Source organism: Micromonospora sp. IBHARD003, from assembly GCF_056106285.1.
Genome location: NZ_JBWBBX010000001.1, coordinates 1,254,986 through 1,312,656 on the forward strand (window position 1 = coordinate 1,254,986; position 57,671 = coordinate 1,312,656).

General features: G+C 69.7%; 43 protein-coding genes, 3 rRNA genes, 1 pseudogene and 1 riboswitch (2 of these 48 running past the window's edge). Of the genes and pseudogenes, 14 read left to right on the top strand and 33 right to left on the bottom strand.

Features of this window, described 5'->3' with window-relative positions:
* Window positions 1-224: the 5' end (the start) of a cysteine hydrolase family protein gene (locus ACTWOL_RS05510; protein ID WP_474294900.1), read on the bottom strand. The gene continues 424 nt to the left of window position 1, outside the view; 224 of the gene's 648 nt are visible here — the first part of the coding sequence; its start codon is at window positions 222-224; its stop codon lies off the left edge, out of view.
* A 134-nt stretch (window positions 225-358) separates the two neighbouring features.
* On the opposite strand from ACTWOL_RS05510, the gene ACTWOL_RS05515 reads away from it, so the two are divergent.
* Entirely contained in the window at window positions 359-826 is a 468-nt protein-coding gene (locus tag ACTWOL_RS05515; protein ID WP_474294902.1) for a pyridoxamine 5'-phosphate oxidase family protein, read from the top strand.
* An 83-nt stretch (window positions 827-909) separates the two neighbouring features.
* On the opposite strand, the gene ACTWOL_RS05520 is transcribed toward ACTWOL_RS05515, so the two are convergent.
* Window positions 910-1,818, bottom strand: coding sequence for a LysR family transcriptional regulator (locus ACTWOL_RS05520; RefSeq protein WP_474294904.1), 909 nt, complete (start codon window positions 1,816-1,818; stop codon window positions 910-912).
* 74 nt (window positions 1,819-1,892) lie between these two features.
* Between ACTWOL_RS05520 and ACTWOL_RS05525 the strand changes: the two genes are divergently transcribed.
* The gene (locus tag ACTWOL_RS05525) at window positions 1,893-2,885 is read left to right on the top strand and encodes a DMT family transporter (protein ID WP_474294906.1); all 993 of its coding nucleotides are present in this window, start codon (window positions 1,893-1,895) and stop codon (window positions 2,883-2,885) included.
* Here ACTWOL_RS05525 and ACTWOL_RS05530 read toward each other — a convergent pair.
* Window positions 2,876-4,207, bottom strand: coding sequence for an aminotransferase class I/II-fold pyridoxal phosphate-dependent enzyme (locus ACTWOL_RS05530; protein ID WP_474294908.1), 1,332 nt, complete (start codon window positions 4,205-4,207; stop codon window positions 2,876-2,878). The genes ACTWOL_RS05525 and ACTWOL_RS05530 overlap by 10 nt on opposite strands.
* A 39-nt stretch (window positions 4,208-4,246) precedes the next feature.
* Here ACTWOL_RS05530 and ACTWOL_RS05535 point away from each other — a divergent pair, with 39 nt between their 5' ends.
* Window positions 4,247-4,936: a pyridoxamine 5'-phosphate oxidase family protein gene (locus tag ACTWOL_RS05535; protein ID WP_474294910.1), complete on the top strand. Its 690-nt coding sequence runs from the start codon at window positions 4,247-4,249 to the stop codon at window positions 4,934-4,936.
* Between the two features lie 115 nt (window positions 4,937-5,051).
* On the opposite strand, the gene ACTWOL_RS05540 is transcribed toward ACTWOL_RS05535, so the two are convergent.
* Both ACTWOL_RS05540 and ACTWOL_RS05545 read right to left on the bottom strand, forming a co-directional pair.
* Window positions 5,052-6,119, bottom strand: coding sequence for an EamA family transporter (locus ACTWOL_RS05540; protein WP_474294912.1), 1,068 nt, complete (start codon window positions 6,117-6,119; stop codon window positions 5,052-5,054).
* A gap of 40 nt (window positions 6,120-6,159) precedes the next feature.
* Window positions 6,160-6,690, bottom strand: coding sequence for a hypothetical protein (locus ACTWOL_RS05545; RefSeq protein WP_474294914.1), 531 nt, complete (start codon window positions 6,688-6,690; stop codon window positions 6,160-6,162).
* 220 nt (window positions 6,691-6,910) lie between these two features.
* Between ACTWOL_RS05545 and ACTWOL_RS05550 the strand changes: the two genes are divergently transcribed.
* Window positions 6,911-7,342 carry a type II toxin-antitoxin system Rv0910 family toxin gene (locus ACTWOL_RS05550; protein WP_474294916.1) on the top strand — a complete coding sequence of 144 codons (432 nt, stop codon included), beginning with the start codon at window positions 6,911-6,913 and terminating at the stop codon, window positions 7,340-7,342.
* A 111-nt stretch (window positions 7,343-7,453) separates the two neighbouring features.
* Here the strand turns inward: ACTWOL_RS05550 and ACTWOL_RS05555 are convergent, their stop codons facing one another.
* Window positions 7,454-8,026 (bottom strand): PadR family transcriptional regulator, encoded by a 573-nt coding sequence (locus ACTWOL_RS05555; RefSeq protein WP_474294918.1) that lies wholly within the window; start codon window positions 8,024-8,026, stop codon window positions 7,454-7,456.
* Between the two features lie 140 nt (window positions 8,027-8,166).
* Here ACTWOL_RS05555 and ACTWOL_RS05560 point away from each other — a divergent pair, with 140 nt between their 5' ends.
* Window positions 8,167-8,988 (top strand): PhzF family phenazine biosynthesis protein, encoded by an 822-nt coding sequence (locus ACTWOL_RS05560; RefSeq protein WP_474294920.1) that lies wholly within the window; start codon window positions 8,167-8,169, stop codon window positions 8,986-8,988.
* Between the two features lie 114 nt (window positions 8,989-9,102).
* Here ACTWOL_RS05560 and ACTWOL_RS05565 read toward each other — a convergent pair whose 3' ends face one another.
* Both ACTWOL_RS05565 and ACTWOL_RS05570 read right to left on the bottom strand, forming a co-directional pair.
* Entirely contained in the window at window positions 9,103-9,831 is a 729-nt protein-coding gene (locus tag ACTWOL_RS05565) for a CPBP family intramembrane glutamic endopeptidase (RefSeq protein WP_474301089.1), read from the bottom strand.
* Between the two features lie 159 nt (window positions 9,832-9,990).
* Entirely contained in the window at window positions 9,991-11,493 is a 1,503-nt protein-coding gene (locus ACTWOL_RS05570; protein ID WP_474294922.1) for a glutamate-cysteine ligase family protein, read from the bottom strand.
* A gap of 600 nt (window positions 11,494-12,093) precedes the next feature.
* Here ACTWOL_RS05570 and ACTWOL_RS05575 point away from each other — a divergent pair.
* A complete protein-coding gene (locus tag ACTWOL_RS05575) occupies window positions 12,094-12,564 on the top strand; it encodes a hypothetical protein (RefSeq protein ID WP_474294924.1) in 471 nt (156 codons plus the stop codon).
* A gap of 411 nt (window positions 12,565-12,975) precedes the next feature.
* A complete protein-coding gene (locus tag ACTWOL_RS05580; RefSeq protein WP_474301090.1) occupies window positions 12,976-13,173 on the top strand; it encodes a DUF5999 family protein in 198 nt (65 codons plus the stop codon).
* A gap of 183 nt (window positions 13,174-13,356) precedes the next feature.
* On the opposite strand, the gene gcvP is transcribed toward ACTWOL_RS05580, so the two are convergent.
* On the bottom strand, window positions 13,357-16,242 hold the full coding sequence (gene gcvP, locus ACTWOL_RS05585; protein WP_474294925.1) for an aminomethyl-transferring glycine dehydrogenase: 2,886 nt from the start codon (window positions 16,240-16,242) through the stop codon (window positions 13,357-13,359).
* Window positions 16,243-16,421: 179 nt separating this feature from the next.
* A riboswitch (glycine riboswitch) is annotated at window positions 16,422-16,518 on the bottom strand.
* 100 nt (window positions 16,519-16,618) lie between these two features.
* Between gcvP and ACTWOL_RS05590 the strand changes: the two are divergent.
* Window positions 16,619-16,819: pseudogene (locus ACTWOL_RS05590) on the top strand (PRC-barrel domain-containing protein); the annotation flags it as partial.
* A gap of 113 nt (window positions 16,820-16,932) precedes the next feature.
* Here the strand turns inward: ACTWOL_RS05590 and ACTWOL_RS05595 are convergent.
* The 13 genes from ACTWOL_RS05595 to ACTWOL_RS05655 form a co-directional block, all read right to left on the bottom strand.
* On the bottom strand, window positions 16,933-18,498 hold the full coding sequence (locus ACTWOL_RS05595) for a DNA polymerase IV (protein ID WP_474294927.1): 1,566 nt from the start codon (window positions 18,496-18,498) through the stop codon (window positions 16,933-16,935).
* Window positions 18,499-18,619: 121 nt separating this feature from the next.
* Window positions 18,620-19,141, bottom strand: coding sequence for a MerR family transcriptional regulator (locus ACTWOL_RS05600; RefSeq protein WP_474294929.1), 522 nt, complete (start codon window positions 19,139-19,141; stop codon window positions 18,620-18,622).
* A 274-nt stretch (window positions 19,142-19,415) separates the two neighbouring features.
* Window positions 19,416-19,889 (bottom strand): bifunctional nuclease family protein, encoded by a 474-nt coding sequence (locus ACTWOL_RS05605; RefSeq protein WP_026281837.1) that lies wholly within the window; start codon window positions 19,887-19,889, stop codon window positions 19,416-19,418.
* Between the two features lie 64 nt (window positions 19,890-19,953).
* A complete protein-coding gene (ftsR, locus tag ACTWOL_RS05610; protein ID WP_474294932.1) occupies window positions 19,954-20,697 on the bottom strand; it encodes a transcriptional regulator FtsR in 744 nt (247 codons plus the stop codon).
* A gap of 17 nt (window positions 20,698-20,714) precedes the next feature.
* On the bottom strand, window positions 20,715-21,245 hold the full coding sequence (locus ACTWOL_RS05615) for an FHA domain-containing protein (protein WP_474294934.1): 531 nt from the start codon (window positions 21,243-21,245) through the stop codon (window positions 20,715-20,717).
* 486 nt (window positions 21,246-21,731) lie between these two features.
* A complete protein-coding gene (locus tag ACTWOL_RS05620) occupies window positions 21,732-22,571 on the bottom strand; it encodes a DUF881 domain-containing protein (protein WP_474294936.1) in 840 nt (279 codons plus the stop codon).
* A gap of 194 nt (window positions 22,572-22,765) precedes the next feature.
* A complete protein-coding gene (locus ACTWOL_RS05625) occupies window positions 22,766-23,098 on the bottom strand; it encodes a small basic family protein (protein ID WP_242332811.1) in 333 nt (110 codons plus the stop codon).
* A complete protein-coding gene (locus tag ACTWOL_RS05630; protein WP_474294939.1) occupies window positions 23,095-24,030 on the bottom strand; it encodes a DUF881 domain-containing protein in 936 nt (311 codons plus the stop codon). Before ACTWOL_RS05630 ends, ACTWOL_RS05625 begins: the two co-directional genes overlap by 4 nt.
* A 98-nt stretch (window positions 24,031-24,128) precedes the next feature.
* On the bottom strand, window positions 24,129-26,624 hold the full coding sequence (locus ACTWOL_RS05635) for a sugar phosphate nucleotidyltransferase (protein ID WP_474294941.1): 2,496 nt from the start codon (window positions 26,622-26,624) through the stop codon (window positions 24,129-24,131).
* Window positions 26,625-26,738: 114 nt separating this feature from the next.
* Window positions 26,739-27,347 carry a cardiolipin synthase ClsA gene (clsA, locus tag ACTWOL_RS05640; protein ID WP_474294943.1) on the bottom strand — a complete coding sequence of 203 codons (609 nt, stop codon included), beginning with the start codon at window positions 27,345-27,347 and terminating at the stop codon, window positions 26,739-26,741.
* 172 nt (window positions 27,348-27,519) lie between these two features.
* A 5S ribosomal RNA gene (gene rrf, locus ACTWOL_RS05645) occupies window positions 27,520-27,636 on the bottom strand.
* 83 nt (window positions 27,637-27,719) lie between these two features.
* Window positions 27,720-30,841: ribosomal RNA gene (locus tag ACTWOL_RS05650) — 23S ribosomal RNA — on the bottom strand.
* 309 nt (window positions 30,842-31,150) lie between these two features.
* Window positions 31,151-32,676: ribosomal RNA gene (locus ACTWOL_RS05655) — 16S ribosomal RNA — on the bottom strand.
* Together the 16S, 23S and 5S rRNA genes form the textbook arrangement of a ribosomal RNA operon.
* A gap of 721 nt (window positions 32,677-33,397) precedes the next feature.
* On the opposite strand from ACTWOL_RS05655, the gene ACTWOL_RS05660 reads away from it, so the two are divergent.
* Both ACTWOL_RS05660 and ptsP read left to right on the top strand, forming a co-directional pair.
* Window positions 33,398-33,847 carry a PTS sugar transporter subunit IIA gene (locus ACTWOL_RS05660; protein ID WP_474294946.1) on the top strand — a complete coding sequence of 150 codons (450 nt, stop codon included), beginning with the start codon at window positions 33,398-33,400 and terminating at the stop codon, window positions 33,845-33,847.
* Window positions 33,848-33,921: 74 nt separating this feature from the next.
* Complete coding sequence (gene ptsP, locus ACTWOL_RS05665) at window positions 33,922-35,592, top strand: phosphoenolpyruvate--protein phosphotransferase (RefSeq protein ID WP_474294948.1); 1,671 nt, start codon at window positions 33,922-33,924, stop codon at window positions 35,590-35,592.
* Window positions 35,593-35,734: 142 nt separating this feature from the next.
* On the opposite strand, the gene ACTWOL_RS05670 is transcribed toward ptsP, so the two are convergent.
* Complete coding sequence (locus tag ACTWOL_RS05670) at window positions 35,735-36,658, bottom strand: hypothetical protein (protein WP_474294949.1); 924 nt, start codon at window positions 36,656-36,658, stop codon at window positions 35,735-35,737.
* A gap of 97 nt (window positions 36,659-36,755) precedes the next feature.
* Window positions 36,756-38,726, bottom strand: coding sequence for an acetoacetate--CoA ligase (locus ACTWOL_RS05675; RefSeq protein ID WP_474294951.1), 1,971 nt, complete (start codon window positions 38,724-38,726; stop codon window positions 36,756-36,758).
* A 199-nt stretch (window positions 38,727-38,925) separates the two neighbouring features.
* Between ACTWOL_RS05675 and ACTWOL_RS05680 the strand changes: the two genes are divergently transcribed.
* Complete coding sequence (locus ACTWOL_RS05680; RefSeq protein ID WP_474294953.1) at window positions 38,926-41,313, top strand: glycoside hydrolase family 31 protein; 2,388 nt, start codon at window positions 38,926-38,928, stop codon at window positions 41,311-41,313.
* Here ACTWOL_RS05680 and ACTWOL_RS05685 read toward each other — a convergent pair.
* Together ACTWOL_RS05685 and ACTWOL_RS05690 are read right to left on the bottom strand one after the other, a co-directional pair.
* Window positions 41,304-41,894, bottom strand: a complete 591-nt coding sequence (locus ACTWOL_RS05685) for an NUDIX domain-containing protein (protein WP_474294955.1) — start codon at window positions 41,892-41,894, stop codon at window positions 41,304-41,306. The genes ACTWOL_RS05680 and ACTWOL_RS05685 overlap by 10 nt on opposite strands.
* A 73-nt stretch (window positions 41,895-41,967) precedes the next feature.
* Window positions 41,968-42,789, bottom strand: a complete 822-nt coding sequence (locus ACTWOL_RS05690; protein WP_474294957.1) for a M15 family metallopeptidase — start codon at window positions 42,787-42,789, stop codon at window positions 41,968-41,970.
* Between the two features lie 192 nt (window positions 42,790-42,981).
* Here ACTWOL_RS05690 and ACTWOL_RS05695 point away from each other — a divergent pair, with 192 nt between their 5' ends.
* Together ACTWOL_RS05695 and ACTWOL_RS05700 are read left to right on the top strand one after the other, a co-directional pair.
* Entirely contained in the window at window positions 42,982-43,449 is a 468-nt protein-coding gene (locus ACTWOL_RS05695; protein WP_474294960.1) for a Zn-ribbon domain-containing OB-fold protein, read from the top strand.
* Window positions 43,449-44,636 (top strand): lipid-transfer protein, encoded by a 1,188-nt coding sequence (locus tag ACTWOL_RS05700; RefSeq protein ID WP_474294962.1) that lies wholly within the window; start codon window positions 43,449-43,451, stop codon window positions 44,634-44,636. The genes ACTWOL_RS05695 and ACTWOL_RS05700 overlap by 1 nt, the downstream gene beginning before the upstream one ends.
* A gap of 102 nt (window positions 44,637-44,738) precedes the next feature.
* Here the strand turns inward: ACTWOL_RS05700 and ACTWOL_RS05705 are convergent, their stop codons facing one another.
* The 4 genes from ACTWOL_RS05705 to ACTWOL_RS05720 are packed head-to-tail and all read right to left on the bottom strand — an operon-like array spanning window position 44,739 to window position 48,943.
* The gene (locus ACTWOL_RS05705; RefSeq protein ID WP_474294963.1) at window positions 44,739-45,350 is read right to left on the bottom strand and encodes a GTP-binding protein; all 612 of its coding nucleotides are present in this window, start codon (window positions 45,348-45,350) and stop codon (window positions 44,739-44,741) included.
* Window positions 45,331-45,762 carry a DUF742 domain-containing protein gene (locus ACTWOL_RS05710; protein ID WP_474294965.1) on the bottom strand — a complete coding sequence of 144 codons (432 nt, stop codon included), beginning with the start codon at window positions 45,760-45,762 and terminating at the stop codon, window positions 45,331-45,333. The genes ACTWOL_RS05705 and ACTWOL_RS05710 overlap by 20 nt, the downstream gene beginning before the upstream one ends.
* Window positions 45,763-45,773: 11 nt before the next feature.
* The gene (locus ACTWOL_RS05715; RefSeq protein ID WP_474294967.1) at window positions 45,774-46,208 is read right to left on the bottom strand and encodes a roadblock/LC7 domain-containing protein; all 435 of its coding nucleotides are present in this window, start codon (window positions 46,206-46,208) and stop codon (window positions 45,774-45,776) included.
* Window positions 46,205-48,943 carry a sensor histidine kinase gene (locus ACTWOL_RS05720; protein WP_474294969.1) on the bottom strand — a complete coding sequence of 913 codons (2,739 nt, stop codon included), beginning with the start codon at window positions 48,941-48,943 and terminating at the stop codon, window positions 46,205-46,207. The genes ACTWOL_RS05715 and ACTWOL_RS05720 overlap by 4 nt, the downstream gene beginning before the upstream one ends.
* Before the next feature lie 649 nt (window positions 48,944-49,592).
* Between ACTWOL_RS05720 and ACTWOL_RS05725 the strand changes: the two genes are divergently transcribed.
* Window positions 49,593-49,955 (top strand): hypothetical protein, encoded by a 363-nt coding sequence (locus ACTWOL_RS05725; protein ID WP_474294970.1) that lies wholly within the window; start codon window positions 49,593-49,595, stop codon window positions 49,953-49,955.
* Between the two features lie 431 nt (window positions 49,956-50,386).
* Here ACTWOL_RS05725 and ACTWOL_RS05730 read toward each other — a convergent pair whose 3' ends face one another.
* The 3 genes from ACTWOL_RS05730 to ACTWOL_RS05740 form a co-directional block, all read right to left on the bottom strand.
* The gene (locus ACTWOL_RS05730) at window positions 50,387-55,432 is read right to left on the bottom strand and encodes a hypothetical protein (protein ID WP_474294972.1); all 5,046 of its coding nucleotides are present in this window, start codon (window positions 55,430-55,432) and stop codon (window positions 50,387-50,389) included.
* A gap of 49 nt (window positions 55,433-55,481) precedes the next feature.
* Entirely contained in the window at window positions 55,482-56,393 is a 912-nt protein-coding gene (locus ACTWOL_RS05735; RefSeq protein WP_474294974.1) for a hypothetical protein, read from the bottom strand.
* Between the two features lie 118 nt (window positions 56,394-56,511).
* Window positions 56,512-57,671 carry the 3' portion of a hypothetical protein gene (locus ACTWOL_RS05740; protein WP_474294976.1) on the bottom strand. It continues 367 nt past the right edge of the window, so the window shows 1,160 of its 1,527 coding nt (coding positions 368-1,527); its start codon lies beyond the right edge, outside the window; the stop codon is at window positions 56,512-56,514.

Below are 57,671 nucleotides of genomic sequence, written 5' to 3' on the forward strand. Positions count from 1 at the left end.
CCGTCGGGCCGCCGTTCGGCCACCGCGTGCACCACCTGCACCCCGGCTTCGTGTGCCGAGGCGACCAGCTGTGCGACGCGCAGGAGCGCGCCCGACGAGCGGGCTTCGGCGGCGAGTTCGGGAAGTGCGCTGTCGTCACCGACGACGCCGTTCTGGCACTCGACCGTGAGCAGCACGGTGCCGTCCGGGTCGAGTTGCCGCGCCAGCCGTTCGCGTAAGGGCATCGCTTCCTCCTCCGCTGAGCCCCCTAAGGGCTGCCGGATCCCGGCGGGCGCGTGAGGTTATCGGGCATTGCGTCGGGAAGGAAGAGCCCTCATCATTTCTGTCACCCCGTCAGCTATCAGGAGGAGCGCAGGGCATGCCCGTCACGCAGCGCCGCGGTCGCCGGATCATGATGACGCAGGCAGAGCTGGACGACTTCCTCGCCGAGCAGCGCACCTGCCGGGTGGCGACGGTGTCGGCGGACGGGCGACCGCACGTCAGCGCCCTCTGGTTCGTCTGGGACGGTACCTCGCTGTGGTTGTACTCGATCGTCCGCAGCCGCCGCTGGGCGGACCTGCGACGCGATCCGCGGATCGCGGTGGTCATCGATACCGGCGAGGAGTACGGCGAGTTGCGCGGTGCCGAGCTGTCCGGCACCGCGGTGTTCGTCGGCGAGTCCCCGAGGACCGGCGATCCGCTGCCGGAGCTCGAGGCCGTCGAGCGGCTCTTCGCGCGGAAGAACTTCGGCCTCGACGCCATGCCGCACGACGGCCGTCACGCCTGGGTGCGGCTCACGCCCGAGTCGGTCGCGTCATGGGACTTCCGCAAAATGGCGACGCCGTGAGAGCGGCGGCCCGGGCGGTCCGGACCGCGCACGGGCACGGACGGGGCTGACGGCCTGCCGCGCCCCGAGGACGGAACCCGGCGTCAGTGGTCGGCCACCCTCCCCGCGGCCTCGGTCAGCGCCTCCACCACCGCACGGATGGACGGGCGGCGGTCCGCGTCGGAGCGCCAGACCGCGTAGATGTGACGGTGCATCTTCTGCCGTACCGGTACGAGGCGTACGCCGTCCGGCACCGGCCCGCGCCCCAGTCGCGGGGTGACACACACCCCGAGACCCGCCGCGATCAGCGCGAGCTGGGTGTGGTGCTCCCCCGCGAAGTGCGCGATCTTCGGTTCGACGCCCTTCGAGCGCAGCGTGAAGACCAGCCACTCGTAGCAGAACTCGCCCTCCGGCCAGGAGACCCACGGGTCCTCCGCGAAGTCCTCGAGGTCCACCTCGGCGCTCGCGGCGAGCGGGTGGTCCGCGGGCATGGCGACGTCCGCCGCATCGTCCAGCAGCTGGGCCCGGGCAAGGCCACCGGGCACGGGCAGCCGCTTGTTGCTCCAGTCGAGCACGACAGCCAGATCGAGGTCGCCCCTGACCACCCGGCGCACGCTCTCTTCGGGCTCCACCTCGGCGGAGCGTACGCGCAGCTCGGGGTGGGCGGCCCGCAAGGCGGTGAGCGCCGCCGGAAGCAGCCCGCGCGCCGCTGTCGGGAAGGCGCCGATGCGCGCCTCGCCGACCACCTGTCCGCGCTGGGCCTCGATGTCGGCCTGGGCGATCTCCACCTGGGACAGGATCCGGGCGGCGTGATCGGCGAGCAGCCGGCCCGCGTCCGTGAGGCGCACACCCCGCCCGTATTTGGCGAGGAGCTGCTGCCCGACCTCCCGTTCCAGCTTCGCCATCTGCTGGGAGACGGCCGATGTCGTGACATGAAGTCCCTCGGCGGCCGCACTCACCGATCCGTGCCGGGCCAGCGCGTCCAGGGTGCGTAGGCGCTCCAGATTCAACATGTAAGCAATGCTAATCCAATCGGTCGAGAGAATCTCGCTTGTTCTAAGTGATTGAACCGGCCACAGTGGACGCCATGAGCGCCGCTACGCCGACCACACCCGACCGCGTCCCCGTGACTTCACTCTCCGCCCCGGCGGATTCCGCGACCGCCGGACAGGACGCCACCCCTGCCCTCGCCCCGGCCCGCCGCCCCGCCGTCGGCTGGCGCGTCAGGTTCGCGGTGCTCGCACTGATCTGGGGCTTCAGCTTTCTTCTGATCAAGGTCGGGACGCAGGCGTACGCGCCGTTCCAGGTCACCTTCGGCCGGCTGCTCTTCGGCACGGCCGTGCTGGCCGTCGCCATGGCGGTGAAGCGGGAGCGGCTGCCGCGCGGGCTGCGCACCTGGACCCATCTTGCGGTCGCGGGCTTCTTCCTCAACGCCCTGCCGTTCTCGCTCTTCGCCTATGCGGAGCTCACGATCCCGTCGACCCTGGCCGGGATCTGCAACGCCACTTCGCCGCTGTGGGGCATGGCGCTCTCACTGGTGGCACTCTCGGAGGACCGGCCGACGCGTCGCCGTGTCGCCGGACTCGGCATCGGGTTCATCGGCGTCCTGACCGTGCTCGGCGCCTGGCAGGGCTTCTCCGGGCTTGACGTGAACGGCACCGCGATGGCCCTGCTCGCCTCGCTGAGCTATCCCGTCGGCTGGATCTACGTCCGCCGTACGCTCGCGGGCTCGTCCCACTCCCATCTCTCGCTGACCGGCGCCCAGCTCCTGCTCGCCACGGCCCAACTGGCCGTGGTGACCCCGTTGTTCACCACCTTGCCGAGCGGCTTCCCGGTGGTTCCCCTGCTCGCCGTGATCACGCTGGGCGCACTGGGGACGGGTTTCGCGATGCTCCTGCAGTACGGCCTGGTCGCCGAGGTCGGGCCGACGACGGCGACGATGGTCACATACTTCATCCCGGTCATCGCCACGGCGGCCGGAGTGCTGCTCCTCGGCGAACACCTGAGCTGGAACACCCCGGTCGGCGCGCTCGTCGTGCTGGCGGGCGCCGCGCTCACCCAGACCAGACGTCAGCCGTAGCTGCGCGGCGCCGCCGGAGCGGTCGCCGACGCCACCGCGTCGGCGAGCGTCCCGATGTCGGCCGGGGTGAGCCCGGACACCGTGAGCCTGATCGCGGGAGGTGCCGACATACGGAAGCGCGCCCCGGGGGCGACCGCCCACCCGGCGTGGAGCATCCGGGCCACGACACCGGTCTCGTCGGCGACGGGCACCCAGACGTTCATCCCGCTGCGCCCGTACGCCTCGACTCCCCGCTCCGCGAGCGCGCCGATCAGCGCATTCCGCCGCTCTGCGTACGCGCGCGCCACCGCCACCGGGTCGACGGCACCCGAGGACCACAGCTCCACCACCGCGCGCTGCATCAGCCGGCTGACCCAGCCGGGCCCCAGCCGCTGGCGTCCCGTCACCCGGTCGATGGTGAGGGGGTCACCGGTCAGGAAGGCGAGCCGCAGGTCCGGCCCGTAGCCCTTGGCCACGGAACGCACGAGCATCCAGCTGTGGGACACCCCGGCAAGCGGGTGGAGCGGCTCGTCGACGATGGCGTAGCCGTGGTCGTCCTCGATGAGCAGGACCTCGGGGTGGGCGGCGAGGATGCCCCGCAGCTCCCGGGCGCGTGACGCGGTGATCACGGCTCCGGTGGGGTTCTGCACACGGCAGGTGACGATCAGCGCCCTGGCTCCCGCGGCCAGCGCACGCTCCAACCCCTCCGGGCGGGGCCCGTGTTCGTCGAGGACGACCGGGACGGGCCGCAGTCCGAGTGCCGGGACGAGATCGAGCACCGCGCCCCAGCCGGGGTCCTCGACGGCGACGGCGTCCCCGGGTCGCAGATGGGCCGCGAGCACACGCTCGACGGCGTCGAGCGAGCCGGAGGTGACGGCGATCGGCCCGTCGGGCACACCGTCGGCGTCCAGACCGGACCGGGCGAGCCGCGCCAGCTCGGGGTCGACGGGCGCGTCGCCGTAGAGCACGGGCCGCTCGTCCTGCGCTCGCGCGGCGGTGGCGAAGGCGTCGTGCAGCGCCGGCAGCAGCGCGGGGTCGGGATTGCCGTTCGCGATCTGGCGGACCCCGGGCGGGGCTTCGACGCCCAGGGAGCCGCGCGCCGTACTGGCCGGTCGCGACCGCACCCGGCTCCCCCTGCGTCCCGCCGTCTCGATCACACCGCGCTCGCGCAGGGTGCGGTAGGCGGCCGCCACCGTGTTCGGGTTGACACCCAGCGAGGTCGCCAACTCCCGCATGGGGGGAAGCAGTTGCCCGGGGGGCAGATCCCCCTGTCCAACACCGCGCTCGATGCTCGCCGCGATCTCCGATGCACGAGACCCAACAATCCGATACTCTCCTAGCACAAACGACAGTTTGTACTAATGCAATGGAGATGTCCAGTCATGACGGCGCTTCTGAACGACTCCGCCCACCCGGCCTATCCGACGACCGAACGCACATACCCGACCCGCGGGCGTGCGCGTGCCTCGTACGACCGTGAGGTGGTGCACGCGATTCTCGACGAGGCGTACGTCTGCCATCTGGGATTCATCCGCGACGGTGCCCCCGTGGTGCTGCCGACGCTGTACGGCCGGATCGGCGAGCGGCTGTACATCCACGGGTCCACGGGCTCCCGGCCCCTGCGGATGGCCGGTCAGGCGGACCCGGGCGACCCGGGTCTGAAGGTCTGTCTGACCGTCACCCATATCGACGGACTGGTCCTGGCCAGGTCCGCGTTCCACCACTCCGTGAACTACCGCTCCGTCATGGTCCACGGCATCGCCCGTCAGGTCGACGACCCGCAGGAGAAGCGCACCGCCCTCGACGCACTCGTCGACCACGCCGTCCACGGTCGCTCCCGCGACTCCCGCCCCGCCAACGACAAGGAACTCGCCGCCACGGCCGTGCTCCGGCTCGACCTGAACGAGGTCTCCGCCAAGGTCCGTACGGGCGGCCCGAACGACGATCCCGAGGACCTGTCGCTGCCCCACTGGACCGGCGTGGTCCCGCTGGCTCCGCGCTACGGCGAGCCGGTCCCCGCCGACGATCTGGACCCCGCCGTCGCACTGCCGGACTATCTCGCGGCGCTGTGACCACCGCCCCGGGGCCGCGCACGGGGGTCGCGGCTCCGGGGCGGTGCAGTTCGTGCGTCCGGCGACCCGTCGGTCAGCCAGAGCGCCCGGGCGGGCTCGGCGGCGTACCGGCTGCTTATGCGGGGGAACGGCCCGTGGACACCCGCGTTCCGCCCGCCCCGTCCTCGGGGCCGATCACGGCGTCCTCGGGGTGTACGACGCCCTCCGGGCGCACGGCGTCCTCCGGGTGTACGGCGTCCTCCGGTCCCGTTCCGCCGGCCACCGGTCCCGACGGGGCCCTCGGTGTCGACGACTGGGCGATGAGCGCACCGACCAGGACCACCGCGCCGCCGATGATCTGAGGCGCCGACAGATGCTCCTCCAGCAGCACCCATGCCAGAACGGTCGCGATGACCGCTTCGAGGCAGGCGACGACACCGGCCACCTGGGGGGACAGCCGGCGTACCGAGACGACTCCGGTGACATACGCGAGGACGGTCGCCACCAGCACGATCCAGCCGATGAGCAGGGCGGCGGGGACGCCGGTGCCCGCCAGGCTCGCCTCACCGGCGAGCACCGGCCAGTTCATGGTCCACGGGCGGGCGACGACGGTGAGGACCAGCGCCCCGACGATCAGCCCGTACGCGATCACGCCGAGCGGAGCCGGGGCGTCGTGGTCGTCGCCACCCTGGCCGGCGAGGACGAAGTAGCCGACCTGGCACCCCGCGGCCCCGATGGCCAGCAGGACGCCGAGCGGATCGAACCCGAGCCCGGACCACACCTCGACGACACACGCGAGGCCGCCGACGGCGAGGACCACGCCGAGTGCCGCGGCGCGGGTGACCGGGCGGCGCTGGACGAACCGGACCCAGCCGAGCACGAGAGCGGGAGCGAGATATTCGATGAGCAGGGCCACGCCCACGGGAATCCTGGAGAGCGCGGCGAAGTAGAAGGCCTGGACACCCGCGACGGCGAGCAGCCCGAAGCCGGCCAGCAGCGCCGGTTTGCGTATCAGCAGGTCGCGATGGCGCCAGGCCAGCGGCAGCATGACCAGCGCGGCACCTGCGACACGCAGCCAGACCACGTGCAGCGGATCGAGTCCCGCCTCGATGAGCGGCTTGGCCGCCACACCCGAACCACCGAATGCGAACGCCGATGCCAGGGCCAGTCCCAGGCCTGCGTTTCTTCCCTCAGACGCGTGCATCGGCACATCATGGCAGGCCGCGTCAGGAGCGTCACGCCCGTTACACCTGTTGAGACAGCTCGTCGATACGCCGGTCCAGCCCGCCCGATTCGACACCCGCGCGCTTCAGGACTTCCACGGCCCTGCAGTCCTTGTCCGAGGCGATCGCGGCCAGCAGATCGAGGCCGGCGGCCCGGGGTTCGCCGCGCCGTGCCGCACGTTCCAGGGCGCCGTCCAGAGCGGCCGAGGCCGAGGGTGACCAGCCGGCGGTCTCGACGCCCCGTACGAGCGGGACCGCTCCGGAGTCCTCGACCGAGCCCTGCCAGCGCAGTCCGTATCCGATGCTGCGCTGGACGAGATAGCCGAGGATCCGGGCGGTCTGCCCGGGGCCCTCGAACGCGGCACACGCCTCGCTGTCCCCTTCCATCAGGGAGTGCAGCAGATGGGCGGTGTCGATCTGGCGGTCGCCGTCCCGCAGTGCACGCCGTCTGGCTCCCGCGACGACCGATGCCAGCTCCGGGGTGAGTCGTGCGTAGGTCGCGGCACGAATGGGGGCGGGCTGCTGCGGGGCGCGTGGGACAGGAAGGTGCACACTCCCACCCCATCAGTCCCTCCGGGGTCCTGACATCGACGCACGGGAGCATCTCGGCATCCCACGGAGGGTGGGCACCGCCGGTCGCACCTCCTCCTTGCGGAGGAGACGGCCCCGGGTCTGACTGTTCATCAGTATTGAATGTTCGAGGCCACGCGGCTACGTTCCGCGACACCGGTACCCGGGAACCGACCGGTACCCGAGACGAAGGGGTGGCCCCATGGCCGAGGTCAGTGCAGAGGCACGCATCGATGCGCCCGCCGGGAAGATCTGGGCCCAGCTGACGGACTTCGCGTCGCACGGCCGCTGGAACGCCACCCACACCAGCTTCCCGCAGGGCGGCCCCGAAACGCTCGAGACGGGTGCGACCTTCGCCGAGAACATGAAGCTCATGGGTTTCCCGGCCGAGGTGATGTGGACCGTCGACGAGCTCGAGCCGGAGCGGGTCCTCGCGATCAGGGGCAAGGGCCCGATGGGGGTCAGCGTGGGCACGCGCTATGCGCTGACCCCTGACGGCGACGACGCCACGACCGTCCGGATCGACGGGGAGTTCACGGGAGCGGCCGTATCCCTGATGGCGGGCAAGCTGAAGGACTCGGCGACGGCGGCCCTCAACGAGTCGCTGCGGAAACTCGGCGCGCTCGTCGTCTGACACGGCCGCACCCATCACCCCCGGGGCGGCGCCACCGCAGGTGCGGCGCACACGACGGAGGGGCCCCGCCCACGGCGGGACCCCTCTCCTGACGGATCGTCCGGCCGCGCGTCAGTGCTCGTCGGCCAGGATCAGATACAGCTTCTTGCGGGCTTCGGTGATGACGGCGATGGCCTTCGTCCGCTGTTCGGGAGTGCCGGTCTTCCAGACCTGACTGAACGCTTCCATGAGTCCGAAGCCGGCCTGACGGATCTCGTTCATGGCATCCCAGTCAATGCCGCGGCCCGCTTCCTCCCAGGGCGCCTCCGGGACCGACTCGGCCTCGGTGCGGCCTGCGTCGGTGAGCGCGAACAGCTTCTTCCCGCCGTCGCTCTCACTCGCGATCAGGCCCTCGTCCTCCAGCATCTGGAGCGTGGGGTAGACCGAACCGGGACTGGGTTTCCACGCCCCGGCACTGCGCTCGCCGATCTCCTGGATCATCTCGTAACCGTGCATCGGCCGGTCCTTCAGCAGCGCCAGGATCGAGGCACGCACATCACCGCGCCGCGCCCTCCCCCGACCGCCGCCACCGCGGCCACGACCACCCCACGGCGGTCCGCCGAACCCCGGCCCGAAGGGACCGAAGGCCGCACGGCGCGCCTCGAAATCACCACGCCCGCAATTCCCCTGTCCGTGTGAACGCATCGTTAACGCTCCCTCCATCGTTGATCTGTCGCGATGGCTCGACGATATATCGGAATACTTCGTTTGACAACACCCGATCGGTCCACGGCCCGCGGATTGGCCTTGGCCTGCGGATTCGGCGGACCTCTACGGTCTCGGGCATGCGGATGCGAATCGTGGATGCCTTCACCGACCGGCCGTTCGCCGGCAACCCGGCAGGGGTGCTCCTGCTCGACGACCCGGACTTCCCCGACGACGCGTGGCTCCTCGACGTGGCGAGGGAGGTCAACCTCTCCGAGACCGCCTTCGCGCACCGGCTCTCCCCCGGCGGTGAGGCCGACTGGGCGCTGCGCTGGTTCACTCCCACGACGGAGGTGGACATGTGCGGTCACGCCACGCTGGCGACGGCCCATGTCCTGCACACCACCGGGGCGGCGACGGGCACCGTGCGCTTCGCGGCGCGCTGCGGGATGCTCACGTCGACGGCCCACGAGGACGGAGCGATCACCCTGGACTTCCCGGTGGCACCGCTCAGCCGCACGGAAGCTCCGTCCGGGGTCGCCGAGGCCCTCGACGCCACGCCGCTCTCGGTCCACGACACGGGTGAACACATCGGCGATCTGCTGGTGGAGCTGGTGGACGAGGCGACCGTGCGGGGTCTGGCACCCGACCTCATCGGGCTGGCCAGGCACTCACGGCGCGGCATCGTCGTCACCGCCCGGGCCGAGGACCCCGGATGCGGTTACGACTTCGTCTCCCGGGGGTTCTTCCCCAACGTCGGCATCGACGAGGACCCGGTCACCGGAAGCGCCCACACGGCGCTCGCGCCGTTCTGGGCGGCCCGGCTCGGCCGCACCGAGCTGACCGGTCTGCAGGCATCGGCCCGCTCCGGAATCGTGCGCACGGCTCTGCGTGGCGACCGCGTCCTGCTCACCGGACATGCGGTGACGGTCATCGACGGGGAGTTGCTGGCCAGGCCGTGACCTTACGGCCGGTGCGCACCCCGGGGCACGCACCGGCCCGGCCGCCGACCGGCGGGGTGACCAGACCTCGGGTGCCTTGTGCGCCTCGGGTGCCTTGGGTGATCACCCGCGCAGTCACGGCGTCGGCAGCCAGCTCACCCTGCCCGCCAGCAGTGCGTAGCCGACGAACGCCACGATGTCGAGCAGTGCGTGCGCGACGACGAGGGGACCCACCCGGCCCCAGCGCCGGTAGAGCAGCACGAAGACGGCACCCATGACCATGTTGCCGACGAATCCGCCGATGCCCTGGTAGAGGTGGTACGAGCCGCGCAGCACGGAACTGGCCACGAGCGCCGCCACGGGCGTCCAGCCCAGCTGCCCCAGCCTGCGCAGCAGATAGCCGACCACGATCACTTCCTCCACCACCGCGTTCTGTACGGCGGAGAGGATCAGGACGGGAAACTTCCACCAGACCCCGGGCAGCGACTCGGGCACCACGGTCAGATTGAACCCGGCGGCTCTGGAGATCAGATAGAAGGCCAGCCCGGCGCTGCCGATCGCCGCCGCCACCAGCGTGCCGCGCCCGAGGTCGGACCAGGGCCGGGTCCGGTCGAAGCCGACGGCCCTGAGCCCGCCCACGCCCTCCCGGAACAGCAGATGGGCCACGAGCGCGACGGGCACGAGGGCGGTGGCGACGCCGAAGAGCTGCCAGGCCAGATCGAGCCACGGCCGGCCCGGGGCGTAGGAGCTGTTGAGCGTGGCGGCCTGGTCCTTCAGCCCGCCGGGCTTCGTCAGCGCACCGACGAAGCTGATCAGCGAGGACAGTGCGCTCGCACCCAGCGACAACGCCAGGACCAGCAGCATCTCGGACCGCAGGGTCCTCGGCGACAAACTCCCTTCCGGGAGCGATCCCGACACCCGTCCCGAGTCCGCCCGCACAGCTGCCTCCCATGACCTCGTCCAGCGGTCACAGCTTGCCCGACGACGGCCGGGCGCACGACGGCAGGGCCTGGCAAGCGGGGATCAGCCTGCCGACCAGGAGGGCCAGGTGTGCACGGGATCGCCCTGGCGCATCAGCTCGGCGTAGCGGCGGGTGACGGCCGCGAGCGCGTCCTCCCGGTCGAGCCCCGCTTCCCTCGCCCGGTGGAAGGCGTCCACCTGCCAGGAGGCGCCGTTCACCTTGCGCCGGCAGCGCCCCTCGATGATCCCGAGATAGAAGTCGCGGTCTGCCGCCTCCACGTTCCACGCCTCGAGCCCTGCCGCCGCGAGCGGCAGCAGTTCGTCCCGTACGAGTTTGACGGCGGGTACGCGCGTCATACCGCCACCGCGGCCCGGCCTGGGCCACAGCAGCTCGGCGTCGATGCCATGGCGGCACGCGGCGTCGAAGTTGTCGGAGGCGACCTCGAAGGGCATCCGGGTCCACACCGGACGGGACTCCTCGGCGAGGGCCCGCACCATGCCGTAGTAGAACGCGGCGTTCGCCACCACATCGCTGACGGTCGGCCCGGCGGGCAGGACCCGGTTCTCGACACGGAGATGCGGTACGCCGTCGGCCAGCCCGTAGACGGGGCGGTTCCAGCGGTAGATCGTGCCGTTGTGCAGGACGAGTTCCTGGAGTCGGGGCACGCCCCCGTCGTCGAGCACCCGCAGCGGATCCTCCTCGTCACAGATCGGCAGCAGCGCCGGGAAGAAGCGGATGTTCTCCTCGAAGAGCTCGTAGGCCGACTCGACCCAGCGTTCGCCGAACCAGGTCCGGGGCCTGACCCCCTGCGCCTGCAGTTCGGGGGGCCGGGTGTCCGTGGCCTGCTGGAACAGCGGAGGACGGGACTCCCGCCAGAGCTCCTTGCCGAAGAGGAACGGGGAGTTGGCGCCGATGGCGATCTGGACGGAGGCGATGGCCTGCGCGGCGTTCCACACCTGGGCGAACCGCGCCGGCGTCACCTGAAGGTGCAACTGCACGGACGTGCACGCGGACTCGGGTGCGATCGACGTCGAGGTGCAGCTCAGGCGCTCGACACCGTCGATGTCGAGGGTGAAGTCCTCACCGCGCGCGGCGACGATCTGGTCGTTCAGCAGGACGTAACGGTCGACGTCCGAGAGGTTCGCGGAGACCAGATCATGACGGTCGATGGTCAGGAGAATTCCGACCATCACAATACCGGCGTCAAGCTCCGCGGCCTTGCGGTGGGCATATCCCAGACTGGTGTGCAGCTCCTCGGCGAGCTGGTCGAGGACGCGCCCCTCGAGCCGGTGCGGAGCTATGTTGACCTCCAGGTTGAACATTCCCAGTTCGGTCTGGAAATCACGGCTGGCTATCCGGTCCAGCACCTCGGCATTCATCATCCGCGGAAGACCGTCGGCTCCGGCGAGATTCAATTCGATCTCCAGGCCCATCAGATTCTTGGGACGATCGAACCTCTTCTCGGCCAGGAGCCTCCCCAGCCCCGCGAGGCACTGCTGGAGCTTCCGCCTGTACCTCTGGCGATCCGACAGGTCAAACGCGCCTGCCACGACCTTCTCCCCCATCGAAGCACCCTTCCTCGAGTGGGCGGCCCGCGGCACAGGCCGCTCGCGTCACGGACGATAATGCCCAGACCGACTGATCTATAACGCCCCGCGGGCAATGACGGGACAGTAGGCTGGATCTGACTTTCGCGGGGCACATTCCGTCGGCATGACGCAACGCGCAGTTACCAGGTACCCGAGTGTGGTGAGAATCGCCGACGAGATCCGGCCGACCACCTGCGGGACAACGTCCCAGGTAACACGGATGAGTTCGGGAAAGCGCAAGAAGAACTCCCCCGAAAAAGGGCTGAATTCAGCCTGGCCGACAATATCGGGCGCCGCTAGCAGAAACACTGAGTGAACACACGTCGTATAAACTCGGCAAACGAGGCAGAGAGTTGGCGCCCGGGCATGGCCCTTCAGCCCCCTCTGGCCCACGCTGACAGTGCCGTCCGCATCTGCCTCGCATCACCGTGTCTCTTGAGTGAGAGGCGACCCACCATGCCGCTGCATGTCCCCCCTGCCCCCACGCCTGCCCTGCGCAGCGTCGTCGCGGCACTCGGTTCCCCCACCGCAGTCCGCCAGGCGCCGACACCGACTCTCCGATCCGTACAAGGAGCGGTGAGCCCCGAACTCCCGCTTCCCGTCCATGTGCTGGACCAGGTCGTGCCGCTTCCGGGCCGCGCACCCCGTACGAGGCTGGCGGGCTGGAGGTTCCTGATCCGCGCCGGCGAGCGTTCCGTGGCCGCCGCTGACACGATGCTGACCCCGGACGGCTGGGCCTTCTCGCACTTCTTCGAGGGCCCCTACCTCGCCTCGACGGAGAGAGCGCTGCTCCAGGCGGAGGCGCTGACGGACGACTACCAGCCCCGGCTGCTCTCCGTCCCCGAGCTCTACATGCTCACCCTCTGGCTGCACAGGGACACGTCGGCCGACGCATCCGCCGGCACCCCCGCCCCCGAGGACCTGCTGGTCCCTCTCGCCCCGGCCCCACCGGGCATCGCCGCCCATCGCCCCCACCGGGCCGCCGACCTCCTCCCGGTCCTCACCTTGCGGGCGAGCCGTGCGCCCCTGCTGGGGTCGCCCGCCTGACACAGGCCGCATGGCGCGTTCGCCCCGTGACCGACGGGTCACGGGGCGTCGTGTTGCCCCCGTCCGGGCACCCCTACCGGCAGTCAGGCGCGTAGGACCCCCAGGTCGCCGGCGGGGGCAACGCGGTGGGAGGGGCCATATGGGGCGCCCGATCCGGCGCCCTGTGCGGTCACGGAAGTAGTCCACTTCGGCCCCCTGGAACCACCCGAAGGGACGGTGCTCGTCCGCTGAACCGTCCGGGCGGGTGATACGTCATTAAGTGGTAAGACGAGCTGCCGTGAAATCCCTGCGGATCGACGCCCGTGGGGCAACACTGGGATCGGATCGGACCGAGAGATACGGGGGGCGGCGATGACGACCGCATCGAGCCGCAGCACACTCACCACCACACCGCAGCGAAAGAACCCTTCCATGTGCCAGCACCAGCCACCATGCCCCTCAGCCGACTCCCCCGACCGGGAGGCCGCCCGCCTTCTGGCGCACCATCCGGAGCAGGGCTGGAGCCTGCTGTGCAACGGCGTCCTGCTGTTCGAGGACACCGGGGAGCTGCTTCCGGACGGGCAGATCATCGCCCCTCACCGGCCGCAGCAGGTGGCCACGGCGGCCTGAGGAGGCCATACGGCGGGCCGGAGGCGGCCCGCCCTGCCCGGACGCTCTGACGGGTACGGCGCCGCATGCCCCGGCCCGGCTTTGACGGACCGCCGGAGTGCCGCAGCGCCCTGGTAGGCCCGAACGGACCGGGGCCGGTCCGGAGTTCCCTCCGGACCGGCCCCGACGCATGCCCGCTGCGCGTCAGCCCTCGTACTCGTCCAGCGGCGGGCAGGAGCAGACGAGGTTGCGGTCACCGAAGGCGCCGTCGATACGGCGCACCGGCGGCCAGTACTTGTCGGCGGCCTGGACACCGGCCGGGAAGACGGCCTCCTGGCGGCTGTACGCGTGGTCCCACTCCCCACCGAGCGCCGCCGCCGTGTGCGGGGCGTTGCGCAGCGGGTTGTCATCGGCGGGCCACTCGCCGGAAGCGACCTTCTCGATCTCCGCACGGATCGCGATCATGGTGTCGCAGAACCGGTCGATCTCGTTCAGGTCCTCGCTCTCGGTGGGCTCGATCATCAGCGTGCCGGCGACCGGGAACGACATGGTCGGCGCGTGGAAGCCGTAGTCGATGAGCCGCTTGGCGATGTCGTCGACGCTGACCCCGGTCGCCTTGGCGAGCGGCCGCAGGTCGACGATGCACTCGTGCGCGACCAGTCCGGCCGGGCCGGTGTAGAGCACGGGGTAGTGCGGCTCCAGACGCTTGGCGATGTAGTTCGCCGCGAGGACCGCGACCTGGGTGGCGCGCTTGAGTCCCTCGCCGCCCATCAGCCGGACGTACGCCCAGGAGATCGGAAGGATGCCGGCCGAGCCCCACGGGGCCGCCGAGATCGGGCCGACGCCGGTCTCCGGTCCTGCGGTCGGCTGCAGCGGGTGGTTCGGCAGGTACGGCGCGAGGTGCTCGCGCACGCCGACCGGGCCCACGCCGGGGCCGCCACCGCCGTGCGGGATGCAGAAGGTCTTGTGCAGATTGAGGTGCGAGACGTCGCCGCCGAACCGGCCGGGCTTGGCGAGGCCCACCAACGCGTTGAGGTTGGCTCCGTCGACGTACACCTGGCCGCCCGCGTCGTGCACCTGCGCGCAGATGTCGGCGACGTGCTCCTCGAAGACACCGTGCGTCGACGGGTACGTGATCATGAGCACGGACAGCTCGTTGCGGTACTGCTCGATCTTGGCCCGCAGGTCCGCCACGTCGATCTCACCGTCGTCGGCGGTCTTGACGACGACCACCTTCATGCCCGCCATGACGGCGCTGGCGGCGTTGGTGCCGTGGGCCGAGGAGGGGATGAGACACACGGTGCGCTGCTCGTCGCCGTTGGCGCGGTGGTAGGCGCGAACGGCGAGCAGGCCCGCGAGCTCGCCCTGCGAGCCGGCGTTCGGCTGGATGGACACCTTGTCGTAGCCGGTGACCTCGGCGAGGCGCTCCTCCAGCTCGTGGATCAGCGTGACGTAGCCATCGACCTGCTCGACCGGTGCGAAGGGGTGGATCTGGCCGAACTCGGGCCAGGTGACCGGCTCCATCTCGGTGGTCGCGTTCAGCTTCATGGTGCAGGAACCGAGCGGGATCATGCCGCGGTCCAGCGCGTAGTCACGGTCGGCGAGGCGACGCAGGTAGCGCAGCATCGCGGTCTCCGAGCGGTGCTGGTGGAACACCGGGTGCGTGAGGTAGTCGTCGCTGCGCAGCAGCCCGGCCGGCAGGGCGTCGTCGACGGTCACGTCCAGTGCCTCGATGTCGCCGTCGACGCCGAAGGCGGACCAGACCGCGGCCAGCTCGGCCCGGGCGGTGGTCTCGTCGCAGGAGATCGACACGTGGTCGGCGTCGGTGAGGTGGAGGTTGACGCCGTTCACACGGGCACGGGCGACGACGTCCGCGGCCTTGCCCGGCACACGGGCGGTCAGGGTGTCGAAGTAGACGCCGTGTACGAGCTCGACCCCGCCCGCACGCAGGCCTTCGGCGAGGATCGCCGCATAGCGGTGGGTGCGGCGCGCGATCGTCCGCAGGCCGTCGGGACCGTGGTAGACGGCGTACATCCCGGCCATCACGGCGAGCAGCACCTGTGCGGTGCAGATGTTGCTGGTGGCCTTCTCACGGCGGATGTGCTGCTCGCGGGTCTGCAGGGCGAGGCGGTAGGCCTTGTTGCCGTCCGCGTCGACGGAGACTCCGACGAGACGCCCGGGCAGGCTGCGGGCGTGCTTGTCCTGGACCGCCATGTAGCCGGCGTGCGGGCCGCCGAAGCCCATCGGGACGCCGAAGCGCTGGGTGGTGCCGACGGCGATGTCCGCACCGAGCTCGCCGGGGGAGGTGAGCAGGGTGAGCGCGAGGAGGTCGGCGGCCACGGTGACGATCGCACCGAGTCCGTGCGCCTGCTCGATGACGGGCTTGATGTCCCGGACCGCGCCGGAGGCACCCGGGTACTGGAGCAGCACGCCGAAGACGCCACGCTCGGCGACCTCGGCCGGGATGCCCTCGCTCAGGTCGGCGACGACTATCTCGACACCGGTGGGCTCGGCGCGGGTCTCGATGACGGCGATCGTCTGCGGCAGGGCGTCGGCGTCGACCAGGAACACACCGCCCTTGACCTTGCCGACCCGCCGGGACAGCGCCATGGCCTCGGCGGCCGCGGTTCCCTCGTCCAGCAACGAGGCGCCGGAGGTGGGCAGACCGGTCAGCTCCGCGACCATCGTCTGGAAGTTGAGCAGGGCTTCGAGACGGCCCTGGGAGATCTCGGGCTGGTAGGGCGTGTACGCCGTGTACCAGGCGGGGTTCTCCATGACGTTCCGCAGGATGACCGGCGGTGTGAAGGTGCCGTAGTAACCCAGGCCGATCATCGGGGCGAGGACCTGGTTGCGGTCCGCGAGGGAACGCAGCTCCGCCAGGACCTCAGCCTCGGTGCGGGCGTCCGGCAGCCCGAGCGCCTCGGCGCTCTTGATGACGTCCGGCACGGCGGCGTCGGTCAGCTCGTCGAGCGAGCCGTAGCCGACCTGCGCGAGCATCTTCGCCTGGGCCTCGGCGTCGGGCCCTATGTGGCGCTGCTCGAAGGGGATGCCTCGCTCCAACTGGGTGAGCGGGGTGCGGTGGACGGTCATGTGAGGCCTCCTGGTCGATACGACCTGCGAGGGGCACCCCCGGCGCGGGTACCCGTACGGCCTCCCCCTCTGTCATCTAACCTGAGAGCTTCACCGGTCCGCCCGCTCGCTGGCATTCCGGTTTTCACCGTCGGTGAGCGCGGACGCCGTGCGGCATCCGCCCTGCTTTCCAGAGTGACCTCGTCCGTGCGGTACAGGGGCCTGAGAGATTCCGGGGAGGATTTGCTCCTTCGGCGGCTCCGGTTGGTGACCGGGGCGCTCTCCCGCGCGGGGTCGACAGCCGCCTGCCAGCGTACCAGCGCGGACTTACCCGAGAGGTCGAGTGGCCGACCCAACAAATGTGCACTTTCGTAGTACGTACGGAGCAGTGCGACCAATGCGACCAATTGGAGGGATCGTGCAGACCGATATCGATCCACGCAGCCTGATAGGCCGCAAAGCGTTCGACCGTGACGGCACCAAGATCGGGACCGTGGACGAGGTGTACCTCGACGACGCGACAGGGGTCCCGGAATGGGCGGCCGTCCGTACGGGCCTGTTCAGCAGGGACGCGTTCGTCCCTCTGGAGCCCAGCGAGCTCGCCGGGGACGGCCTGCACATCCCGTTCGAGCGGGCACTGATCAAGGACGCACCCGACTTCGGCGTCGGCCGGCATCTCTCCCCCGAGCAGGAGCTCCAGCTGTACCACCACTACGGTCTCGACCTGCCCACTCCGCCCGAGAGCCCGGCTCCCCCGCCGCCACCTGCGTCCAGCGGCGGAGCCGAGGCACCGGGGTCTTCGGGCGACCGCGACTTCGGGCGGCTGGCGGGCAACGACGACTGATCCGTGGCGGCCCGGTCCGCACCGGAGGCACCCAGGGGATCGGGCGGGTCATCGTCCACGGCCGGTGCCGACTCCTCCACTCTGACCAGCGGCAACGGCTCCGACGGCTCGAGCTCGGGGTCGTCGACCGGGAAGGTGCGGACCCTCCCGGGCGCGGCAGACCACGGCACCTCGAACCTGACCGTGACCCGCCCGAGGCCGCTGCCCTGCACCCACCCCGCTCCGTAGCGGGCGTGCCGCACGTCGTGCCCTGCCGCCCATCGCCGCTCGGCGGACGCCGTCCGCGCCGGCCCCCGGGCCTCCTCCTCGCCGTCCGCGTCGTGCACGGGGCCCTCGTCCCGCATCTCGGGTGCCTGCTCCCCCGCCGCCTGGGCGAACAGATCCTCCTGGGTGTAGTCGGCGAGGCCGGTCACGCCCACCCCGAGCAGGCGCACCCCGCCGGTCGTGTCCACCGCCTCCAGCAGCCGCGCGGCCGCCTCACGCACCACCGCCGGGTCGTCCGTGGGCCCGCGCAGCGTCTCCGACCTGGTCAGCGTCGAGAAGTCGAACCGGCGCACCTTCAGCACGATGGTCCGCCCGGAGTGTCCCGAGGCCCGCAGCCTGCGCACACACCGGTCCGCCAGCCGCTCGACCTCCATCCTGATCCGCACCCTGTCGTGCAGATCGACATCGAAGGTGTCCTCCACCGACACCGACTTCGCATCACGCTCGGCCACTACGGGACGGTCGTCGTGGCCCAGCGCCATCCTGTACAGCGACGTCCCGTGCGCCCTGCCGAGCAGCCTGACGAGCTCGTCCTCGCCGGCCTCGGCCAGCTCCGCGACGGTGGTCATCCCGGCCCGGCGCAGATGCTCGCCGGTGGCAGGTCCCACACCGGGCAGGATCCGCACCGGCATCGGCCCCAGCAGCTCCCGCTCGGTCCCCGGCCGGATCAGCACCAGCCCGTCGGGCTTGGCCTCCTCGGAGGCGATCTTGGCCAGCATCTTCGAGCCGGCGAGGCCGACCGAGCCCCTCAGTCCCGTGACCGCGAGGATGTCCCTGCGCAGCCGCTCACCGGCCGCGCGTGCCGAGCGGGAGTCATCGGCCACACCACCCGCCTCCAGGTCCACGAACGCCTCGTCCAGGCTCAGCGGCTCCACGAGCGGCGACAGACGCGCCAGCAGCTCCATCACCTGGTCGCTGACCGACCGGTAGAGCGAGAAGCGCGGGACCAGATACGCGGCGTTCGGACAGAGCCGTCTCGCCTGGGCCATCGGCATCGCCGAGTGCACACCGAACCGCCGCGCCTCGTAGGAGGCCGTGGCCACCACACCACGGGGTCCCAGCCCTCCGACAACGACCGGTTTCCCGCGCAGGCTGGGCTTCGCCGCCTGCTCGGCGGCGGCGAAGAACGCATCCATGTCCAGATGCAGAATCGTCGGCGCGGATCTCACACGTCCGATGCTGCCCTATGGCTCTGACACCGAAGGGGCCCTGGGCCCGCAGCGGTGAGTGGGGCGCGGTGGGCGGGGGCCGAATCGCCGGTCGGCCCCGTCCGTCAGACGGCTCGGTCGGTCAGACGGCCCGGTCGCGCCGGCGCCTGGCCAGCTCGTCCGAGGGGTGGTGCCCGATCAGCGTCTCTCCGGTGTCGACGCGCTCACCGTGCAGCTGGGAGAGCGCCGCTTCGACATCCCGCCACACCACACCGACGGCGATCCCGAAGACCCCCTGGCCCCCTTGCAGAAGGCCCACGACCTCGTCGGGCGACGAGCACTCGTAGACCGTGGCCCCGTCACTCATCAGCGTCATCCGGTCGAGATCGGCGAATCCGCGCGCCTGCAGATGCTGGACGGCCGTCCGGATGTTCTGCAGCGCGACACCGGTGTCCAGGAAACGCTTCACGATCTTGAGAACGACCACGTCGCGGAAGCTGTAGAGCCGCTGGGTGCCCGAGCCGTACGCCGGGCGCACACTCGGTTCCACCAGCCCGGTGCGCGCCCAGTAGTCGAGCTGCCGATAGGTGATGCCCGCCGCGGCACACGCCGTTGGGCCCCGGTATCCGACGGTCTCGGACGAGGCACCGGGTGCCGAGTTCATGGGAAGCGGATACGGCCCACCGTGCCCCGGAGTTCCGGGGGATCCCCCTGCCGTACCGTCGCCGCTGCTTCTCACGCCGACCTCCGTCCTTGACCTGCCCACTCGACGGTAGGCAGTCGCCCGGGGCGCGTCAACGATCGCCACACTCGGCACGCCGAGTGATAATCACCCTGAGAGTGGTTTTCCGTAGCCCTGTCCGGGGAAAGCATCGCCGGATGGGCGGTTCCACTGCAATGCAGAACCGTTCACTCAGCGAGCCGGATACATCAGCAGGTCACTGGCTGCTGGAGCCGAAGTCCTCGGGCGAGATCTGGTCGAGGAACTCGCGGAACTTCTCCACCTCGTCCTCCTGCTCGTCCGGGATCGCGATGCCCGCATCGTCCAGGACCCCGTCACTGCCGTAGATCGGCGTGCCGGTGCGCAGCGCCAGCGCTATGGCGTCGGACGGCCGCGCGCTCACCTCCACCCCGCTGGCGAAGACCAGCTCGGCGTAGAACACGCCTTCCCGCAGGTCGGTGATGCGGACCTCGGTGAGCTCCTGCCCCACCGCCTCCAGCACGTCCTTGAAGAGGTCGTGGGTCAGCGGCCTGGCGGGGGCCATCCCCTGCTGCGCGAAGGCAATCGCGGTCGCCTCCCCGGGACCGATCCAGATGGGGAGGTATCGATCGCCTCCCACTTCGCGCAGGAGCACGATCGGCTGGTTGGAAGGCATTTCCACCCGGACACCCACAACATCGAGCTCGTTCACACAGCAACCCTAGGACGTGCCCGGCAGGTTTGGGTAGTCGGGTTCCCCCAAGATCAGCTCGAGATCAGCGCAATCGCACACCGAGAGCGGTCTGCACCAGGGCCGCGTGCAGCCGGACCGAGAGTTCCGCCAGCTCCTTGGCGGTGGCCTCCGCATGGGCTCTGGTCTGCGGATTGCGATGCCGGCGCAGCGGTGCGACCACTTGTTCCACCAGTCCGGCCTCACGGTCCGCCGCGGCCTTCATCGCCCGCAGGTGCCGGGGTTCCAGGCCGAAACGGCCCATGTGCGCCACCAGTTTGGCCACGGTCACGGATTCGGCGTCATAACCGCCCTCCGCCGCGGGAGTGATAAGCCCGTACGACTCCCACACGTCCAGGTCGGCCTCCGTGACCTCGGCCGCGGCCAGCAGCTCGGACCTGCCCACCCGGGCCGCCGTCGGCCGGTCGGGGTCCGGATCCGCCCCGGGAGGCCGAGGGTCACCGGGCGCGCCCTGGGACCCCGGCGACATCTGCTCGCCCCGGGCCAAGGCGTCGAGGTACTCCCGGATGACCTTGAGAGGGAGATAGTGGTCCCGCTGCATACGCAGGATCCGGGCGAGCCGCTCGACGTCCTCCGGACTGAATTTGCGGTAGCCCGAAGGAGTGCGCTGCGGCTCGACGAGACCCTCGCTCTCCAGGAAGCGGATCTTGGAGATCGTGACTTCGGGAAACTCGTCCCGCAGCTGGTTCAGCACCGACCCGATGCTGACCAGCCGGTCGCCACCGGCGGTGCCGCGGCCGGCACCGCCCGTCGGTGTTGTTCGCAGCATGGACCTTCCCTGAGGGGTCACACGCCCCGCTGGCTCGAGTAGAAGACCAGTCGGTACTTCCCGATCTGGACCTCGTCACCGTTCGACAGCAGGACGGAGTCGATCGGCTCCCGGTTGACATAGGTGCCGTTCAGGCTGCCCACGTCCGTGGCGGTGAAGCTGCCCTCGGGCGTCCGGCGGAACTCCACATGGCGCCGCGACACGGTGAAGTCGTCGAGGAAGATGTCGCTCTGGGGGTGCCGCCCCGCCGTGGTGAGCTCACCGTCCAGGAGGAAGCGGCTGCCGGAATTCGGCCCGCGTCGCACCACCAGCAGCGCCGAGCCCGCCGGCAGCGCTTCGACGGCGGCCTGCGCCTCGGGCGACAGCGAGGGAATGGCGGTCTGACCCGTCATCTCCGAGTCGTAGGCCTCCAGGCCCGAGATGGAGATGGTCGACGTGGTCTCCGCCGCGCGCTCCGCCTGCGCCCCGGCCCGCAGCGGCGCGCCGCAGTTGGAGCAGAAACGGCTGGTCTCGGCGTTGCGGTGCCCGCACCGCGTACATACCGGCATGGACGAGTCCTCCTGCCGCGGCTGCCCCGCGGGGGCCTGTGACGCGTACGGCTCAGAGGCAAACCCTCCACCCGTACTTGAGGTTGACGGTTCTCCGAAACCTATGCGGCCGGGACCGGCAGGGTCAACAGCAGACGCGCCCTGGCTGCCCGGAATGTCACCGGTCCCGCCATCGACCTCGTCCCGGAAGAGCGGCCGCTCTTCGCCTTGCTCCGCTTCCTGGCCGCGCGGTGCGCGATGACGGGCGTTGCCGCTGCCCTCGCGTGCGCTCTTGCCGAACAACTTCCCAAACAACTTCACGGGCGATTCCCCTTGACCGAAACAGACCCGCCCGTAAGGCAGGAACCCTGATTGAACACACCTGCCGACCCGGACATCCTCACAACGTCCGTACCCTCCGGACAGTTTCCACCACTCGGCACCCTTACGATGCGTCGACCCCCCGCAACCTCATGTCCTTGTCCGGTCTCCCCATGCTCTCCCGCCTCACTGGGAAGACGACCGAGCGTAGTCAGGCCGTTCCACGGGTCGCAAGGCGTCCACAACGATCTTCGGCGACCGGGTCACCGTGGCGGTGGCCTGCTCCTTCTCCAGCGTCTGGATGACACCCCCGGGGATGTTCAGCGCCGGCTCGAGGTCCTGCGGTCGGCCGATGACCTTGAAACGGTACGGCGCACCGATCTTCTTCCCGTCGATCCGGATGTCGCCGGCACCACCTGAGAAGTAGGAGTTGGCGACCACTCGGACATCGTTGATCTGAATGGCCTCCGCGCCCGCGGCACGCAATTCCTGGATGGCGTCCAGGAGCATGTCCGGCTCGACGGCACCGGAGCCGTCGTCGATCGTCAGGTTGATGCCCGGTCCCTCGGCCTTCACCGTACCGGCGAGGATGCCCAGCTGACGCTCCTTTTCCCGGGTCTGCCGTCGCGCCTCTTCGGCCTGGTCCGAGCTGGTCTCCAGCTCGGTCCGCTGGTCCTCGAGACGCTGCTTCTCATCTTCCAGACGCTTGGTTCGGTCATCGAGTTCATCGAGGATGCGGACCAAATCCTCCTGCCGCGCTCCACGCAGCGCGCCGTTGTCGCTCGTGGACTGGACCTGAATGGCGAGGCCGAGACCGAGAACGAACAGCAGCAGGGCGACGACGAGTTGGGCGCGCGTGACCCGAGGCGGCCAGAGGCCGGCCATCAGCCGCTGACGGCCGGTGAGAGCGTCCTCCCCCTGACCGTCCCGCACGTCCCGTCCGTCGTCATGCGCATCGTCCTCTTCGCCCACATTCTGCGCGGGCTGCCCACCGGGACGGCCGTGATCGGCACTCGGCTCCCCCATGGGCTGCCGGCCGTCGGCAGGGCGTGGATCAGGCGCAAGCCGGCCCGGGGCGCCCTCGGGCTCCTCATGTGGCACCACCGGATCAACGGGGACCGGACCCCGGGGGCTCACCGGCTCGACGCGACCCCGCGCGTCACCCGGCCCCTTCGGCTCCTCCGCGTTCGAGCTCATCGCCTCGTGCTCGTTCATCGGCCTCACGCCCGGAACACATGGCGGCGGATGGCGGCCGCGTTGGAGAAGATCCGGATGCCGAGCACGACCACGACGCCCGTCGAGAGCTGCGCACCGACGCCCAGCTTGTCGCCGAGGAACACGATCAGGGCGGCGACCACGACGTTGGACAGGAAGGACACCACGAACACCTTGTCGACGAAGATCCCGTCGAGCATGGCCCGCAGACCGCCGAAGACCGCGTCAAGCGCCGCGACCACGGCGATCGGAAGGTAGGGCTCGACCACCGCCGGCACTTCGGGGCGGAGCAACAGTCCCGCCACGACTCCCACGACGAGGCCCAGTACGGCGATCACGATGTGCCCTTCCCTGTCTCTGTCTTCTCCGTGCCGGGCCCGCCGTCCGCTGCGGCATCTGCGGTCCTCGGCTGTGCGGTACGTACGATGAGGCTCGGCGCCGCGGGCAGCCGCACCTCCTGCTGGGCGGAGATGCTGCTTCGAATGCCGAAGTTCTCGTGCAGCGCATGCAGGTACTGGCCGTCGGCGCTGTCCTGGAAGGCCGTGCTCAGCTTCTTCCCGTCCCCCACCGCCAGGACCGTGTACGGGGGCGCCAGCGGCTTGTTGTCGACCAGTATGGCGTCACCGGCGGCGCGGATCGCGGAGAGGGCGGTGAGCCTCTGTCCGTTGATCGCGACGGCCTCCGCGCCGGACTGCCACAGCCCGTTGACGATGCGCTGCATGTCCCGGTCGCGCACCCGCCCGGTGTCGGAGAAGCTCGCGCTCTCGCGGGGGCCGCCACCGTCGGCCTTGGTGCCTTCCGCGTCGTCGACGACGAGCTTGATCCCCGGGCCGTGCACCTCGGTGCCACCCGAAAGAAGGGTGACGAGCTCCGCACGTCCCCCGCCGTGCTCCTCGAGCGCCTTGCGCTGCCGCTCGCCCACTTCTTCCCGGAGCCGTTCGACGTCGGACTCGAGCTGGTCCGCGGCCGAGGTTTCCGCGTCGATGCGGTCGATGAGCTCCTCGCGCTCCTTCGCCAGCACGGGTGCCGATATCCGTGCCTGCGCCGCGCCCAGCGTGACCACGAGCGCCGCCAGCACCAGGCCGAACGCGAGGCCCAGCTTGGCGCGCACGGTCTTCGGCAGACCCCCGCCTTCCGCGTCCCTGCGAGCCGCTGCTTCCGCGTAGCCGTCGTCGAGGCTGTGGTCCATCACATTGGTCAGCAGCGACATGGACGCATCGGGTCGTGACGGCGGTGAGGCGGTGCTCCGAACGGGGGGCTGCTGCGGCATGCCGCACATCGTCGCACGTCGCCACCGTTACCGCCGAATGGCCCCACCGGTGCGCCGGACGGTGGACCGCGCCACCGTCCGGCGTACCGTCGTCCGCTTCAGTTGCCGGCGCTCTCCACGATGCGTGACCACTCGTCGAGCAGCGCCTGGGCGGAGGCGTCGTCGGGGCCTTCGGCCCACAGGTGTGTGACGGCCTCGGACGGGTCGGGAAGCACCATGATCCAGCGCCCGTCCGCCTCGACCACCCGCACGCCGTCGGTGGTGTCGACGGAACGGTCACCCGCCGCCTCGACGACCCTCCTCATGACGAGCCCCTTCACCGCCCACGGCGTCGCCAGGTCACGCCGAAGCACGTGCGCCCGCGGGATCCGGGCGTCGATCTGGCTGAGGGTGAGCTGAGTGCGGGCCACGAGCCCGATGAGCCGTACAAAGGCCGCGGTGCCGTCGAAGACACTGCTGAACTCGGGAACGATGAAGCCACCGCGGCCGTCGCCGCCGAAGATCGCGGAGTCCTCCCTGCAGACCCTGGTCAGATCGTCGGGCGAGGTCGTCGTCCATTCGACCTGTGTCCCGTGGTAGGCGGCCACCTGCTCGGCGATACGGGTGGTGGTCACCGGCAGCGCGACCCGACCGCTTCGCCGCTCCGCGGCGACGAGGTCGAGCATGACGAGCAGAGCGCGGTCGTCCTCCACGATCCGGCCGCGTTCGTCGACGAGCGACAGCCGCTCACCCACGGTGTCGAAGCGCACCCCGAAAGCGGCTCTGGCCGACGCGACGATCTCCCCGAGCCGTACCAGGCCCTTGCGCCGGGCGTCGGTGGTCTCGGTCGGCCGGGATTCGTCGAGACCGGGGTTGATCGTCAGCGCGTCCACACCGAGCCGGCCGAGCAGGCTGGGCAGGACAAGACCGGCGCTTCCGTTCGACGCGTCGACGACGACCTTGAGGCCGGCCTCGGAGATGCCCGTCGTGTCGACCTGACGCAGCAGTGTCCCGGTGTACGAGTCGAAGACGCTGGCGGGGAACGACAGGTCGCCGATCTCACCGGGGAAGGCCCGCCGGTACTCCTGGCGGGCATAGACCCGGTCCAGCTTGCGCTGCCCGGCCTGCGACAGATCCGCGCCGCGCTCGTCGAAGAACATGATGTCCACGGAGTCCGGCACCCCTGGCGACGTGCGGATCATGACCCCGCCGGCACTGCCGCGCGCCGTCATCTGGCGTGCCACCGGCAGCGGCACGTTCTCGAGGTCGCGTACATCGATGGCGCTGGCCTGGAGCGCCGAGATCACCGCGCGCTTCAGTGCCCGGGCTCCTCGGGAGTGGTCACGCGCGGTGGTGACGGTCGCGCCCTTCTTGAGCGTGGTGGCGTACGCCCCCGCCAGTCTGACGACGAGCTCCGGTGTGATCTCGACGTTGAGGATCCCCGAGACGCCCCTGGCCCCGAACAGATGGGCTTGGCCGCGCGACTCCCAGATCACCGAAGTGTTGACGAAAGCACCCGCCTCGATCGTCTTGAACGGGTAAACGCGCACATTGCCCTGGACAATCGATTCTTCGCCGATCAGGCACTCGTCCCCGATCACGGCGCCATCCTCGATACGCGCGGCCCGCATGATGTCGGTGTTCTTGCCGATCACACATCCGCGCAGATTGCTGTGCTGCCCGATGTAGACGTTGTCGTGGATGACGGCTCTGTGGAGGAACGCGCCGCTTTTCACGACCACATTGGAGCCGACGACGGTGTGTTCGCGGATTTCCACGTCCGCTTCGACCTTGGCGTAGTCCCCGACGTACAACGGTCCACGCAGGACGGCGTCGGGATGGACTTCGGCACCTTCGGCGACCCAGACGCCGGGCGATACCTCGAAGCCGTCGATGTCCACGTCGACTTTGCCCTCGAGCACGTCTGCCTGGGCCTTCACGTAGCTCTCGTGCGTACCGACGTCCTCCCAGTAGCCCTCGGCGATATAGCCGTAGATCGGCTTGCCGTCCTTCATGAGCTGCGGAAAGACATCGCCGGACCAGTCCACCGAGACATCGGCCTCGACGTAGTCGAAGACCTCGGGCTCCATGACGTAGATGCCGGTGTTGACGGTGTCCGAGAAGACCTGGCCCCAGGTCGGCTTCTCCAGGAACCGCTCGACCTTGCCGTGCTCGTCCACGATGGTGATACCGAATTCCAGCGGATTCGGGACCCTGGTCAGGCACACGGTGACCAGTGCGCCCTTTTCCTTGTGGAAGTTGATGAGGTCGGTCAGGTCGAAATCGGTGAGAGCGTCGCCGGAGATGACGAGGAACGCATCGTCCTTGAGGGCGTCCTCTGCGTTCTTCACGCTCCCCGCTGTGCCGAGTGGCTTCTCCTCATGCGCATAGGTGAGCTCCATCCCGAGTTCCTCGCCGTCACCGAAATAATTCTTGACGAGGGAGGCAAGGAATTGGACGGTCACGACGGTCTCATTGAGCCCATGCCGCTTCAGCAGGCGCAGCACATGCTCCATGATCGGCTTGTTGACCACCGGAAGGAGTGGCTTGGGCATGCTTGAGGTCATGGGGCGAAGTCGCGTTCCTTCGCCACCAGCCATCACGACGGCCTTCATGTCGGAAGCGTCCTCCTTGAAGAGACGACGGTCTAGCCGACTTCACCCATCCGGGCAGGCCCCTGTTGGTCTTGTACGGGCCGGCGGGACTCTGCACGACTCCGGGCAGATGGCTCAATCGGCCACGGGATCCGCCTTGACGAGTCGGCGGACCTGGACCACGTAGAGGATCCCTGCCCACCAATACAGAGTTGTACCCCATCCGGCGAACGCCCATCCGAAAATCTTGGCAAGTGCGGCAAGCCAGCTACTTCCGTCACTCAACAGGAGCAACGGGAACGCATACATCAGGTTGAAGGTTGCAGCTTTGCCAAGGAAGTTCACCTGTGGCGGGGGATACCCGTGCCGGCGGAGGATTCCCACCATCACGAGCAGCATCGCCTCGCGGGCCAAGAGGACCGCGGTGAGCCATAGCGGCAGGATCCCGCGCCATGTCAGCCCCACGAGGGTAGAAAGAATGTAAAGACGGTCCGCGGCGGGATCGAGGATCCGCCCGAGGTTGCTGATCTGGTTCCAGCGGCGTGCCAGCTTTCCGTCGAGATAGTCGCTGACGCCGCTCAGCGCGAGGACGAGCAGTGCCCATCCGTCTACCTTCGGCCCGCCGAACTCCGGCAGGAGGATCAGCCACAGGAACAGCGGCACGCCGGCGAGGCGGGCCATGCTGAGGATGTTGGGGATGGTGAGCACCCGGTCCGTCTGAACGCGAGTCTCCTGGACCTCCACCCGGGGGCCTCCTGTGGGGGAACGTGCCGAATGATGCCCCATGACCTTACCTTCAGGTCTCAGGGGGTCGTACACAGGGGTGCGGGCACTTCTCTCCAGGCTGAAACATGCGCTTGAGCAGCACAAAAAGCCGTGGCCCCGGACTGAGGTCCGGGGCCACGGCTGAAGAATTGTTCGGCGGCGTCCTACTCTCCCACAGGGTCCCCCCTGCAGTACCATCGGCGCTGAAAGGCTTAGCTTCCGGGTTCGGAATGTAACCGGGCGTTTCCCTAACGCTATGACCACCGAAACACTATGAAGAAATCAAACACCACCGGCATAAACGGGGGCGTGTTCGTTACTTCAGAACTAACACAGTGGACGCGAGCAACTGAGGACAAGCCCTCGGCCTATTAGTACCGGTCAACTCCACACGTTACCGTGCTTCCATATCCGGCCTATCAACCCAGTCGTCTACTGGGAGCCTTACCCCATCAAGTGGGTGGGAGTCCTCATCTCGAAGCAGGCTTCCCGCTTAGATGCTTTCAGCGGTTATCCCTCCCGAACGTAGCCAACCAGCCATGCCCTTGGCAGAACAACTGGCACACCAGAGGTTCGTCCGTCCCGGTCCTCTCGTACTAGGGACAGCCCTTCTCAAGACTCCTGCGCGCGCAGCGGATAGGGACCGAACTGTCTCACGACGTTCTAAACCCAGCTCGCGTACCGCTTTAATGGGCGAACAGCCCAACCCTTGGGACCGACTCCAGCCCCAGGATGCGACGAGCCGACATCGAGGTGCCAAACCATCCCGTCGATATGGACTCTTGGGGAAGATCAGCCTGTTATCCCCGGGGTACCTTTTATCCGTTGAGCGACGGCGCTTCCACAAGCCACCGCCGGATCACTAGTCCCGACTTTCGTCCCTGCTCGACCCGTCGGTCTCACAGTCAAGCTCCCTTGTGCACTTACACTCAACACCTGATTGCCAACCAGGCTGAGGGAACCTTTGGGCGCCTCCGTTACTCTTTAGGAGGCAACCGCCCCAGTTAAACTACCCATCAGACACTGTCCCTGATCCGGATCACGGACCCAGGTTAGACATCCAGCACGACCAGAGTGGTATTTCAACGACGACTCCACAACCACTGGCGTGGCCGCTTCAAAGTCTCCCACCTATCCTACACAAGCCGAACCGAACACCAATATCAAACTGTAGTAAAGGTCCCGGGGTCTTTCCGTCCTGCTGCGCGAAACGAGCATCTTTACTCGTAGTGCAATTTCACCGGGCCTATGGTTGAGACAGTCGAGAAGTCGTTACGCCATTCGTGCAGGTCGGAACTTACCCGACAAGGAATTTCGCTACCTTAGGATGGTTATAGTTACCACCGCCGTTTACTGGCGCTTAAGTTCTCAGCTTCGCCCCACCGAAATGGAGCTAACCGGTCCCCTTAACGTTCCAGCACCGGGCAGGCGTCAGTCCGTATACATCGCCTTACGGCTTCGCACGGACCTGTGTTTTTAGTAAACAGTCGCTTCTCGCTGGTCTCTGCGGCCACCCCCAGCTCACCGAGTAAATCGGATCACCAGACGTGGCCCCCCTTCTCCCGAAGTTACGGGGGCATTTTGCCGAGTTCCTTAACCATAGTTCACCCGAACGCCTCGGTATTCTCTACCTGACCACCTGAGTCGGTTTAGGGTACGGGCCGCCATGAAACTCGCTAGAGGCTTTTCTCGACAGCATAGGATCATCCACTTCACCACAATCGGCTCGGCATCAGGTCTCACCCTGTATGAGAGACGGATTTACCTATCTCTCGGGCTACACCCTTACCCCGGGACAACCACCGCCCGGGCTGGACTACCTTCCTGCGTCACCCCATCACTTACCTACTACCACCTTGGATCAGCGGCTCCACCACTCCCCCTCACTCCGAAGAGATCAAGGGCGGCTTCACGGCCTTAGCATTAATGGATTCGATATTGGGCGCTTCAAAGCGGGTACCGGAATATCAACCGGTTGTCCATCGACTACGCCTGTCGGCCTCGCCTTAGGTCCCGACTTACCCTGGGCAGATCAGCTTGACCCAGGAACCCTTAGTCAATCGGCGCACACGTTTCCCACGTGTGTATCGCTACTCATGCCTGCATTCTCACTCGTGAACCGTCCACAACTCGCTTCCGCGGCTGCTTCACCCGGCACACGACGCTCCCCTACCCATCACAGTCCCCGTTGGGGGTACATACTGCAATGACACGACTTCGGCGGTACGCTTGAGCCCCGCTACATTGTCGGCGCGGAATCACTTGACCAGTGAGCTATTACGCACTCTTTCAAGGGTGGCTGCTTCTAAGCCAACCTCCTGGTTGTCTCTGCGACTCCACATCCTTTCCCACTTAGCGTACGCTTAGGGGCCTTAGTCGATGCTCTGGGCTGTTTCCCTCTCGACCATGGAGCTTATCCCCCACAGTCTCACTGCCGCGCTCTCACTTACCGGCATTCGGAGTTTGGCTAAGGTCAGTAACCCGGTAGGGCCCATCGCCTATCCAGTGCTCTACCTCCGGCAAGAAACACACGACGCTGCACCTAAATGCATTTCGGGGAGAACCAGCTATCACGGAGTTTGATTGGCCTTTCACCCCTAACCACAGGTCATCCCCCAGGTTTTCAACCCTGGTGGGTTCGGTCCTCCACGAAGTCTTACCTCCGCTTCAACCTGCCCATGGCTAGATCACTCCGCTTCGGGTCTAGAGCGTGCAACTCAATCGCCCTATTCGGACTCGCTTTCGCTACGGCTTCCCCACACGGGTTAACCTCGCTACACACCGCTAACTCGCAGGCTCATTCTTCAAAAGGCACGCAGTCACGAGAACCTCCGAAAAGGTTCCGACGCTCCCACGGCTTGTAGGCACACGGTTTCAGGTACTATTTCACTCCGCTCCCGCGGTACTTTTCACCATTCCCTCACGGTACTATCCGCTATCGGTCACCAGGGAATATTTAGGCTTAGCGGGTGGTCCCGCCAGATTCACACGGGATTTCTCGGGCCCCGTGCTACTTGGGAATAACTCAAACGAGCCGCTGATGTTTCAGCTACGGGGGTCTTACCCTCTACGCCGGGCCTTTCGCATGCCCTTCGCCTACATCAACGGTTTCTGACTCGTCTCATCGCCGGCAGACGATGAAAGAGAAATCCCACAACCCCCACGACGCAACCCCTGCCGGGTCTCACACGTCATAGGTTTAGCCTCATCCAGTTTCGCTCGCCACTACTCCCGGAATCACGGTTGTTTTCTCTTCCTGAGGGTACTGAGATGTTTCACTTCCCCTCGTTCCCTCCACACTGCCTATGTGTTCAGCAGCGGGTGACAGCCCATGACGACTGCCGGGTTTCCCCATTCGGAAACCCCCGGATCAAAGCCTGGTTGACGGCTCCCCGGGGACTATCGTGGCCTCCCACGTCCTTCATCGGTTCCTGGTGCCAAGGCATCCACCGTGCGCCCTTAAAAACTTGGCCACAGATGCTCGCGTCCACTGTGCAGTTCTCAAACAACGACCAGCCACCCATCACCCCACCCTTCAACAGGACGAGTTCACTGGGGCCGGCAACCCGAAGACACAAGCTCACGCTCGTACCCTCAGACACCCAACAGCGCGCCCAACACCCTCAGTTGACCCAGACCCACGTTCCACGCCGAAGCAGTACTAGTGAACCGAACCAACCAAGTGTGCCGAATAATCAACGTTCCACCCATGAGCTAACCACCGTCAGACATTCGCCGACGTAGTGGCTCTGGATTCCTTGCGGAATCTAGATGCTCCTTAGAAAGGAGGTGATCCAGCCGCACCTTCCGGTACGGCTACCTTGTTACGACTTCGTCCCAATCGCCAGTCCCACCTTCGACAGCTCCCTCCCACAAGGGGTTGGGCCACCGGCTTCGGGTGTTACCGACTTTCGTGACGTGACGGGCGGTGTGTACAAGGCCCGGGAACGTATTCACCGCAGCAATGCTGATCTGCGATTACTAGCAACTCCGACTTCATGGGGTCGAGTTGCAGACCCCAATCCGAACTGAGACCGGCTTTTTGAGATTCGCTCTGCCTCGCGGCTTCGCAGCTCTTTGTACCGGCCATTGTAGCACGTGTGCAGCCCAAGACATAAGGGGCATGATGACTTGACGTCGTCCCCACCTTCCTCCGAGTTGACCCCGGCAGTCTCCTGTGAGTCCCCATCACCCCGAAGGGCATGCTGGCAACACAGAACAAGGGTTGCGCTCGTTGCGGGACTTAACCCAACATCTCACGACACGAGCTGACGACAGCCATGCACCACCTGTATACCGACCACAAGGGGGCGACCATCTCTGGCCGTTTCCGGTATATGTCAAGCCTTGGTAAGGTTCTTCGCGTTGCGTCGAATTAAGCCACATGCTCCGCTGCTTGTGCGGGCCCCCGTCAATTCCTTTGAGTTTTAGCCTTGCGGCCGTACTCCCCAGGCGGGGAACTTAATGCGTTAGCTGCGGCACCGACGACGTGGAATGTCGCCAACACCTAGTTCCCAACGTTTACGGCGTGGACTACCAGGGTATCTAATCCTGTTCGCTCCCCACGCTTTCGCTCCTCAGCGTCAGTAATGGCCCAGAGATCCGCCTTCGCCACCGGTGTTCCTCCTGATATCTGCGCATTTCACCGCTACACCAGGAATTCCGATCTCCCCTACCACACTCTAGCCTGCCCGTATCGAATGCAGACCCGGGGTTAAGCCCCGGGCTTTCACATCCGACGTGACAAGCCGCCTACGAGCTCTTTACGCCCAATAATTCCGGACAACGCTTGCGCCCTACGTATTACCGCGGCTGCTGGCACGTAGTTAGCCGGCGCTTCTTCTGCAGGTACCGTCACTTTCGCTTCTTCCCTGCTGAAAGAGGTTTACAACCCGAAGGCCGTCATCCCTCACGCGGCGTCGCTGCATCAGGCTTTCGCCCATTGTGCAATATTCCCCACTGCTGCCTCCCGTAGGAGTCTGGGCCGTGTCTCAGTCCCAGTGTGGCCGGTCGCCCTCTCAGGCCGGCTACCCGTCGTCGCCTTGGTAGGCCATCACCCCACCAACAAGCTGATAGGCCGCGGGCTCATCCTTCACCGCCGGAGCTTTCAACCCTCCCCCATGCGGAAGAGAGTGGTATCCGGTATTAGACCCCGTTTCCAGGGCTTGTCCCAGAGTGAAGGGCAGATTGCCCACGTGTTACTCACCCGTTCGCCACTAATCCACCCCGAAAGGCTTCATCGTTCGACTTGCATGTGTTAAGCACGCCGCCAGCGTTCGTCCTGAGCCAGGATCAAACTCTCCGTGAATGCTTACCCGACTGCGCTTAATGAAAAGCTGCGGGCTGACACCACGAGAGCGGTGCGACCAGGAGGAATAATCCCGATCGCACACAGCGTCCTCGCTGTGTATCGCCTACCCACCACAAGTGGCCGGTAGGACTTTTCAAAGGAACCTCATCTCCACGATGGGAGACGGGGTATCAACTAATCTGGCGTTGATTTTTGGCACGCTGTTGAGTTCTCAAGGAACGGACGCTTCCTTCGTACTCACCCTCTCGGGCTTTCCTCCAGGCGCTTCCCTTCGGTGTTTCCAGCTTAGCAGACCCGATTTCTCGTTTCCGCCACCCGCCGGACCGGGCTGCCAGGCCGTTCCTCCGCTTTCGCGAATTCCCTTTCCGGCGGATCAAACCGTATCAGCCTTTTCCCGGCCGTCTGACCACTCCCATCCTCCGGACATGCGGGCACGCCCGCACATGGCAGAGGTGTAGACCAGTGGTGTAGACCAGCTTAGGATGTGACTCGATAGGTGCTGCCGACCTACGGCTCTTTGTCGTGCTCGTAACCAGGCAGATCTACGAGAGTACATGTCGTCCGTAGGCGAGGCAAATCGTTTCCGACGCATGCCAGGTCTGCCAACTAGCAGCTCTCAGGCGGAACCTGGACTTCCTGTGACATACGCTCTGAACAGCACGCCGTCCGGAACAGTCAGGAACGGCGGCTGGTGAATCCCCACCCTGGGAGGCTCCCCATGACAGTCGTGACGTCGCCGGTGGCCGGTCGCGCGATCGGGCTCGCCGCTGTACCTGACCCCGTCTTCTCCGGCGCGATGGTCGGTCCGGGTACGGCGATCGATCCCGTACGCGAGCCGTCTGAGGCCGTCTCCCCGGTGGATGGCGTCGTTGTCTCCCTTCACCCGCACGCCTTCGTCGTCGTGGACGCCGAGGGACACGGGGTGCTCACGCACCTCGGCATCGACACGGTGCAGCTCAACGGGGAGGGCTTCGAGCTCCTCATCAACAAGGGCGACACGGTGACGCGTGGCCAGGCGATCGTCCGCTGGAACCCCCGGGCCGTCGAGGAATCCGGGAAGTCCGCAGTCTGCCCCGTCGTGGCACTGGAGGCATCGGCCGATGCGCTGGACGCCCTCCGCGAGGACGGCGATGTGAAGACCGGTGACGAGCTCTTCAGCTGGAGCTGAATCGCAGCCCGGCCGCGGGCCGGTGGTACATCCATCGCGGTGGCTGGGACCGCCGCACAATCGGAGACGGTGAAATGGAGACAACGCTGCGAGGCGTCGGCGTGAGCCACGGGACGGCGATCGGCCAGGTCCGGCATATGGGGACGGCCGTGCTGGAGCCGCCGGCCAAGCAGATTCCCGCCGATGAGTCCGGGCGTGAACAGGGGCGGGCCCGGCAGGCGGTCGAGGCCGTGGCCGCCGATCTCAGTGCACGCGGCCAACTGGCCGGGGGCGAGGCCCAGCACGTGCTCGAGGCGCAGGCCATGATGGCGCAGGATCCGGAGCTCATGGCCGATGTCGACCGACGGATCGCCGTCGGCAGCACGGCCGAGCGAGCGGTGTACGACGCGTTCGCCGCCTATCGGGCCCTGCTGGCGGGTGCCGGGGAGTACCTGGCGGGGCGCGTGGCCGACCTCGATGACGTACGGAACCGGATCGTGGCACGTCTCCTCGGTGTTCCGATGCCCGGGGTGCCCGACAGCGACGAGCCCTATGTGCTGTTCGCCCGGGACCTGGCGCCTGCCGACACGGCGCTGCTCGATCCCGGTCTGGTGCTCGGTTTCGTCACCGAGGAGGGCGGGCCGACAAGTCACAGCGCGATCCTGGCGCGGGCCCTCGGGGTCCCGGCCGTGGTGGCGCTGCCGGGCGCCTGCGAAGTGGCCGAGGGCACGGTCGTCGCGGTCGACGGCAGCACCGGCGAGATCTTCGTGGAGCCCAGCGCCGAGGAGCGTGCCGAATTGGCGCGGGCGGCCGAGGAGCGCAAGGCGGCGCTGGACGCGGCCTCGGGGCCTGGGGCGACGTCGGACGGGCACAAGGTACCGCTGCTCGCCAATGTCGGTGGTCCCGCCGATGTCCCGGCGGCGGTCGCGGCGGGAGCCGAGGGCGTCGGTCTGTTCCGTACCGAGTTCCTGTTCCTGGACGACAGTACGCGCGCGCCGTCCGAGGTCACGCAGATCGAGGCCTACCGCAAGGTGCTGGAGGCGTTCCCCGGGGGCCGGGTGGTCGTGCGGGTGCTGGACGCCGGCGCGGACAAGCCGCTGGACTTCCTGACACCGGCCGACGAACCGAATCCGGCTCTGGGGGTGCGGGGTCTGCGGGCGCTGCTCGACCACCCGGACGTGCTGCGGACCCAGCTGACGGCTCTGTCGAAAGCAGCTGAGGGACTGCCGGTGTACCTGGAGGTCATGGCTCCGATGGTGGCCGACCGGGCCGATGCCAGGGCCTTCGCCGACGCATGCCGTGAGGTCGGGCTGAAGGCGAAGTCCGGGGCGATGGTCGAGATTCCCTCGGCGGCGCTGCGGGCGCGTGCCGTGCTGCAGGAGGTGGAGTTCCTCTCGCTGGGGACCAATGACCTGGCGCAGTACACCTTCGCGGCGGACCGGCAGGTGGGTGCGGTGTCGCGGCTGCAGGACCCATGGCAGCCGGCATTGCTCGACCTGGTCGCCGCCGCTTCGGAGGCGGCCGCGGCCGAGGGCAAGAGCTGTGGTGTGTGCGGCGAGGCGGCGGCGGATCCGCTGCTTGCCTGTGTGCTGACGGGTCTCGGTGTCACCTCGCTCTCGATGGGTGCGGCGTCGATTCCCTATGTACGTGCGGCGCTGGCGAAGTACACGCTCGCGCAGTGCGAGCGCGCGGCGGCGGCTGCTCGTGCCGCGGACAGTGCCGAGGAGGCCCGCGCCGCGGTGCAGGCCGTGCTCTCCGGGGAGTGACCGGCCGGGAATGACGCGGACCCTGCGCGGCGTGTGAGCGCCGGCGTTGCCCAGGGGCTTCCCGTGAACAGTGCGGGGAGCCCCTGGCGTTTCCGCCCCTGCGAACGCTTCCGCCGTCCGGCTTCGGCCGGCCGGGGCCGGATCAGCGGTGCGGGCCCGTGCCCGGGGGATCGCCGAGGGCGAAGCCCGCGCGGTACTCGACCCCTGGCTCGGGGGCGATGGGCTCCCCGGTGTCCGCGTCCGTGCAGTACGCGCTGAAGACCTCGGCCTCGGTCAGCGGGAGCAGCCGGCCGTCCCACAGGCGCCAGCCCCGCACCTGGTCGGGGGCATCGTCGGTGGTGGTCCGCAGCACCACTCCCCCGGGACCTGCGAGGGCGATGCCGGCGGCGAGGACCGTGGCGAACTCCGCGCCCTCGGTGGAGTCGAGCACGACCGGGGTCCCCGTGCCCGTCGTCGCATGCATCACCGCCAGGAGCTGCTCGCCGCCTGCGGGCACGCTGCAGACCAGATGATGCGCTCCGGGACCCGCGATCTCGAGGAGCCGCAGCAGGAGCTGTGAGGCGCGGTCGAAGGCGGCGCGGCCGACGTCCTCGGAACAGTCGGCACACGGTCCGAGATCGTTCAGCAGGGAGGTGGCGTACTCCCAGGTGGCCTGCCGGGCCGTTCGGTTGACGAGCAGGGGCACCAGATGGTCGATGGGCTGGCCCGTGTAGGCCACGGTGGGTCCGTCGGCCGCGGCCTGGGCCGTGTAGCGGCTGCGGCTGGCGGAGCTGTCCGGGTCGATGCCTGTCCTGGCGCAGAAGTGGGCGAACTCCTCTGGGTCGAAGAGGGCGACGGCGGTGTGGCCACCCTGGGTGGACAGGGATCTGAGCAGCCCCTCGACCTGCTGTAGGTAGTCGGGATGCTCGGTGAATCCGAAGCTTCGGTATCGGCGCATGGCGGCGAAGTCCTGCTCGTCGACGAGCAGACCGACGGTGGTCGGTGCCTCGCGGCGCAGGGCGCGCCGGAGTGAGCGTCGCCTGGCGGTGGTGTCGTTCGGTGTCCGGTCGTGCCTGGTGCGGGTCATGATTCCCCCTGGTCCCCGTGAGCACTGTTGCTCAGTGCTCACTCACCGTAACCGTGAGCACTGACAGTCAGGGCGTCGCGGGGATCACGCGTGGGGGTCAGGAGCGTGTGCGGGCCAGCTCCTCGTAGAACCGCAGCAGTTCGAGGTTGTCGACCGAGCCCGGATTGACGGCCTTGGCCAGGGCCGTGCCCTGGAGCAGGCGCTTGACCGGGACCTCGATGCGCTTGCCGGTGAGGGTGTGCGGAATGCCGGGGACCTCGATGATGTCGTCGGGGACGTGGCGGGGGGAGAGCTGTTCACGGATGGTGCGCTTGATGCGTTCGCGCAGTTCGTCGTCGAGCGTGGCGCCTGGGACGAGGTGGACGAAGAGCGGCATCCAGTAGCCCCCGTTCGGCTCTTCGAGGCCGATGACGAGGGATTCGCGGATCTCGGGGAGGCGCTCGACGGCTTCGTAGATGTCGGCGGAGCCCATGCGGACGCCCTGGCGGTTGAGTGTGGAGTCGGAGCGGCCGTGGATGACCACCGATCCGTGGTCGGTGAGGGTGATCCAGTCGCCGTGCCGCCAGACGCCGGGGAACATCTCGAAGTAGCTGTCGTGGTAGCGGCTGCCGTCCGGGTCGTTCCAGAAGTGGATCGGCATGGAGGGCATGGGGTTGGTGACGACGAGTTCGCCGACCTCGCCGACGAGGGGCTTGCCCTGCGGGTCCCAGGCCTGGAGATCGGTCCCGAGGCAGGGCGCCTGGAGTTCGCCGATGTGGACGGGGAGGGTGGGCACGGCGCCCGCGAAGCAGCTGCAGACGTCGGTGCCGCCGCTCACGGACGCGATCCACAGGTCCTCGCGGACCTCGTCGTGGAGCCAGCGGAAGCCGTCGGGAGGCAGGGGGGAGCCGGTGGTCGCGACGCACTGGACGCGGGAGAGGTCGTGGTCGCGGCCGGGGTGCACCCCCGCCTTGCGGCAAGCCATCACATAGGCGGCCGAGGTGCCGAAGAGGGTCGCCCCGGTGCGTTCGGCGATGGCCCACTGGGCCCCGGTCTCCGGGTAGCCGGGGCTGCCGTCGTAAAGGATCACGGTGGTACCCGTGAGCAGGCCGGAGACGAGGAAGTTCCACATCATCCAGCCGGTGGAGGTGTACCAGAAGAAGCGGTCCCCGGGGCCGAGGTCGCAGTGCAGGCCGATCTGCTTGAAGTGCTCGAGGAGGATGCCGCCCTGGGACTGCACGATGGCCTTGGGAAGGCCCGTGGTGCCGGAGGAGTAGAGGACCCAGAGCGGGTGGTCGAACGACACCTGCTCGAACACCGGTTCGGCGTCCCCGGAGGTGAGGTCCGACCAGGAGAGGGCGCCGTCGGGGGCCGCAGTGCCGAGCAAGGGGATGTGGACGACGGCACGCAGGGTGGGCAGTTCGCGGCGGAGCTCGGCGACGGTGTCGCGGCGGTCGTGTTCCTTGCCGCCGTAACGGTAGCCGTCGACGGTGAACAGGACGACGGGCTCGACCTGCTGGAAGCGGTCGAGGACGCTGCGGGCACCGAAGTCGGGAGCGCAGGAGGTCCAGACGGCGCCGACCGCGGCGGTGGCGAGGAGGGCGGTCACCGCCTGCGGGATGTTGGGCAGGTAGCCGCTGACGCGGTCGCCGGGGCGTACGCCGAGGGCGCGGAGCTCGGCTGCGAGCGCCCCGACCTGGCGGCGGAGCTCGGACCAGCCGATCGGGGACGACTCGTGGGTCTCGTCCACATGGATCAGGGCCGGCTCATGGGCGCGGGCGGGGTCCTCCGCGGTGCGCAGGGCGTGCTCGGCGTAGTTGAGGGTGGCTCCGGGGAACCACTGGGCGCCGGGCATGGAGGTGTCCCCCAGGGCCCGCTCGTACGGGGTCGAGAACCGTACGTCGAACCAGTCGGCGACCGCCCGCCAGAAGGTCTCCAGCTCGTCGACGGACCAGCGGTGCAGCGCCGCGTAGCCGCCCTCGGCCGGGGCCCCGTACCGCTCCGCAGCCCAGGCCTGGAAGCGGGTGATCCGGGCTGCCGCGACGCGGTCGGCGTCGGGCTGCCAGAGCGGGGCAGGGCTTGAGGTCATGGAGCGGCTCCCGGGCGGCTGTGTCGTTCTACGCGTGGTGGGCGTGTCCCGCGCACGGGCGTGGGTGTGCGCGTGACGCGGCTGGCGCTGGAAGGGACGATGCCATGTGATCGTCTTCAGCACCAGGGTCACCTCGCGTGGCCGGCTGGTTCGTCATGTGCCGCTGCCATGGGTGAACGGGAGTTGAACGGTACCCGCCGTGGTCCTGGTGAATGGCATCGTGATCACCATGGACGGTCGTCAGCTGGTGCGCTCGGTGAAGGTGTTCGGCACGGTGCAGGGTCTGCGGGCGGTGCGCTCTGCCCTGCGCCGCAGGCGCACGGACGCGTGGGGTCTGCCCCCGCGTGGCGCCGAGCGCGCGCGGGTGCCGGGCGCGGTCGTCGGGGCCGATCCGCTGCCGGGTGGCGGGGTGGTGCGGTTCGCGCGTTCGCGGCTGCGGGTGCTGGTGGCGGTGGGCGGCGCTGTGTTCTGGGGCTGGGACGGTGCGGAGCCCGAGCCGTCGTACGCCCTGGCCGGGCCCCCGCCCGCGCCCGATCCGCGCGCCCTGCTGGAGCCCGACAAGGACGGCGGCTGGCGGGTGGTGTCGGAGCGGGTGACGGTGGCGGTGTCGCGTCACGGGGCCGTGGAGGTCCGCACACCCGGCGGGGTCGTGCTGCGCAAGGAGCTGCCGCCTCGCTGGTGGGAGCCGGTGGGCGGCGGTCCGGCGCGCTGGCTGAAGCGCGCCGAGGTCGGTGCGGATGCCCGGTTCTTCGGGCTCGGCGGACGGTCTTCGGGGCCGCGGCTGCGGGACGGCACGTACCGGCTGTGGAACACGGACCCGAGGGGCAGCTTCGGTCCCGGTGACGATCCGCTCTACATCACGATGCCGGTGCAGCTGGTGGTCGCGGACGCCGGGACACATCTGGCGTTCTACGACAACACGTGGGACGGCCGCGTGACGCTGAGTGAGGGCGAGGAGGGTGCGGGCTCCGGCCACGACCGGCCGGGCACCGTGGAGGTCCGGGCGACCGGCGGGCCGCTGCGCTGCTGGGTGCTCGTCGGCACTCCGGCGCGGGTGCTGCGGGGCTGGACGGCGCTCACCGGCGCGCCCGCGCTTCCCCCCTCGTGGGCGCTCGGCCCACAGCACGCCCGGTGGGGCTTCGGGAGCGAGCGTGAGGTGCGCCGGGTGGTGACGGGCTACCGGGAGCGTGGTCTGCCGCTGTCGGCGCTGCATCTCGACATCGACCACTACGACGGCTACCGCGTCTTCACGGTCGACCGCGAGCGCTTCCCGGATCTGCCGGGCCTCGCCGAGGAGCTGCGCGCGGACGGGGTGCGGCTGGTGTCGATCGTCGATCCGGCGGTGAAGGCGGAGGCGGGGAACGCGGTCTACGACAGCGGGGCGGCGGCCGGTGCCTTCGTGCGGGACGCGCGCGGCCGGGACGTGCTCGGTGTGGTGTGGCCGGGTGAGTGCGTGTATCCGGACTTCACCGACGCGCGGGTGCGGGAGTGGTGGGGCGGGCTGTACGAGGAGCGTCTGGCCCAGGGATTCTCGGGCGTGTGGCACGACATGAACGAGCCGGTGTCGTTCTCGCCCTTCGGCGATATGACGCTGCCGCGTTCGGCTCGGCACGCGCTCGAGGGCCACGGGGGCGACCATCGCGAGGCACACAACGTGTACGGGCTCGCGATGGCGCGGGCGGGCTATGAGGGACTGCGGCGGCTGCGGCCGAAGGAGCGGCCGTTCCTCTTCTCGCGTTCCGGCTGGGCGGGAATGCAGCGGTACGGCGGGACCTGGTCCGGAGATGTGTCGACGGGCTGGCCGGGGCTGCGTGCCTCGCTCTCGCTGGTCATGGGGCTCGGGCTGTGCGGGGTGCCGTATTCGGGGCCGGATGTGGGTGGTTTCGACGGCAGTCCTTCGCCCGAACTGTTTCTGCGCTGGTTCCAGCTGGGCGCGTATCTGCCGCTGTTCCGTACGCATGCGGCGATCGACGCGGGACGCAGGGAGCCGTGGGAGTTCGGCCCGGAGGTGCTCGGCCATGCGAAGGCCGCGCTGCTGGAGCGGGAGAGGTTGCGCCCGTACTTCATGACTCTGGCCCAGCTGGCCCGCCTCACCGGGGCGCCGTATGTGCGGCCTGTGTGGTGGAACGCCCCGGGTGACCGTGCGTTGCGCGACTGTGAGGACGCGTTCCTGCTGGGCGAGGCGCTGCTCGTGGCGCCGGTGCTCGAGCGGGGTGCGGACCGGCGTGCGGTGCGGCTGCCGCGCGGCCGGTGGTACGACACCGTGACCGGGCAGGCGCACGAAGGCCCGGGTCAGGTGCTGCTGGACGCGCCGCTGTCGCGGATTCCCGTGCTGGCACGGGCGGGTGCGGTGATCCCGGTGCGGGGTGAGGACGGCGGCATCGTCCTGGAGGTGTGGGAGCCGGTGCCGGGGCGCACCGGCGGCGGGCTGGTCGTGGAGGACTCCGGCGACGGGTCGGCGCCGCAGCCCGAGGTCGAGCGGTACACCTCGCGGCTGGCCGGTGACCGGGTCGTCGTGGAGCGGGTGACACCGGGGGGCGCGGTCAGGGCGACGCGGCCGGTACGGATCCGGTCCGCTCAGGCGTAGTCGCCCGCGAACCAGCGGCGCACGGCGAGCGTGTGCAGCGGGAACGCCAACTCGGCCGGCTCGTGGAGGAGGTGCCAGCCCTCGGTCTCGTCGGTCGGCGCGGACGGCGGGAGCCGGTCCGCCGGGCGCTCGGGGAGCAGGCCGAACAGCAGCAGATGGCCGCCGGGTGAGCTGAGGGCGTCGGCCAGCCGGACCTCCCGCGCGGTGGCCTCGATGCCGGTCTCCTCCCTCAGTTCACGGACGACGGCGTCCTTCCAGTCCTCGGCGTGGTCGATGAATCCGCCGGGCAGTGCGATCTCTCCGCGCCGCGGTTCGATGGTGCGGGTGATGACGACGAGTCCGGTGCCGCGCTCCGTGGTCGCGGGCAGCAGGGCGACGGCGACGGGGAGGGGGTTGCGATAGGCGATGTCACCGCAGACGGGGCAGGTGCGGGGCCATCCGGTGGTGCCGTCCGGGTAGCGGGCTCCACAGCTCGAACAGTGGGAGTCCGTGACGGGGACGGAGGTTCCTGAGGTCCCTGTCGCTACTGACGTTTCTGCGGTTCCTGACGTGGGTGCCTGGGGCTCGCGGGGCTCGGTCACTCGCGGACTGTAACGCGGGGACGGTGCCGCGCGGGCAGGCTCGCTCTTGTCCGCGCAAGACGGGCCGCGTTGGTCAGGGCCGGGCCAGGGAGCTGCGATCCACCGGGAAGTCGAAGTAGGTGTCGGGGAAGAGCTCGGGCTTGTGGGTGAAGTGCCACCACTCCTCGGGCAGATTGACGAAGCCCTCTTCGGCGAGGGTCTGCCTGAGCAGCAGCCGGTGGGCGCGCTGGATTCCCCGCACGCGCGGGTCGTCCGTGTGTGACAGGGTGTCGAAGCAGTCGAATCCGGTGCCCATGTCGATGGAGTTGTCGGGGAAGCGTTCGCTCTGCGGGCCGTGGCAGGGCGCCAGTTTCTCGCCGGGGACGTAGGGCCGGGTCTTCCTGGCGGGCAGCTTGACGATGGTGAGATCGACGGTGCTGCCCCGGCTGTGTCCGGACTTCTCGGCGATATAGCCGTCCTCGAACAGTCTTGACTTGTCGACTTGGGGATAGAACTCCTGCTTCATCCGCTCGTCGTCGAGGTCCTTGGCCCAGCGAACGAAATGGTCGACGGCGCGCTGCGGCCTGTAGCAGTCGTAGACCTTGAGGGAGTAGCCGCGCGTCAGCAGCCGGCGCTGGGCGCTGCGCAGGGCCCGGGCGGCGGGGCGGGTGAGGATGCACAGGGGCTTGCGGTATCCGTCGACGGGCTCGCCGATGAAGTTGTGCTTCGTGGTGTAGCGCATCTCCTGGAGGATCGTGGGGTCGACGGTGCGCAGTGCGACGAAGTCCCGGGGAGCCCGGGGCTCGGGCAGGACGGCCGGGACGGCGGGCGGCGGTTCCGCTGCGGCGGCTCCTGCGGTGAGCAGGGCGGCGGCCGTGAGGGCCAGGGCACCGAGTAAAGAAGCGCGTCCTCTCATGTGCACCGTCTATCAGGAACGGGTGGCCGGGGGCCAGCCCTGTGCACGGGGACCACCCGTGTGCCCCTGCCCGGCGTGGCGCGGGTGTGCCCTCTTCCCCGCGACTGCGTCTGGCCTACCACCGTCCCGCCGTGGCAGACTTTCTGACGATGCATCAGAATTTTGGGACCGGCGGTCAGGGAGGGTTCGGCCGTGGCACGCACACGCACACCGGTGGTGGCCGGATGGTTCACCGAAGAAGGGGACGAGTGCGAAGGGAGAGCCTCTCAGGCGTTCCGGCTGCTTGGCACCCGCTGCTCCGCCTGCTCTGCCGTGTTCTTCCCGCGTGAGGACTTCTCCTGCCGCAATCCGCACTGCCGGGGCGGCGAGCTGGTGGAAGTCCCGCTGTCGAAGCGCGGGCGGATCTGGTCGTACACGGACGGGCGCTACCGTCCCCCCGCGCCCTATGTCTCCGATCCGGCCGTGGAGTGGCAGCCGTACACCCTGGTCGCCGTCGAGCTCGAGCAGGAGCGCATGGTCGTCCTCGGCCAGGCCGCCCCGGGAGTGACGGTCGCGGATCTCGCCGTCGGGATGGAGGTCGAGGTGGTGCCCGGGGTCCTGGACGAGGACGCGGAGACCACACGGACGACCTGGTGGTGGCGACCGGTGGGAGGCGTGTGATGGACGACGTCGCGATCCTCGGCGCCGGTATGCACCCGTGGGGCAAATGGGGGCGGAGCTTCGTCGAGTACGGAACCGTCGCCGCCCGCGCCGCCCTGGACGACGCGGGTGTCGACTGGCAGGACGTCCAGTCGGTGGTCGGGGCCGACACCGTCCGCGGCGGCTATCCCGGCTATGTCGCGGGAGCGACGTTCGCGCGGGCACTCGGCTGGCAGGGCGCCAGGGTGACCAGTGTGTACGCCGCGTGTGCATCCGGCGCCCAGGCCATCGGCACCGCACGGGCCCAGATCCTGGCAGGTCAGGCGGACGTGGTGCTGGTGGTGGGCGCCGACGCCGCACCCAAGGGGTTCTTCGCACCGGCCGGCGGCGACCGGCCCGACGACCCGGACTGGCTGCGCTTCCGGGTGCTGGGAGCCACGAATCCGGCGTACTTCGCGCTCTACGCACGGCGCCGTATGGCACTGCACGGCGACACGCTCGAAGACTTCGCGCAGATCAAGGTGAAGAACGCGGCGGCGGGAGCGCTCAATCCGTATGCCCGCTACCGCAGGGTCGTGAGCGCCGACGATGTCGCCGCGTCCGCGGTCGTGGCCGATCCGCTGCGGCTGCTGGACATCTGCGCCACCTCGGACGGGGGCGCGGCGCTCCTGCTGTCGAGCCTCGATTACGCCCGTCGGCGAGGGGTCGCCGATCCGGTGCGCATCCGCGCGGTCTCGACCGTGACGCCCGTCTACCCGAGGACCGTCCTCGATCTGCCCGACATCGCCACCGACTCGGCGGCCGCGGTGGACCCGCCCGCGCTGGGCTTCCGTGCGTCGATCGCCCGCTCCGCGTACGAGGAGGCAGGGCTCGGGCCCGAGGACCTGTCGCTCGCCGAGGTGTACGACCTGTCCACCGCACTGGAGCTGGAGTGGTACGAGGACATCGGGCTGTGCGCGGCCGGTGAAGGCGCCAAGCTGCTGCGGGAGGGTGCGACCACCATCGGCGGACGCCTGCCGGTGAATCCGAGCGGGGGTCTGGCGTCCTTCGGCGAGGCGGTACCGGCTCAGGCGATCGCCCAGGTCTGCGAGCTGACATGGCAGTTGCGCGGTACCGCCGGCGAGCGGCAGGTGGCCGGGGCGCGGGCCGGGATCACCGCGAACCAGGGCCTGTTCGGGCATGGTTCCGCGGTCGTCGCCGTGCGCTGAGGCGGCCGGTCACCCGGCGTTTCCGTCGGCTCTGGCGGCTCTGGCGGCTTTCTCATGGAGGGCCCGTACCCCGGGAATTCGGGGGTACGGGCCCTGTCCGGCTCAGGTCGCGGCCGGCTCGCGCTCGCGCATGGAGCGGACCAGGGCGTGCTCGACCACCGCCACCAGGACCGACTTGACCGACTCGCGTTCGCGCGCATCGCACATCATCAGCGGGACCTCCGGATCGAGGTCCAACGCGGCCCGTACCGTCTCCGTCGGGAAACGGTCCGCGTCCTCGAAGCAGTTGACGCCGACGGTGAACGGAATCCCGCGGCGCTCGAAGTAGTCGATGGCCGCGAACGAGTCCTCCAGGCGGCGGGTGTCGGCGAGCACCACGGCACCGAGCGCGCCCTGGGCCAACTCGTCCCAGAGGAACCAGAAGCGGTCCTGACCGGGGGTGCCGAAGAGGTACAGCACCAGGTCATCGCGGAGCGTTATCCGGCCGAAGTCCATGGCCACGGTGGTGGTCTTCTTGGACTCCACGCCTTCGAGGTCGTCGACGGGCCGGCCCGCCTCGCTCAGCGTCTCCTCGGTGCGCAGCGGTTTGATCTCGCTGACCGCGCCGACGAGAGTCGTCTTGCCCACCCCGAAGCCTCCCGCCACCAGGAGCTTCAGGGTCACCGGCTCGGCAGGCCGCTGCACATCCTCGCGGCTAGAGCGCCCGAAGACCATCGATCACCTCGCGGAGAATGCTCACATCCGGCAGTTCGGCCGGTGGGACGGGACGGGTTACATGGACCAGTGCGTCCTCGACGAGATCGCCCACGAGGACCCGGACCACCCCGACGGGCAGGTCGAGTCCGGTGGCGAGCTCGGCGATGGACTGGGGAATCGTGCCGCAGCGCTCGATGATCTCGACATGCTCCGGGGAGAGCATCTGGTCCGTGCCGGGATCTTCGGCGGCCGGTTCGGGGACGACGAGCGCGATCAGGTCCAGCCGCTGACGGGTCGCGCTGCTGGTGCGGCCCCGGGTCATGGCGTACGGACGGACCACCGGCCCCGCGTCGTCGTCGAACCAGTGGTGCGGCTGCGGGGCCTCTGCGGTGTTGTCGAGCTCCTGAGTGTGCTGTCCGGCGTCGTTCATCTCATTTCCACTCACCCTCCGGAGGTCAGCCCGGTCCTTGGTGCCGTGGCGAGGTGGGCGCCCACCCGCTTGACCATCAGTGTCATCTCATAGGCGACCTGTCCGACGTCGGAGTCGGCGTCGGACAGCACGGCGAGGCAGCTGCCGTCACCGGCGGCCGTGACGAACAGGAAGGCCTCGTCGAGTTCGACGACGGTCTGGCGGACCTGTCCGGCGTCGAAGTGCCGGCCGACGCCCTTGGCAAGGCTGTGGAACCCGGAGGCGACTGCGGCCAGGTGCTCGCCGTCCTCACGGGTGAGATCCCCGGACGTGCCGGTCGCGAGGCCGTCGCCGGAGAGCACAAGTGCCTTGCGGATGGCGCCGACCCGGTCGACCAGCTCGTCCAGGAGCCAGTTGAGCTCGCCGCTCTTGGTGGCGTCGTTTGCTGCGGCGTTCGGTGCGGTCATCGACCGTTCCCCTCCGATGTGGTTCCCTGTGCTGTCTCGCGGCCGGTGCCGTCCTCGGCGTTCTGCCGTCGTCCGCGCTGCCAGCCGCGCTGCATCGACGCCATACGGTCGCGTACTTCCTCGGCATCCCGTTCATGCTCCGGCACGCCGGCCGGGTTCCCGCTGTCCCCCGCGGGTTCGGCGCCGGATGCGTCACCCCGCAGCTGGGGGGCGAGGCTGGCCTGGCGCACCCGGCGGGGCAGGCCTCCGATCGAGGGTGCGGCCGGGGTTTCGCCGGCGTTTACGCCCCGGTCCGCCTCGTCGGCGGGTGGTGTCTGTTCCCCGTTCAGGGGGGTCGTTCCGTCCGTCGCGGGCCGTTTCACCCTGCTCTCCGGCCGGCCCGACGACGGGTGGGTACGGCCGGGTCCGTCCACCCTGCGGCCGTGGTCGGCGACCAGGGTCGGGGGCTTGCGCCGGGGCAGCGGGATGGGGCCCGAGGGGCGCCGGACCGGGCCGCGGTGGCGCTCCGGGGCCTGGTCCTTGGCCTGCTGGTGCTGTTCGTCGGCGGACGGGCGCAGGAAGTCACGGGCACGGAAGAGCCCGCCGCGCTCGCTCTCGGTGTCCTCGATGTCCCCGCTGCCGACGGCGGGACGGTCCTCCAGGCCCAGGGTGCCCACGGGCGCTTCGAGTTCGACGGGGCCGTCGAGCACCACGGGGCCGGTGCGCCCGGTGGGGACCTGGGTGAGGGCCCTGACCCTGCCGCCGTCCGTGCTGCGGCGACCGTGGTCCCGGTCCGATTCCCCGACCTGGGCCGGGCGCTCGCCCCTGCGGTCGAGCCGGAAGCCGGTGCCCTCGGTGTCGGGAGCGTCGGTGAGCAGCGTGGCCGGGATGAAGACCACTGCCGTGGTCCCCCCGTACGGGGACGGCTGGAGCGAGACCCGGACGCGCTGCCGCTGGGCGAGCCGACTGACCACGAACAGGCCGAGCCGGTCGGTGTCGGAGAGCTCGAACTCGGGTGTCTCGGCCAGCCGGAGGTTCGCGTCGAGCAGCGCCTCGGGTGCCATGCCGAGTCCCCGGTCGTGGATCTCCAGGGTGAAGCCGTTGGCGACGCGCTCGCCGTGTACCTGCACACCGGTGTGGGGCGGCGAGAAGACCGTGGCGTTCTCGAGCAGTTCGGCGATGAGGTGGGTGAGGTCGGCGACGGCCGGGCCGGCCACGCCGATCCGCGGCAGCCTGCGCACCTCGATGCGTTCGTAGTCCTCCACCTCGCCGACCGCGGCCCTGACCACGTCCATCAGCTGGATCGGTTTGCGCCACTGCCGCGAGGGAGAGGCGCCGGAGAGGATCACCAGGCCTTCGGCGTGACGGCGCATCCGGGTCGTGAGGTGGTCGAGCCGGAAGAGGTCCGCGAGCTCCTCGGTGTCCTCCGTGCGCCGTTCCATGGAGTCGAGGAGGGTCAGCTGACGGTGCAGCAGGACCTGGTTGCGCCGCGCGAGGTTGACGAAGACCTCGGAGACCCCGCGGCGCATACCTGCCTGCTTGACGGCGGCCTCGACGGCCGCCCGCTGGAGGGTGTTGAGGGCCTGGCCGACCTGGCCGATCTCGTCCTTGTCGTACTCGAGGGGCGGCGCCTCGGTCTCGATGTCGACGCTCTCGCCCGCGGCGAGCCGGCGCATCACGCTGGGCAGCCGGACGCCGGATACCTCGTGGGCCTCCTTGCGCAGCCGGGACAGCGAACGTGCGAGGTCACGGCCGATCCTGGTGGAGACCACGAGCGAGACCAGCAGGGCGAGGAAGCCGAGCACTCCGGCGATTCCGGCCTTGACGAGGACGCTGTAGGCGGCGGGTTCGACCCGGTCCCGGTAGCGCTGGCCCGCTTCGGTGCTCTGGCGCGCCAGGTCGTCCAGGACCGGTGTGGCCAGTTCCTCCCAGCGTGGGGAGTCGACGGACCGGGGGTTCTTCGCGGGCCCGTCGGCGATGAGCCTCTCCTCGGCCTCGCGCAGGGGCTGGGTGTCCGGGCTGCGCCAGTACTGCTCGAGCTCCTCACGCTCGGACGCGGGCAGGACTTCGAGGCTGATCTCGTAGAGCAGCTTGCGGTTGGCGGTGAGGTCGGAGACGGCACGGACCTCATCGGCCGTGATCCGGCGCGCGATCAGCGCGGAGGTCACCAGCGCGTCTTCCCGGGAGAGCAGCTCGCGGGCGCGCACCACCCCGACGAGGGCGCGGCCCTGCTTCTCCAGCTCCACGTCCTCGAGTGCGTGCAGCGAGGTGAGGAAGGTGTAGCAGGGGTCGACGAGACGGTTGTAGAACTCGAGGGCCTGCGCGCGTGTGATGGCGTTCTGCTCCACGTTTCGCCGCAGCGAACCGAGTCCGTCGAGGGCGTCGAGCAGGGAATCCAGCCGCTGGGCGACGTCCGGGCGTATGGAGTCCTGAACGCCGGAGTCCCCCGCGCTGCGCCGGATCTCGGCGACGGCCGCGTCGGTGGCGGCGCGCTGGCGGCGCAGGGCCGCGAGGCCGTCGGACGCGCGCGGGTCGGCGAGATAGGCCAGGGTCTGGCGGCGCTCCTTCTGGATGACGCGGACGGTGTCCTCGAGCGGGCTGCCGACCTTTTCGATGATGTAGCCCACGTCCAGGAGCTGCTTGGCCTCCTGGCCGGTAATGGCGGTGGCGAATCCCCAGAGCGCGCTGAGGGACACGAGGGGCACCAGCAGCAACGCCACGATCTTCCTGCGGATGGACGTCCCGCGAAAGCGCATGGCCTCCCCCAGATCTGCGCCCGCGGTGAGCGGACGTGATTCCGCTTGTGTCTGCCTCAAGAATCGGCGCGAGCCTACTACTGACAGACTGACAACTCGAAGGCGCGTCCGCACGTTTTTCGGCCGTGGGCCGCTGCGTTGATCATGGGTTGTCCTGGTATCCATGGAGTTGCGTCTTCCCTGTGTGGCCGAGGACACCAGGCAGAACGCGACATTCCGTTCCCGAAGGGATGGCCGGAATTCTTCGGTCCCTGGGGAATCTTTTGCGCGGATCGTTCGTCTTTCCGTATGGGGAACAGGAGTTGCAGGGGATTGCCGGGCCAGGTCTTCCGGATGAACGAGGCGCGGCGCCCGGGGCGCATGGGGTGTGCGGCGCACGCTGTGTACGCAGCGGAGGTCCGCTGTACCACCCGGACGGCGAGCCCGTCCCGGACCGGCCGTGTGCGACGCAGACCGGGCCGGGGCAGGCTTCACAGGGCGACGTGGAGGGACATTCCATGTGTCTGTCCGGTACTTGACGGCCTATCGGTGCCGAATCCGGGAAGCCACCCTGCAGTCGGACAGCGGTGGGGAGTGATCGCGGACGATGAATACGGGGAGTACAGGGAATGAGACACGTGCGTACGGGCGGATCTGGGTCGAAGAGCCCGTGGGACGCAGGCGTCTGCCGGATCCGGTGCGCACGGCGGCCGTGCGCGCGGTCATCGTCACGGCGGTGACCCTGACGCAGGCGCTGATGGCGTTCTTCTTCACCGTCACGGGCTCGTGGCTGGCCTTCCCGCTGGTTCTCGCCAGCGTGGGCAGTACGGTCATGGCGACCTGGGCCGTGCTCGACGTATGGGTCACCCGTCAGGTGTGGAACCAGCGGTACGGGGTGGTCTCGGAGCCCAGCAGCACGGCCCGGCAGCTGCGGCGCGAGCGACGGCGCGCCCGGCGGGCGGCCCGGACCGCGGCACGCGGGGCCGCACGGATACGGCGGCGGGACACGGGCCGCAGGCTGTCGCAGGCCTGAGCGGCGAACTGACCGCGAGTCCCGCGGGTCCGGCCCCGGAGTCAGGGCACCGCACCCGCGGGATCATGGTGAGACCACGGAATCAGGGCCAGCACCTCTCGCCATACGCGAAGAGGCATGGACGGTGGGGCTTGCCGTGGTGTGCTCGGACCCTGACCCCGCCGTCCGTGAGGCCGTGCGGTTCGTTGCCGACGCCGGTGATGCTTACGGTGGCAACACGGTGTGGATCCGCCTCGTTTGATGCCGCTTCACGGGCTGATCGGGCGGGTGCCCCGCCTGTGGCGAGGACGGGCCCACGTCACGACGGACGGCTGCTCACCGGTCCGGGGACCGGATGCTCGGCCGGGACCCGCGAGGGGAGCCGGCGCAGCGGCGGGACGGCCCTCGCTCGCACCTGTCCGGTCACAGCACGGGAGGCAGCAGACCGGCTGCTAGGGGGCTTCTGACGGGTCGGCTCCGGCCTCCTGTCCCGGCCGTTCGGCGTCCGCCGGTTGGTCCGGCGTGCGCCTGAACATACGCGTCGCGGTGATCTCGCCGTGTACGGACTCTCCTTCGGTGCGCTGCTGCGGGAGCCCCGGCCGCAGATGCTCCTCGACGCTGATGTACTTGAGGCCCGCCCGGAGGTCCGCGTCATTCCGCAGCCGGATCACGAGGGGGAACTCGGCCAGGGCCGTCGTGTCGAACAGGCCCGTGGTGTAGAGCAGCTGGACGCCCAGGGCATCCGACACCGCGCGCTGCAGCTCCAGCAGATAGGTGGCGTTCGCCCGCCCGATGGGGTTGTCCAGGAACAGCGTGCCGGCGTGCCGGTGCTTGTCCCGGCCGCGGTCGTTGCTGCGCAGGGCCGCCATGGTGCAGTACAGGGCGATCGCCGCGGTGAGCAGCTGTCCGCCGGAGAAGACGTCTCCCATCTGCCCGACAGGGACCCGCTCGGCACGCAGCACCGCGTCCGGCTTGAGGATCTCGACGGCGATGTCCTTCGGCTGCAGCGCCGCCTGGACGCCGCGCAGCAGCAGGGACATCCCGTCGCGCCGGAGGTCGGAGTTCTTCCTCACCGCCGCACGGGTGGCCTCGTCGATCACCTCGCCGAGCCGCTCGACGAGGGTGGCCTGGTCGGGTTCCTCGAAGCGGATGCGGAGGAACTCCTGGCCCGACCACTCTCCGAGGCCTTCGGGGAGCCGGGACAGCCGCTGTGCCGAACGGAGAGTGGTGAGTGCGGACTCCACCAGGCCCCGCAACCGGTCCACGATCGAGTCGCGGTTGCGCTCCAGCTGTGCCAGCTCGTCGGTGAGGACCCGCAGCCGCGGTGCGAACGCGTCGGCCCACTTCGCTGCGTGCTCGGGCAGGGCCGCTGCGGGAAGTTCGCGGATCTGCTGGCGGGCCGGGGTGCGCACCGCTTCGTAGCGGGTGGCGTTGGCGTGGCGTACGAGCACATCGCACGCGTCGCGCACGGCGGCCTCGGCCGCCGACAGGTCGGACGCACAGCCGCGCAGCGAGCGCCGGGCCTCGGCGGCCGAGCGCCGGGCCTCCTCCAGGCCGTCCGGGTACGGCTCGGGCTCCTCCTGCTCGTCCTCCGTGTGGTCACGGAGCAGATCACGCAGCAGGGCCGCCGTCTCGTCGAAGCCGCCCGCGGCGTCCTCGGCGGCGCGGTGGGTGCGCAGCAGCTCCGCATGGCCGGCGCGAGCCGTGTCCAGCGCCTCGGTGTGGCCGGCCAGTTCGGCCGTGGCCGCGCGCAGCAGCGTCTGGGCCTGCTCGGCGTCGGCGGGCACCAGCTCGTCGGGCAGTCCGGTGTGCGCGTCGCCGTCCTCCGGGGCAAGGCGCTCGGCGTCGCCCCGGAGGCGGCCCAGCTTCTCGCTCGCCTCGGACGCACGGGATTCCAGCATCTGCACCAGTGATTCGGCACGCGCCGCGGCGGCCTGCCGGGAGGGGCCGTCGGCGCCGTCGGTGCCTTCCAGGAGCTGGGCGGCACGGGTGCGCACCTTGTTGGTGAGCCGGTCGAGCTGGCCCAGCGCGGCGCTTTCGTCGCTCTCGGCGCGGGCCTGTTCGGCCCGCAGGTCGGCGCCGACACCGACCTTCTCGTACAGCTGGGAGGCGGCGCGGTAGGCCTCGCGCAGGGCGGGCAGGGGCACCCGGGGCGCGTCGGGATCCGCGTCCGGCAGCTGCTCGGGCGCACCGGCGATCTCGGCGCGCTCCGCTCGCAGGGCGCGGGAGGTACGGCGGGCATCGTCGGCGGCCCGCTGAGCGGCCCTGCGGTCCTCGTCGGCGGCCCGCGCGCGCTCCAGGCAAGTGGCGGCACGAGCCTCGGACTCGGCGGCGTCGTCGGCGAGTTCACGCTGCTTCGCCTGCCAGCCGGCCCGTTCCCTGAGCCGGAACGCCAGCCCGGCGAGTGCGTCGGCCGCACGGCGGGCACGCTGGGCCGCGTCCTGTCGCTCGTCGCGTACGCGTGTGGTGTCGGCGGCGGCCTCGTCCGCATCGGCCCGTGCGGCGCGGGCCTCCTCGAGCGCTTCCCCGGCGGCCTCGGCGGTCTGCCTGGCCGTGTGTGCGGCATGGGCGAGATCGGCGAGCATGCCGGGCGGGCAGTCGGCGCGCCAGGAGGCGATGCGGGCGGCCAGCGCCCGGTCCTCGGCGAGCCGGGCCGCCAGCTCGCGGATCTCCTCGTCCCTGGCTGCCGCCCTGGCGCGCAGTGCCTGGCGTTCCTCGTCCGCGGCGTGTTCGTCGTGCATGGCCGGGTTCGGCGGAACGAGGAACACCTCGGTGTCCCCTCCCGTGGCCTGCCCCGGGACGGGAGCCAGCAGGGCGGCGGCGGTGCCGACGGCCACGGCGGAACGGGGCAGCAGCGCGGCAGCGGACAGGACTTCACGGGCACGCGTGTACGAGATGGGGTCGGTGATCACCACACCGTCCACCAGCTCCGGGCGTGCGGCCAGTACGGCGGCGTGGTCGACGGGGTCGACTGCCTGCGCGAGATAGCGCCATCCGGGCAGTGCGGGGATGCCGTGCTCACCGAGGAACTCGACGGTCGCCAGCACATCGGGGCCGGGGGGCAGCAGCCCGCCGTCACCCAGGGCGCCGAGGATGCGCGCGTCGTCGGCCGCGGCGGTCCTCAGGTCGAAGAGGTGCCGCTCGGCCGAGGAGAGCCCCTGCTCGAGCAACGCGCGCAGTTCGTCCGCGTAGCGGTCCAGCTCCTCGGCGGTCAGCGGGCCTTCGTCGGGCCGGACGGGTGCCCGCCGGCCCTCGTGGGATCCGTTGGCGGGTCCGGCGGCGGGGGCCCCGTCCCCCGCCGGGTCCGTGCCGTCGCTCGCGGCGGTGTCCGCAGTGGGGGGCTGGGGCAGATCGGCCCCGGTGGCGACCGGGCCGCCGTCGGCCCCGTCCGCCGAACCGGTCGCTCCAGGGGCTCCAGGGGGCTTCACGTTCGTGCCGATGCCGGGTCCTGACGCGGAATCCGCCGACTCCAGGGCGGCCTCGGGGTTCGTCGGCGCGGACGGTGTGGGCTCGCTCCCCGACCGGAGGGCCGGTGCCCCCGCGGATCCGGTCGTCCCGCCCGTGGACGTCGTACGGCCGGTGGCGGAGTCGTGTCCGGAGGCCGTCGTCGAGCCGCCGCGCCGCGGGCCCGGGACGGCCGGGGTAACGGGCGCCGACGGAAGGCTGAGCAGTTCCGCGAGGCGCTGCGACTCGGCGATCGAGGCGGCGGCGCGATGCTCGGACGCATGGGCGCGCTCAGCGGCCTGGGCGGCGTCGGCCGCGCGGGCGGCGGCCAGTTCGGCCCGGGTCTCCGTCGCCGCGGCCTCCCGGGCACGGTCGGCCGCGGTGCGGGCGGCCTCGCGGGCCACGTCCCAGGCGGCGACGGCCGTCTTCTCCGCGTCGCTCGCGGCGAGAGCGGCGCGGGCCGGGTCGGCGTCGGGCGCGGTGTCGTCGAGCCAGCCGGCCCGGACGGCTTCCGCCGTCTCCTGTGCGACCTCCGCAAGCCGCTGGCGCAGATGGCCTGCCTCGCTGCGGGCGCGCTGGGCCTCGGTGGCGGCGGAGGTGGCGTCGCGATGGGCGGACTCGCCCGCCTCCTGGAGGGCGGCGGAGCGCTCCTCCTCCTCGTTGGCGAGGCGCTCGCCGTCCTCGGCCGCGGCGTGGAGGGCGCGGACGAGGTCGGCTGCTGCCTTGCCCCGGGCGGCCAGTGCGGGGGCGGCGTCCCGCTCGGCCTCGCGGATGGCGGCGGCGACCCGTGCCGAACGGTCGGCGGCGGCCCGGTGCCGCAGCACGGCCTCGGCGGCCTGCCAGGCGGATTGCAGGGTACGCGCGTCGGTCAGTTCGCGGCGCTGCGCGGCGGCGCCCTTCTCCGCCGCGGCGAGCGCCAGCGACGCATGCCGGTAGGCCAGTTCGGCCGCGATGAGGGCGCTGCGGCCGCGCTCCCGCTCCGCCTCGGTGACGGTGTGGGCCGCGGCGGTGACCTGTCGTGCGAGCTCCGCGGTGCGGGCGCGCTCCGTGCCCGCACGGGCGGAGAGCCTGCGGGCGAGGGCACGGGTGCGGCGCTCGGAGCCCGCGTGGATGTCCCGGGCCCGCGTCCGCGTCCCGGCCGCCTCCACGATGCGGCCGAGCAGATCCACGGAGCCCGCGGTGAAGTCGCGCTCCGCGGTCAGTTCGGCGCGCCGTCCCAGTTTGTTGCCGAAGCCGGCGACCAGATCGGCGAGCCCGTCGGTGTCGCGGGTGTCGGTGACGGCCCTCAGCAGCAGGTCCGTGAAGTCGGAGTCCTTCTTGACCGCGAAGAGACCGGCGGCCTCACCCTCGTCCGCGTTCATCTCCCGCTGGTAGCGGAAGAGTTCGGGGTCCAGTCCTAGGTCGCCGAGGTGCTCGTTCCAGCGGTCGTGGATCTCCTCCCAGTGCACGTCGAGGTGCGGATACGCCTTGCCCGCCTCGGTGATCGCGTCCCGGAAGCCCTTCATCGTGCGGCGGCGGCCCCGGGCACCCGAAGCCCCCTCGGCGCTGGGGCGGACCGCGCTGGATTCGGCCACGGGCAGGGAGTCCAGGCTGAGTCCCGGGCCGGGCCGGAAGGAGTACCAGGCCTCGGCGAACTTCCGCGGGTCGTTGGAGACCTGCCGCCCGCGCCACTCGCTGACCTTGCCGACGACGACCAGTTCGCCGGTGAGCGTGTGCTGCCATTCGAGGGCGACGTGGCCGCAGTCGTCGGCGAGCAGGAACTTGCGCAGCACACCGGAGCTCGCACCGCCGAGGGTGTTGCGGTGGCCGGGCAGCATCACGGAGAAGATCAGCTTGAGCAGTACGGACTTGCCGCCGCCGTTCTCCAGGAAGAGGACGCCCGCCGGGGCCGGGCGGCGGGGCGGGCCGACCGGTTCCGCCTCGAAGAACTCGGCCTGCATGGGAGCCGGGTCCGGCACGGGCTCGCCGACTCCGCGCAGGTCCAGCACGGTGTCGGCGTAGCGCGCACCGGCAGGCCCGATGGAGTAGAGGCGGACCCGGGACAACTCGTACATGGGGGCTCTCGTCGTTCTCGGGAAGGTTCGGGCGGGCTTCGAGCGTGGTTCAGGCGTGGAAGGGCAGACCGGCGTCGGCGGCCAGTTCCAGGTCGTCCGCGTCGGGCGCGGGCACGAGCGTGGCGGTGCCGTCGGTGACGGGGACCACGCCGAGCTCCAGCAGCTCGGCCATGGCCGCGCTGCCCGCCATGTCGCGCACCTGCAGCTGGTAGCGGGCGGTGGTGCGGTACGCGCCTCCGGCGTCGTCGCCGGTGCGCTGCAGGAAGCCGGAGTCGGTGAGGAAGGCGACGGCCTTGCCGACGATGCCCGTGGTGGAACCGGCGAGACGCCTCGCGTCCTTCGTGGCACCCGTGGCGCTGCGGCGCGCGTAGATGCGCCAGGCGGCCTCGAGACCGGGGGCGTCCGACGCGGGGTCGGTGTTCCGCCCCTGATCTTCGGCGCGCTCCTCCAGCCGGGTGCAGGCCTGGCGGACGAAGGCGTCGACACCGTTGACCGTGATCCGGCCGATGTAGCCGTCGTCGGCGAGGTCCTCGGGGCGCGGGAAGGCCATGGCGGCCACGGCGAGATGGGCGAGTCCGTGCAGGAAGCGGTCGGCGGAGTCGGTGGAGGCGCGCCGGGCGTAGTCGCCCATGCGGACGGCGAACACCGAGTCCTCGGCCGCGGTGACGGCCATGCCCGCGCGCGGGGACACTTCGAGGACGACCAGCCCGAGTCCGGTGGCGACGGCGTCGGCGAGCCGGGCGAAGGCGGGCTCCTCGCGATAGCGCCGCAGCAGGTCCGCGTATTCGGCGTCACGCGCGGGCAGGAGCTTGGGCTGCAGTCCGAACGCGACGAGCCGCGCCCCGTCCGCCGCATCGGCGGGCGTGACGGCGGAGGCCGCGGAGATGGGCCCGGCGGGCGGGCCCTGCGGCGCGCCCGGCTCGCTCCACGCGGCGGTGTGCTCCGCGTGCTGGTCGCTCACGACTGCTGCTCCTCGGTGCTGTGGTGACGGATTGCGGTGGGGGCGGGGCCGGCGGCGGACGGCGATGGCCGGTCCGCCCGGCCCTGGGGCTCGGGACCCGTGTCCGGGGGCGACGCGATCACGCCGCCTCCGAACGGTCCGCCGCCATACCGGCCGCGTCCAGCAGTGCCGTCCCCACTATCAGGTCCGCCCCGCCGAATTCGGGGTCCTCCAGCTCGGTGCCGTCGTCGACCGCGAACAGCAGGCGCTGTTCGCCCTGGCGGTAGGCCGTGCCCACCGGAGGGCTCGCGGCGTGGACGGCGAGGAGGGCGACCAGATAGGGAAGATCCGGGTCACGGCGGCGGGCCTCGGCGAGCAGTCCGGAGAGCCTGCGGGGAGCGTCGTGCTCCAGATCGAGCAGCTCCATCGCGGTGGCCAGCTGCTCCTCGCTGAAGCGGCTGTCGTCGGGGGTCGCGATCAGGTCGGGCTCGGGCATCTCGGCGCCGAGGTGCTCACGCTCCACGGGCGGGGTGAGGAGCATCTCGACGAGATCGCCCAGACGTACCGACGCCGGTGTGCGCAGCCCGGTACCGCGGGCGAAGAACACATCGGTGACCCTGGTGGCCTGTTCGACGGGCAGCGGCAGCAGGGGGGCGACGAGGTGCCCGTACAGATCGATCCCGGCCTGTGCGGCCGGTGCCGCGAAGGCCTGGCGGTCCTGTTCGGCGCGGAACAGCGGCCCGGCTTCCAGCAGCCGGGACTGGAGCTGGGTGTGGCGGCGGATGCAGTCCTTGACGATGTCGACGAGCTCGGCCGCGCGGCGCTTGTGCTCGGGGTCCTCTGCTTCGTCGCGTGCCTTGCGGATGTTCGTCAGGATCGCGTTCTCATGGCGGTACCGGTCGGCGACGTGGTCGAGTGCCTCGGCGATCATGTCGGGCACGTCGTTCAGCCAGTCGACCGCGCGCACATTGCGCCGGGTCGCCTCGAGCGTCCTGCGGAGCGTCTCGGCGTACTGCACGGTGCGGTAGCGGGCCTGCTCGGCCGCCAGCTGGGCGTCGGCGAGCCGACCCCTGCTGATCAGGACCTCCAGCTTCACCTCGGCCGCGATCTGGGCGCTGGTGACGTCGGTGTCGAGGGCTCCGACGAGTACGTTGACCGCTTCGTCCGTCGCGCGGAGGTACACGCTTCCGCCGTAGCCGGGGACTTCCTCGATCAGCTTGAAGTCGTAGTCCCGCCGTACGTAGACGCCGTCGGGGCCGAAGGTGCCGTAGACGGCACGGAAGCCCCGGTCGACGCTTC

Bases quoted from the DNA above. Each gene is read 5' to 3' on its own strand.
- ACTWOL_RS05520 (WP_474294904.1), bottom strand. From the start codon at position 1,818: ATGTTGAATCTGGAGCGCCTACGCACCCTGGACGCGCTGGCCCGGCAC.
- ACTWOL_RS05730 (WP_474294972.1), bottom strand. From the start codon at position 55,432: ATGTACGAGTTGTCCCGGGTCCGCCTCTACTCCATCGGGCCTGCCGGT.
- ACTWOL_RS05535 (WP_474294910.1), top strand. From the start codon at position 4,247: ATGACGGCGCTTCTGAACGACTCCGCCCACCCGGCCTATCCGACGACC.
- ACTWOL_RS05525 (WP_474294906.1), top strand. From the start codon at position 1,893: ATGAGCGCCGCTACGCCGACCACACCCGACCGCGTCCCCGTGACTTCA.
- ACTWOL_RS05635 (WP_474294941.1), bottom strand. From the start codon at position 26,624: ATGAAGGCCGTCGTGATGGCTGGTGGCGAAGGAACGCGACTTCGCCCC.
- ACTWOL_RS05560 (WP_474294920.1), top strand. From the start codon at position 8,167: ATGCGGATGCGAATCGTGGATGCCTTCACCGACCGGCCGTTCGCCGGC.
- ACTWOL_RS05720 (WP_474294969.1), bottom strand. From the start codon at position 48,943: ATGCGCTTTCGCGGGACGTCCATCCGCAGGAAGATCGTGGCGTTGCTG.
- ACTWOL_RS05620 (WP_474294936.1), bottom strand. From the start codon at position 22,571: ATGGGGGAGCCGAGTGCCGATCACGGCCGTCCCGGTGGGCAGCCCGCG.
- ACTWOL_RS05715 (WP_474294967.1), bottom strand. From the start codon at position 46,208: ATGACCGCACCGAACGCCGCAGCAAACGACGCCACCAAGAGCGGCGAG.
- ACTWOL_RS05710 (WP_474294965.1), bottom strand. From the start codon at position 45,762: ATGAACGACGCCGGACAGCACACTCAGGAGCTCGACAACACCGCAGAG.
- ACTWOL_RS05515 (WP_474294902.1), top strand. From the start codon at position 359: ATGCCCGTCACGCAGCGCCGCGGTCGCCGGATCATGATGACGCAGGCA.
- ftsR (WP_474294932.1), bottom strand. From the start codon at position 20,697: ATGCTGCGAACAACACCGACGGGCGGTGCCGGCCGCGGCACCGCCGGT.
- ACTWOL_RS05565 (WP_474301089.1), bottom strand. From the start codon at position 9,831: ATGCTGCTGGTCCTGGCGTTGTCGCTGGGTGCGAGCGCACTGTCCTCG.
- ACTWOL_RS05600 (WP_474294929.1), bottom strand. From the start codon at position 19,141: ATGAACTCGGCACCCGGTGCCTCGTCCGAGACCGTCGGATACCGGGGC.
- ACTWOL_RS05615 (WP_474294934.1), bottom strand. From the start codon at position 21,245: ATGCCGGTATGTACGCGGTGCGGGCACCGCAACGCCGAGACCAGCCGT.
- ACTWOL_RS05675 (WP_474294951.1), bottom strand. From the start codon at position 38,726: ATGACCTCAAGCCCTGCCCCGCTCTGGCAGCCCGACGCCGACCGCGTC.
- ACTWOL_RS05690 (WP_474294957.1), bottom strand. From the start codon at position 42,789: ATGAGAGGACGCGCTTCTTTACTCGGTGCCCTGGCCCTCACGGCCGCC.
- ACTWOL_RS05630 (WP_474294939.1), bottom strand. From the start codon at position 24,030: ATGCCGCAGCAGCCCCCCGTTCGGAGCACCGCCTCACCGCCGTCACGA.
- ACTWOL_RS05670 (WP_474294949.1), bottom strand. From the start codon at position 36,658: ATGACCCGCACCAGGCACGACCGGACACCGAACGACACCACCGCCAGG.
- ACTWOL_RS05700 (WP_474294962.1), top strand. From the start codon at position 43,449: ATGGACGACGTCGCGATCCTCGGCGCCGGTATGCACCCGTGGGGCAAA.
- ptsP (WP_474294948.1), top strand. From the start codon at position 33,922: ATGGAGACAACGCTGCGAGGCGTCGGCGTGAGCCACGGGACGGCGATC.
- ACTWOL_RS05660 (WP_474294946.1), top strand. From the start codon at position 33,398: ATGACAGTCGTGACGTCGCCGGTGGCCGGTCGCGCGATCGGGCTCGCC.
- ACTWOL_RS05555 (WP_474294918.1), bottom strand. From the start codon at position 8,026: ATGCGTTCACACGGACAGGGGAATTGCGGGCGTGGTGATTTCGAGGCG.
- ACTWOL_RS05550 (WP_474294916.1), top strand. From the start codon at position 6,911: ATGGCCGAGGTCAGTGCAGAGGCACGCATCGATGCGCCCGCCGGGAAG.
- ACTWOL_RS05570 (WP_474294922.1), bottom strand. From the start codon at position 11,493: ATGGGGGAGAAGGTCGTGGCAGGCGCGTTTGACCTGTCGGATCGCCAG.
- ACTWOL_RS05580 (WP_474301090.1), top strand. From the start codon at position 12,976: ATGTGCCAGCACCAGCCACCATGCCCCTCAGCCGACTCCCCCGACCGG.
- gcvP (WP_474294925.1), bottom strand. From the start codon at position 16,242: ATGACCGTCCACCGCACCCCGCTCACCCAGTTGGAGCGAGGCATCCCC.
- ACTWOL_RS05705 (WP_474294963.1), bottom strand. From the start codon at position 45,350: ATGGTCTTCGGGCGCTCTAGCCGCGAGGATGTGCAGCGGCCTGCCGAG.
- ACTWOL_RS05540 (WP_474294912.1), bottom strand. From the start codon at position 6,119: ATGCACGCGTCTGAGGGAAGAAACGCAGGCCTGGGACTGGCCCTGGCA.